The sequence below is a fragment of the Rhizobium sp. 10PS4 genome, assembly GCF_032464805.1.
GTDB classification, from domain to species: Bacteria; Pseudomonadota; Alphaproteobacteria; order Rhizobiales; family Rhizobiaceae; genus Rhizobium; species Rhizobium laguerreae.
Genome location: NZ_JAWDIW010000009.1, coordinates 57,165 through 114,502, shown reverse-complemented (window position 1 = coordinate 114,502; position 57,338 = coordinate 57,165). Strand labels below are relative to the sequence as shown.

The 57,338-nt window shown below is 60.0% G+C and carries 50 protein-coding genes and 1 pseudogene (2 of these 51 cut by a window edge); 23 read left to right on the top strand and 28 right to left on the bottom strand.

All coding sequences use genetic code 11. The features are described 5' to 3' along the window. The 3 genes in view from RWJ89_RS18385 to RWJ89_RS18375 are tightly spaced (at most 10 nt apart) and all read right to left on the bottom strand, a layout consistent with a single transcriptional unit that may run on beyond the window. Window positions 1-2,288 carry the 5' portion of an error-prone DNA polymerase gene (locus RWJ89_RS18385; RefSeq protein WP_168284505.1) on the bottom strand. The gene continues 1,177 nt to the left of window position 1, outside the view, so only the first 2,288 of its 3,465 coding nucleotides appear in the window; its start codon is at window positions 2,286-2,288; the stop codon falls past the left edge of the window. Next, window positions 2,285-3,730, bottom strand: coding sequence for a Y-family DNA polymerase (locus tag RWJ89_RS18380; RefSeq protein WP_316031271.1), 1,446 nt, complete (start codon window positions 3,728-3,730; stop codon window positions 2,285-2,287). Before RWJ89_RS18380 ends, RWJ89_RS18385 begins: the two co-directional genes overlap by 4 nt. Window positions 3,731-3,740: 10 nt before the next feature. Next, the gene (locus RWJ89_RS18375) at window positions 3,741-4,685 is read right to left on the bottom strand and encodes an ImuA family protein (protein WP_231284990.1); all 945 of its coding nucleotides are present in this window, start codon (window positions 4,683-4,685) and stop codon (window positions 3,741-3,743) included. A gap of 161 nt (window positions 4,686-4,846) precedes the next feature. Between RWJ89_RS18375 and RWJ89_RS18370 the strand changes: the two genes are divergently transcribed. Beyond that, entirely contained in the window at window positions 4,847-5,284 is a 438-nt protein-coding gene (locus RWJ89_RS18370) for a metallopeptidase family protein (RefSeq protein WP_003543974.1), read from the top strand. A 104-nt stretch (window positions 5,285-5,388) separates the two neighbouring features. Here RWJ89_RS18370 and RWJ89_RS18365 read toward each other — a convergent pair whose 3' ends face one another. Both RWJ89_RS18365 and RWJ89_RS18360 read right to left on the bottom strand, forming a co-directional pair. Further along, the gene (locus RWJ89_RS18365; protein ID WP_017962591.1) at window positions 5,389-5,595 is read right to left on the bottom strand and encodes a DUF1737 domain-containing protein; all 207 of its coding nucleotides are present in this window, start codon (window positions 5,593-5,595) and stop codon (window positions 5,389-5,391) included. After that, window positions 5,595-6,515, bottom strand: coding sequence for an HpcH/HpaI aldolase/citrate lyase family protein (locus tag RWJ89_RS18360; RefSeq protein WP_168284503.1), 921 nt, complete (start codon window positions 6,513-6,515; stop codon window positions 5,595-5,597). Before RWJ89_RS18360 ends, RWJ89_RS18365 begins: the two co-directional genes overlap by 1 nt. A gap of 136 nt (window positions 6,516-6,651) precedes the next feature. Between RWJ89_RS18360 and RWJ89_RS18355 the strand changes: the two genes are divergently transcribed. The 3 genes from RWJ89_RS18355 to leuD all read left to right on the top strand — a co-directional run bounded on the left by RWJ89_RS18355 (window position 6,652) and on the right by leuD (window position 8,176). Continuing rightward, window positions 6,652-6,885, top strand: a complete 234-nt coding sequence (locus RWJ89_RS18355; protein ID WP_077977998.1) for a hypothetical protein — start codon at window positions 6,652-6,654, stop codon at window positions 6,883-6,885. 127 nt (window positions 6,886-7,012) lie between these two features. Further along, the gene (locus RWJ89_RS18350) at window positions 7,013-7,435 is read left to right on the top strand and encodes a VOC family protein (RefSeq protein WP_027668007.1); all 423 of its coding nucleotides are present in this window, start codon (window positions 7,013-7,015) and stop codon (window positions 7,433-7,435) included. 132 nt (window positions 7,436-7,567) lie between these two features. After that, the gene (gene leuD, locus RWJ89_RS18345) at window positions 7,568-8,176 is read left to right on the top strand and encodes a 3-isopropylmalate dehydratase small subunit (protein ID WP_003543984.1); all 609 of its coding nucleotides are present in this window, start codon (window positions 7,568-7,570) and stop codon (window positions 8,174-8,176) included. Between the two features lie 61 nt (window positions 8,177-8,237). Here the strand turns inward: leuD and RWJ89_RS18340 are convergent, their stop codons facing one another. Further along, the gene (locus RWJ89_RS18340) at window positions 8,238-9,170 is read right to left on the bottom strand and encodes a pyridoxal-phosphate dependent enzyme (RefSeq protein WP_168284501.1); all 933 of its coding nucleotides are present in this window, start codon (window positions 9,168-9,170) and stop codon (window positions 8,238-8,240) included. Between the two features lie 166 nt (window positions 9,171-9,336). On the opposite strand from RWJ89_RS18340, the gene leuB reads away from it, so the two are divergent. Together leuB and lpxE are read left to right on the top strand one after the other, a co-directional pair. Then, complete coding sequence (leuB, locus tag RWJ89_RS18335) at window positions 9,337-10,449, top strand: 3-isopropylmalate dehydrogenase (RefSeq protein WP_003543987.1); 1,113 nt, start codon at window positions 9,337-9,339, stop codon at window positions 10,447-10,449. A gap of 275 nt (window positions 10,450-10,724) precedes the next feature. Then, the gene (lpxE, locus tag RWJ89_RS18330) at window positions 10,725-11,459 is read left to right on the top strand and encodes a lipid A 1-phosphatase LpxE (protein ID WP_168284500.1); all 735 of its coding nucleotides are present in this window, start codon (window positions 10,725-10,727) and stop codon (window positions 11,457-11,459) included. Window positions 11,460-11,623: 164 nt separating this feature from the next. Here the strand turns inward: lpxE and RWJ89_RS18325 are convergent, their stop codons facing one another. Further along, window positions 11,624-13,510, bottom strand: coding sequence for an MFS transporter (locus RWJ89_RS18325; RefSeq protein WP_316031220.1), 1,887 nt, complete (start codon window positions 13,508-13,510; stop codon window positions 11,624-11,626). Between the two features lie 272 nt (window positions 13,511-13,782). Between RWJ89_RS18325 and RWJ89_RS18320 the strand changes: the two genes are divergently transcribed. The 3 genes from RWJ89_RS18320 to RWJ89_RS18310 all read left to right on the top strand — a co-directional run bounded on the left by RWJ89_RS18320 (window position 13,783) and on the right by RWJ89_RS18310 (window position 16,237). Further along, complete coding sequence (locus RWJ89_RS18320; protein ID WP_168284498.1) at window positions 13,783-13,992, top strand: hypothetical protein; 210 nt, start codon at window positions 13,783-13,785, stop codon at window positions 13,990-13,992. Between the two features lie 111 nt (window positions 13,993-14,103). Beyond that, window positions 14,104-15,138: an aspartate-semialdehyde dehydrogenase gene (locus tag RWJ89_RS18315; RefSeq protein WP_012759513.1), complete on the top strand. Its 1,035-nt coding sequence runs from the start codon at window positions 14,104-14,106 to the stop codon at window positions 15,136-15,138. A 277-nt stretch (window positions 15,139-15,415) separates the two neighbouring features. Continuing rightward, window positions 15,416-16,237, top strand: coding sequence for a lytic murein transglycosylase (locus tag RWJ89_RS18310; RefSeq protein WP_168273023.1), 822 nt, complete (start codon window positions 15,416-15,418; stop codon window positions 16,235-16,237). A gap of 54 nt (window positions 16,238-16,291) precedes the next feature. On the opposite strand, the pseudogene RWJ89_RS18305 reads toward RWJ89_RS18310, so the two are convergent. The 3 genes and pseudogenes from RWJ89_RS18305 to pdxY form a co-directional block, all read right to left on the bottom strand. Then, window positions 16,292-16,452, bottom strand: a pseudogene (locus tag RWJ89_RS18305) (GGDEF domain-containing protein); the annotation flags it as partial. A 16-nt stretch (window positions 16,453-16,468) separates the two neighbouring features. Continuing rightward, on the bottom strand, window positions 16,469-17,110 hold the full coding sequence (locus RWJ89_RS18300; protein WP_020052196.1) for a carbonic anhydrase: 642 nt from the start codon (window positions 17,108-17,110) through the stop codon (window positions 16,469-16,471). A gap of 71 nt (window positions 17,111-17,181) precedes the next feature. Beyond that, window positions 17,182-18,057, bottom strand: a complete 876-nt coding sequence (gene pdxY, locus RWJ89_RS18295; RefSeq protein WP_062940004.1) for a pyridoxal kinase PdxY — start codon at window positions 18,055-18,057, stop codon at window positions 17,182-17,184. On the opposite strand from pdxY, the gene RWJ89_RS18290 reads away from it, so the two are divergent. The 3 genes from RWJ89_RS18290 (at window position 18,029) to RWJ89_RS18280 (ending at window position 24,524) form a co-directional block, all read left to right on the top strand. Next, a complete protein-coding gene (locus tag RWJ89_RS18290; protein ID WP_246621891.1) occupies window positions 18,029-18,271 on the top strand; it encodes a hypothetical protein in 243 nt (80 codons plus the stop codon). The genes pdxY and RWJ89_RS18290 overlap by 29 nt on opposite strands. Window positions 18,272-18,332: 61 nt before the next feature. Beyond that, window positions 18,333-23,108: an NAD-glutamate dehydrogenase gene (locus RWJ89_RS18285; RefSeq protein ID WP_316031219.1), complete on the top strand. Its 4,776-nt coding sequence runs from the start codon at window positions 18,333-18,335 to the stop codon at window positions 23,106-23,108. Window positions 23,109-23,135: 27 nt separating this feature from the next. Beyond that, window positions 23,136-24,524, top strand: coding sequence for an MFS transporter (locus tag RWJ89_RS18280; protein ID WP_168284496.1), 1,389 nt, complete (start codon window positions 23,136-23,138; stop codon window positions 24,522-24,524). A 43-nt stretch (window positions 24,525-24,567) separates the two neighbouring features. Here the strand turns inward: RWJ89_RS18280 and purH are convergent, their stop codons facing one another. The 4 genes from purH to htpX all read right to left on the bottom strand — a co-directional run bounded on the left by purH (window position 24,568) and on the right by htpX (window position 30,622). Further along, window positions 24,568-26,184, bottom strand: coding sequence for a bifunctional phosphoribosylaminoimidazolecarboxamide formyltransferase/IMP cyclohydrolase (purH, locus tag RWJ89_RS18275; protein WP_168284495.1), 1,617 nt, complete (start codon window positions 26,182-26,184; stop codon window positions 24,568-24,570). Between the two features lie 207 nt (window positions 26,185-26,391). Beyond that, window positions 26,392-28,065 carry a heparinase II/III family protein gene (locus tag RWJ89_RS18270; protein ID WP_222009829.1) on the bottom strand — a complete coding sequence of 558 codons (1,674 nt, stop codon included), beginning with the start codon at window positions 28,063-28,065 and terminating at the stop codon, window positions 26,392-26,394. 215 nt (window positions 28,066-28,280) lie between these two features. Then, complete coding sequence (locus RWJ89_RS18265) at window positions 28,281-29,669, bottom strand: RsmB/NOP family class I SAM-dependent RNA methyltransferase (RefSeq protein WP_316031218.1); 1,389 nt, start codon at window positions 29,667-29,669, stop codon at window positions 28,281-28,283. Continuing rightward, window positions 29,660-30,622, bottom strand: a complete 963-nt coding sequence (htpX, locus tag RWJ89_RS18260) for a zinc metalloprotease HtpX (RefSeq protein ID WP_168345461.1) — start codon at window positions 30,620-30,622, stop codon at window positions 29,660-29,662. The genes RWJ89_RS18265 and htpX overlap by 10 nt, the downstream gene beginning before the upstream one ends. A 110-nt stretch (window positions 30,623-30,732) precedes the next feature. Here htpX and RWJ89_RS18255 point away from each other — a divergent pair, with 110 nt between their 5' ends. Next, window positions 30,733-30,957, top strand: a complete 225-nt coding sequence (locus RWJ89_RS18255; RefSeq protein ID WP_026265519.1) for a DUF1674 domain-containing protein — start codon at window positions 30,733-30,735, stop codon at window positions 30,955-30,957. Window positions 30,958-31,187: 230 nt separating this feature from the next. Here the strand turns inward: RWJ89_RS18255 and acs are convergent, their stop codons facing one another. Beyond that, complete coding sequence (gene acs, locus RWJ89_RS18250; protein ID WP_168305417.1) at window positions 31,188-33,143, bottom strand: acetate--CoA ligase; 1,956 nt, start codon at window positions 33,141-33,143, stop codon at window positions 31,188-31,190. A gap of 228 nt (window positions 33,144-33,371) precedes the next feature. Between acs and RWJ89_RS18245 the strand changes: the two genes are divergently transcribed. Further along, a complete protein-coding gene (locus tag RWJ89_RS18245; RefSeq protein WP_003544022.1) occupies window positions 33,372-34,076 on the top strand; it encodes a DUF1013 domain-containing protein in 705 nt (234 codons plus the stop codon). A 79-nt stretch (window positions 34,077-34,155) separates the two neighbouring features. Here the strand turns inward: RWJ89_RS18245 and RWJ89_RS18240 are convergent, their stop codons facing one another. The 3 genes from RWJ89_RS18240 to RWJ89_RS18230 all read right to left on the bottom strand — a co-directional run bounded on the left by RWJ89_RS18240 (window position 34,156) and on the right by RWJ89_RS18230 (window position 37,993). Beyond that, on the bottom strand, window positions 34,156-35,091 hold the full coding sequence (locus RWJ89_RS18240; protein WP_316031217.1) for a flagellin N-terminal helical domain-containing protein: 936 nt from the start codon (window positions 35,089-35,091) through the stop codon (window positions 34,156-34,158). Between the two features lie 256 nt (window positions 35,092-35,347). After that, entirely contained in the window at window positions 35,348-37,258 is a 1,911-nt protein-coding gene (locus RWJ89_RS18235) for a propionyl-CoA synthetase (protein ID WP_168284798.1), read from the bottom strand. A 75-nt stretch (window positions 37,259-37,333) separates the two neighbouring features. Further along, window positions 37,334-37,993 (bottom strand): YggS family pyridoxal phosphate-dependent enzyme, encoded by a 660-nt coding sequence (locus RWJ89_RS18230; RefSeq protein ID WP_316031270.1) that lies wholly within the window; start codon window positions 37,991-37,993, stop codon window positions 37,334-37,336. A gap of 200 nt (window positions 37,994-38,193) precedes the next feature. Between RWJ89_RS18230 and leuS the strand changes: the two genes are divergently transcribed. The 3 genes from leuS to holA are packed head-to-tail and all read left to right on the top strand — an operon-like array spanning window position 38,194 to window position 42,386. Next, entirely contained in the window at window positions 38,194-40,824 is a 2,631-nt protein-coding gene (leuS, locus tag RWJ89_RS18225; protein WP_131665094.1) for a leucine--tRNA ligase, read from the top strand. Beyond that, window positions 40,814-41,335, top strand: a complete 522-nt coding sequence (gene lptE / locus RWJ89_RS18220) for an LPS assembly lipoprotein LptE (RefSeq protein WP_168284797.1) — start codon at window positions 40,814-40,816, stop codon at window positions 41,333-41,335. Before leuS ends, lptE begins: the two co-directional genes overlap by 11 nt. A 10-nt stretch (window positions 41,336-41,345) precedes the next feature. Beyond that, on the top strand, window positions 41,346-42,386 hold the full coding sequence (gene holA / locus RWJ89_RS18215; protein WP_131665092.1) for a DNA polymerase III subunit delta: 1,041 nt from the start codon (window positions 41,346-41,348) through the stop codon (window positions 42,384-42,386). Between the two features lie 196 nt (window positions 42,387-42,582). Here holA and RWJ89_RS18210 read toward each other — a convergent pair whose 3' ends face one another. The 8 genes from RWJ89_RS18210 to hemE form a co-directional block, all read right to left on the bottom strand. Beyond that, the gene (locus RWJ89_RS18210) at window positions 42,583-43,464 is read right to left on the bottom strand and encodes a ParB/RepB/Spo0J family partition protein (protein WP_017962618.1); all 882 of its coding nucleotides are present in this window, start codon (window positions 43,462-43,464) and stop codon (window positions 42,583-42,585) included. A gap of 32 nt (window positions 43,465-43,496) precedes the next feature. Further along, window positions 43,497-44,291 (bottom strand): ParA family protein, encoded by a 795-nt coding sequence (locus RWJ89_RS18205; RefSeq protein WP_011654065.1) that lies wholly within the window; start codon window positions 44,289-44,291, stop codon window positions 43,497-43,499. Window positions 44,292-44,310: 19 nt separating this feature from the next. Further along, window positions 44,311-44,928 carry a 16S rRNA (guanine(527)-N(7))-methyltransferase RsmG gene (gene rsmG / locus RWJ89_RS18200; protein WP_222009835.1) on the bottom strand — a complete coding sequence of 206 codons (618 nt, stop codon included), beginning with the start codon at window positions 44,926-44,928 and terminating at the stop codon, window positions 44,311-44,313. 24 nt (window positions 44,929-44,952) lie between these two features. Continuing rightward, entirely contained in the window at window positions 44,953-46,830 is a 1,878-nt protein-coding gene (gene mnmG, locus RWJ89_RS18195; RefSeq protein ID WP_316031216.1) for a tRNA uridine-5-carboxymethylaminomethyl(34) synthesis enzyme MnmG, read from the bottom strand. A gap of 73 nt (window positions 46,831-46,903) precedes the next feature. Beyond that, complete coding sequence (gene mnmE / locus RWJ89_RS18190) at window positions 46,904-48,223, bottom strand: tRNA uridine-5-carboxymethylaminomethyl(34) synthesis GTPase MnmE (protein WP_316031215.1); 1,320 nt, start codon at window positions 48,221-48,223, stop codon at window positions 46,904-46,906. Between the two features lie 103 nt (window positions 48,224-48,326). After that, the gene (rho, locus tag RWJ89_RS18185) at window positions 48,327-49,592 is read right to left on the bottom strand and encodes a transcription termination factor Rho (RefSeq protein ID WP_020052216.1); all 1,266 of its coding nucleotides are present in this window, start codon (window positions 49,590-49,592) and stop codon (window positions 48,327-48,329) included. Window positions 49,593-49,789: 197 nt separating this feature from the next. Beyond that, a complete protein-coding gene (gene hemJ, locus RWJ89_RS18180; RefSeq protein ID WP_168284792.1) occupies window positions 49,790-50,326 on the bottom strand; it encodes a protoporphyrinogen oxidase HemJ in 537 nt (178 codons plus the stop codon). Between the two features lie 2 nt (window positions 50,327-50,328). Further along, on the bottom strand, window positions 50,329-51,360 hold the full coding sequence (gene hemE / locus RWJ89_RS18175; RefSeq protein ID WP_131665088.1) for a uroporphyrinogen decarboxylase: 1,032 nt from the start codon (window positions 51,358-51,360) through the stop codon (window positions 50,329-50,331). A 401-nt stretch (window positions 51,361-51,761) separates the two neighbouring features. Here hemE and RWJ89_RS18170 point away from each other — a divergent pair, with 401 nt between their 5' ends. The 5 genes from RWJ89_RS18170 to dnaQ are packed head-to-tail and all read left to right on the top strand — an operon-like array spanning window position 51,762 to window position 55,389. After that, entirely contained in the window at window positions 51,762-52,583 is an 822-nt protein-coding gene (locus tag RWJ89_RS18170; protein WP_011649834.1) for a pyruvate, water dikinase regulatory protein, read from the top strand. A 33-nt stretch (window positions 52,584-52,616) separates the two neighbouring features. Then, window positions 52,617-53,216, top strand: coding sequence for a Maf-like protein (locus RWJ89_RS18165; RefSeq protein ID WP_131665087.1), 600 nt, complete (start codon window positions 52,617-52,619; stop codon window positions 53,214-53,216). Then, window positions 53,209-54,066 (top strand): shikimate dehydrogenase, encoded by an 858-nt coding sequence (locus RWJ89_RS18160; RefSeq protein ID WP_222009838.1) that lies wholly within the window; start codon window positions 53,209-53,211, stop codon window positions 54,064-54,066. Before RWJ89_RS18165 ends, RWJ89_RS18160 begins: the two co-directional genes overlap by 8 nt. After that, window positions 54,066-54,677 carry a dephospho-CoA kinase gene (gene coaE / locus RWJ89_RS18155; RefSeq protein ID WP_168284789.1) on the top strand — a complete coding sequence of 204 codons (612 nt, stop codon included), beginning with the start codon at window positions 54,066-54,068 and terminating at the stop codon, window positions 54,675-54,677. The genes RWJ89_RS18160 and coaE overlap by 1 nt, the downstream gene beginning before the upstream one ends. After that, the gene (gene dnaQ, locus RWJ89_RS18150; RefSeq protein WP_131665084.1) at window positions 54,670-55,389 is read left to right on the top strand and encodes a DNA polymerase III subunit epsilon; all 720 of its coding nucleotides are present in this window, start codon (window positions 54,670-54,672) and stop codon (window positions 55,387-55,389) included. Before coaE ends, dnaQ begins: the two co-directional genes overlap by 8 nt. A gap of 83 nt (window positions 55,390-55,472) precedes the next feature. Here the strand turns inward: dnaQ and secB are convergent, their stop codons facing one another. Both secB and RWJ89_RS18140 read right to left on the bottom strand, forming a co-directional pair. After that, entirely contained in the window at window positions 55,473-55,955 is a 483-nt protein-coding gene (gene secB / locus RWJ89_RS18145) for a protein-export chaperone SecB (protein WP_003544086.1), read from the bottom strand. A 101-nt stretch (window positions 55,956-56,056) separates the two neighbouring features. Then, entirely contained in the window at window positions 56,057-56,563 is a 507-nt protein-coding gene (locus RWJ89_RS18140; RefSeq protein ID WP_032999562.1) for an FxsA family protein, read from the bottom strand. Window positions 56,564-56,694: 131 nt separating this feature from the next. Here RWJ89_RS18140 and RWJ89_RS18135 point away from each other — a divergent pair, with 131 nt between their 5' ends. Then, on the top strand, window positions 56,695-57,338 hold the 5' portion of the coding sequence (locus tag RWJ89_RS18135; protein ID WP_020052224.1) for a Tim44/TimA family putative adaptor protein. It continues 52 nt past the right edge of the window; the window shows 644 of its 696 coding nt (coding positions 1-644); the start codon lies at window positions 56,695-56,697; its stop codon lies off the right edge, out of view.

Sequence of the window (57,338 nt, the reverse complement as noted above, 5' to 3'; positions counted from 1 at the left end):
AAACCATATTCGCCGAAGCCTTTGATCTGGTTGAAACACTGCTGCGCGAATTCCTGGGCATAACCTTTTGAGACCATTCCTTCGATGAACCGCTTTTCGAAATTACCGATCGTACCCGTTCTCTTGAATGTCGCCATCGCTCTGCGAAGCTTATCGGCTTCCGCCGGCCTGAACCCTGCTGCGGTAATGGCGATTTGCATGGCCTGTTCCTGGAACAAGGGCACGCCGAGGGTTCTTTCCAGAACAGTTTCCAGCTCCTTGCTCGGATATTCGATCGGAATGTTCTTGGCCCGCTGCTCCCGTCGCTTCAGGTAGGGATGCACCATGTCGCCCTGGATCGGACCTGGCCGAACGATCGCCACCTCGATGACGAGATCGTAGAACACCTTCGGCTTCAGACGCGGCAGCATGCTCATCTGCGCCCGGCTTTCGATCTGGAAGACCCCAAGCGTATCGGCCCGGCCCATCATCTCGTAAACCGGCTTGCCCTCATCCCCATGCTCCTTGTTGCCGAGGTCTGCGAGCGTCTTCTTCACGTCGTAATGCAGCTCAAGCAGCGAAAAGGCCTTCCGCAGGCAGGTCAGCATGCCGAGCGCCAGCACATCCACCTTGAGGATCTTGACGTTGTCGAGGTCGTCCTTGTCCCATTCGATCATGTAGCGATCCGGCATCGCCGTCTTCATGATCGGCACCACCTCGTCGAGCCGGTCCCGCGTGATGACGAAGCCGCCGACATGCTGGGTGAGGTGGCGCGGGAAGCCGAGAAGCTCGGAGGCATATTTCAGCACGTTCCGCGTCACCGGATCCTTGACGTCGAGACCGGCCGCCTTGGCATCACGTTCGGAAAGATTGTCCTCCGACCAGCCCCAGACGAGGCTGCTGATCGCCGACTGGACATCCTCCGAAAGCCCGAAGGCCTTGGCGACCTCGCGGCCGGCCGAACGGGTGCGGTAGGTGGTCACCCCCGCCGTCAGTCCCGCATGTTCTCTTTTGTAGTTTTTGTAAATAAACTGGATGACCTCTTCACGTCGGTCATGCTCGAAATCGACATCGATATCCGGCGGTTCGTCGCGATCCATCGAAATGAAGCGGTCGAAGAGCAGTGTGCTCTTTTCGGGATCGACTTCCGTTATTTCGAGACAATAGCAGATGACCGAATTTGCCGCCGATCCGCGCCCCTGGCACAAGACCTTGAGTTCATAGCGGGCATGCTGGATGATCCTATGCACCGTCAGGAAATAGGAGGCATATTTCTTATCCCCAATGAGTTTCAGTTCATAATCGATCTGTTGCGCCACCTTGGGCGGAATACCCTCGGGATAGCGTCTTACCGCTCCCGCTCTCGTCAGCCTTTCGAGAGTCTCCTGCGGCGTTTCGCCGGGATCGTTTTCTGGCGGATAATTGTGCTCCAATTCCTTCAGCGAAAAGGTTAGTTTGCCGAAGAAGCCTTGCGTATTTTCGACCGCATCAGGATAGTCCCGGAATATCCGGACCATTTCACGTGAATCCTTGAGGTAACGCTCGGCATTCGGCGCCAACAGGAATCCGGCTTGCGCTATCTGCACGTGCTCTCGGATCGCGATCACGACATCCGAAAGCGGCCGGCGCTCGGGGTGGTGATAAAGTGGTTGATTGGTCGCAATCAGCGGCACGCGGTTTCGAGCAGCAAGCATGGCAAGCACCGCAAAGACCTGCCTGTCGCGACCGTCATAGGCTGGCGCCAGCGCCATAAAAAAAGCCTTGCGGAAGCGTCTGCGAAACCGTTCCAGATAATCTTCCAGCGACGACTGACCCGTCTGATGATCGACAAGGGTGCGATCGGGAACGAAGGCAAGCATCATCTCGTCTCCCCATTCCATGAGTTCCGCTTCCGTCAGAATACAGCTTCCCTTGACCGCTTCCTCCTTCAGATTGCCGGCGCTGAGAAGGCGGCAGAGGTTTGCCCAGCCTCGCCGGTTTTGCGGATAGGCAAGGATATCAGGGGTTCCGTCGGAAAAGACGAGACGGGCGCCCGGTTGAACCCGGATAGGATCGAGGATGACCTCCATTTTTCCTTCCTTCTTCGCTTGGGCCAGAATCTCATCCCTGTTCTTGTATCTCTCCTCAAGTTGCTCCGCCTGTGCATGCGCCCGCACCACGCCGGCAACCGAATTCCGGTCCGCTATGCCGAGGCCGCCGAGCTTCAGATAAGCGGCCTGTACGACCATCTCTTCCGGGCCAGAGGCGCCTTCAAGAAACGAGAAATTCGTCCTTGTGCCGATCTCGAAGAATGCGCGCGTGGTTGTCATGCGAACACGCCATGCATGAACCAGCGAGGATCAAGCTCCTGACCATAAAAGCCCCGCCGATAAATCCAGAAGCGATGTCCGGTCTCATCTTCGATGCGGAAATAGTCACGTGCCTCGGCGTCATCCCCATCGATCCACCACTCCATGGCAATCCGTTCCGGCCCTTCGCTTCTCGCCACCTGATGCTGCATGCGCCGCCAGCGGAAGATCTGCGGCGGACCATCGGGCACTTCGGCAAGTATGGTCTCGACGGGCTCCGGCGTTGCAAAGAGCCGCAGCGGGCGCTCTTCGCGGAAAGGAAGCTGGATGTCCTGCGCTGCCTTCCGCCTGGGAAGGCTGTCCATCACAGGAACCGTGATGACGGCGCGTTCCGGCACATGGCTCTCGCGGAGCTGAAAGCTTTGCAGGCAATCCGCACCCAGTCGGGCCGAGACCCGGTCGACGAAAGCCGAAAGCGAGATCTCTCCCTGACGGTCGCCCTCGAAATCACCCTGCGCCTCGTTGAAGGGATCGTGCCGCAACACATTCAACCGCAGGATCTCGAAACCATAGCCGGCATCGAGATCGTCATAGACCGCCTGCAATCGTTCGGAAAAAAGCCCGGCGATGAACTTTGGTTCGCGAAGCGGCTGCGAAGCGCCGACGGAGATACGAAAAACCCTGCCGTCGACGCGGAACAGGACCAGTTCGAACACCCGCCCGCCAGCCCCCCGCGCCTCCAGCGACGGCTGCAGCGATAAGGCGACCTGCCTGGTGACGGCAAGAATCTGCTCTTCCGTCCCGATGGGCTCGATCAGCCGGCTTTCGGCCGAGAGGCTGGCAACAGGACGCCGGGGCGAGACCGGCTCCTCTTCACGTCCCAGCGCCTGGTCGAGACGCAGAAGCAGCTCCGGGCCGAACCGGCGGGTCAGCGGCGCCCGCGGTGCATCGATAACGTCACCGACATATTTCAGACCGAGTTTCTTCAGGGCATCGACGGTTTGTCCTTCCAGTCGCAAGGCTGCAACCGGCAAGGACATCAGCACATGTTCCGTCTCTTCGTCCTCGATCACGCCGCCTTGCCCGAAGCGGGACGCGGCCCAGGAAAGGCCGGGTGACGATGAGATCGCGCCGCGGGCATCGAACCCCATATGAAAAAGCCGCGACAGCACATCCCTAAGAAGCGCCTTTTCACCGCCGAAAAGATGGGCGCAGCCGCTAATATCGAGAAACAGGCCATCCTTGTCGTCGAACGCCACCAGCGGCGTATAACGGTCGCACCAGTCGGCAATTGCCTCCAGCAACCGGCGGTCGGCTGCCGGATCCTCTTCCGCGACCTCGAGCAGCGGGTGCATGGCGCGCGCTTCGGCAACGCCCAGCTCCTTCCTCAGCCCCAGCCTTTCGGCCAACTCGTCCAGTGCCGTCAGCCGCATGGCATTGTTGAGCTTGCCGGAACAGACGATAGGCGGCCCTTCAGGACGCCCTTTCGAACGCCAGGAGAGCCCCCATCGCCTGCGGGCGATGCGGTCCGTTGGCAGATGCGGGAAGCTGAGCGCCAGAATGCGCTGACTGTTCGCCTGGAGGACGAACGAGGTTTGGTTCGGCAACAGGGAAAAATTCGCGTTCATGGGGATTCCACTCCAGAAGAAAGGAGAGCGGGGCCGGATTGCGGCTCTTCTCCAGCGTCAGACGGAAAATTGGATTGCCGATGCTGCCGGAAAGTTTCGATCCATCCGGCAACGGCCGCAGAGCGGATGGGGCCGGTTCGACATGCAGACGGAAGGCCGCACTGCTTGCCTCCTCCGCCCCGGCCTGACGGACAAGAAAGAGCGGACGGCGGGCAGCATGCGCCCTGAGACTAAGCCTGCGGCTTTCGGTCAGGCCGAAATGGGCAGGATTGCCCCGTACTTCGAAGATGACGGCCGAGAAGGCAGCGCTTTCCACCGCGGCCTCCGCCAGCCAGAGCGCCTCGTCCAGCTTGCGCGGCGCGGCATGGAGAAACCGCTCCGGGCTCAGCCCGAAATCCCGAAGCCCGGGAGCATAGGGACGGCCTGCCTCCAGCGTGCCGACGGCATCGCCGATCCAGAGCAACGGCAGAAGGCGGCCGGCATCCGCTTCCTGTTTTTGCAGCCGCGCGGCAACAGCCATCGCCAGCCCGCTTGCAGCGCCGGCATCGCGAGACAGAGCGGAACGGAATTCGGTGATCGCATCGAGCGGCAGGCCGCCTTCCAGCGCCCCGTCAAGAAACTCCACCCCAAACGACAGGGGCGGCAGCGTGCGCTCCTGGTGGGTCTTACGTCCTTCCGCCAGGGCTTCCCGTTCCGCTGCGGCAAGCGCCGGCGCGGGCCGTCCCTCCAGTCTGGCGATGGTTTCGCGGAGCGCAAAAAGCCGCTCGCGCGCCAGGGCGTGCTGCGCCATGGCGTTCTCCGATCCGTCTTGTTCCTGTTATGTTCTTATAGATTCCAGAGAGCTAATGAAGAGTCAACGGCCATTTTCTATGAAAATATTCCTGCCTTTGATTCCGCACTCGAAAATCGGCGATAAAGGTTCTATATGGGCCCGCAAAGGAAGGAATGTTCATGGCCCGCATAGACCAGAGCGATGATTGGCGGGATCGCCATGCGCCGACGATCAGCGCCTTCGAGTCGCTGGCGATGGAGGCCTATAGCCATCTCCCGGATGAATTCCGCCAGCTGACGACCAACCTCACGATCGAGATCGAGGATTTCCCCGATGACGACGTTTTCGAGGACATGGCGCTGGAAACCCCTTTCGATCTGCTCGGCCTTTTCGAGGGCAGGGGCATTTCCGAACGTTTCACGGTGGAAACCGGCGAGATGCCGAACCGCATCCGCCTCTACCGCCGTCCCATTCTCGACTACTGGGCTGAGAACGACGAGACGCTCGGCGATATCATCACCCACGTCCTGATCCACGAGATCGGCCACCATTTCGGGCTGAGCGACGATGACATGGAGCGGATCGAGGCAAGCGCCGAGGAAGCCGCCGAGCGATAGAGCGCCGCGCGTCCAAGGACGCGCTAAGGACGCTCTATCACTTTCAATCACGCATAATCCTTTCCGAAAATCGGTTACGATTTTCGGGGTTATGCGCTAAAACCTCACTGCTCGGAGAGCTTCATCTCGGGATCGTAGTCCTTGCCTTCGACATGCTTGACGACGGCCTGGCCGCACTGCATCGCACCGGTTGCGGCATTGAAGGCATAGGTCGGCGAGCCCTCCAGCGACCAGCCCTTGTTGAGGGCGGCGGTGACCTTATGGCAGAAGGAAGCATCGTCGGGACCGGTCAGGAAGCGGTAGAGTTTCATCACATCGTCTTTCGTGCTGCAGCCTGGCGGGCTGCTATCAGGCGCGCTTTATGGACCAGACTTTCCGCCTGGACAAGATGCAGCCGCTCGACCATCCGCCCGCCTGCATTGATGACGTTCAGCCCATCGGAGGCGGGGTCGGCAAAGGCTGATATGATCGCCTCCGCTTCCGCAATCGCTGCCGGATCCGGGCTGAAATGCCGGTTGGCGGGCTCGATCTGCGCCGGATGGATCAGCATCTTGCCGGCAAAGCCCATGGCCCGGCCCTGCAGACATTCGGCATCGAAACCCTGTTCGTCCCTGAAATCGTTGAAGACGCTGTCGATCGCATCGAGCCCGTAGGCACTGACCGCAAGGACGACCTGCATCAGCCACGGCACGAGATAGCTTCGCCCCGGCTGCGGCAGCACGCCGGTTTCCTTGCGCAGGTCGTTCAGCCCGACGACGAGACAATCGAGCCGTGAGCCCGGCATGCGCCCGGCTGCGGCGATAACAGCCGCATTCAGGATGCCGCGCGGTGTCTCGATCATCGCCCAGATGCGCAGATCTTCCGGTGCATCGGCCTCGGAGAGAAGGTCACTGAGCGCCATGATATCCTGCGGTTCGTCGACCTTCGGCAGCAGCACGGCATCGGGACCAAGCGCCATCACCAGCTCCATGTCCGCCAGGCCGAAATCGGTGGACAGACTGTTGATGCGGATGATCCGCTCCTTGCCTTGAAGCAGCCGAGCCGAAAAGAAATTCCTTAGATTTTCCCGCGCTTCCGCCTTCTTTTCCGGCGCCACGGAATCCTCGAGATCGAAGATCACCGCATCGCAATCGACCGCATGGGTTTTTTCAAGGGCGCGGGGATTGATGGCAGGCACGCTCAGCACCGAACGGCGCAGGCGGATGGAGCGGGTCGTAGGGTTTCGGCTCATGGCGAATTAGTGCCAAGCTTTGAAAGCCGAAGCAAGCAGCCACCCCAGACATCTAGCAGAACAACAAAAAGCCATGCTTGCCTTGCAGAGAGGAAGGAGAAGGACCACATTCCTTTCCGAAGAAAGGTCTCTAACCATGCAGAACATTCGCTCCATCTTCCTCATGCTTGCCGGCGCCACCGTTTTCGTGGCCATGCTGCTTTTCACCTTTTCGGTGACGCTCGCCGTTGGCGGCATCCTGACCGTGCTCATGGTCGGACGCGCGCTTTCGATGAAGATGAAGCCTGCTCCGGTCCGCGCCAAGGCAAACAATGGTAAGCGCGAGATGCGCGTGTGGAACGACGGCCGCGGCACGATCATCGATCTCTGATCACCTTTTCGCTAAAAATTTGGTTCGCTGAAAAAATTCGGCCGACCCTGTCGGATCACGCTTCCATGCTGCGTCCTTGAAGCAGCCAGGCATTCAGCCGGCGCTCAAAAACGAATGGAGGACAAGCATGGATGCGACGACAGAGAGCAACCCGACCAAGATGCCACCGGTCAAGAACGGCCTGCTGCCCTATCTGACGGTCGACGGCGCGGTGAAAGCTGCGGAATTCTACAAGAAGGCTTTCGGCGCCGAAGAGGCCTATCTCGTGCCGGTCGACGAGAGCGGCAGAACGATGCATGTGCATCTCTACATCAACGGCAGCTCCCTCATGCTGTCGGATGCCTATCCTGACTACGGCCATCCCTTCAAAGGCCATGAAGGCTTCGCCATTCAGCTGATCATCGACGATATCGATTTCTGGTGGGATCGCGCGGTTGCTGCCGGCGCCGAAGTCGTCATGCCGGTCGAACTGATGTTCTGGGGCGACCGCTATGGCCAGCTTCGTGATCCGTTCGGCGTCCTCTGGGGGTTGAACGCACCATCCAAATAGGGACAGCCGCAATCGGCGGACCGCGCGAAACGTCGCGTGGCCGCCATCTGTGAAAGATTCTCCTTCATTTCGGCGAAAAACTGGACTAGATGCAAATTCAGGAAGTAGATTTGCTGAAATGGAGCATGGGTCATGGATAAATTCGTGAAGCTCACGGGCGTTGCAGCGCCTCTGCCGGTCGTCAACGTCGACACCGACATGATCATTCCGAAGGATTATCTGAAGACGATCAAGCGCACCGGCCTCGGCACCGGCCTCTTCGCGGAGGCTCGTTATAACGAAGACGGCTCAGAAAACCCGGATTTCGTGCTGAACAAGCCGGCCTATCGCGATGCCAAGATCCTGGTTGCCGGCGACAATTTCGGTTGCGGCTCCTCGCGCGAGCACGCGCCTTGGGCGCTTCTGGATTTCGGCATCCGCTGCGTTATTTCGACCAGCTTCGCCGATATTTTCTACAACAACTGTTTCAAGAACGGCATCCTGCCGATCAAGGTCAGCCAGGAAGATCTCGACAAGCTGATGGACGACGCCTCGCGCGGCTCCAACGCCATCCTGACCGTCGACCTCGAAAACCTCGAGATTACCGGCCCCGATGGTGGCTTGATCAAGTTCGATCTCGACGAGTTCAAGCGTCACTGCCTGTTGAACGGCCTCGATGATATCGGCCTGACCTTGGAAAAGGGCAAGGCGATCGACAGCTTCGAAAAGAAGAACGCCGCTTCGCACCCTTGGGCAGCCTGAGCCGTTCCAATCGGTTACCGCATCAAGCCGGGCTTACGCCCGGCTTTTTCTTTGGTGTGGGTCAAAGAAATTTTTCTTTCCAGCCCCTGAGTTGGTCGAGCGACACGCCGATGCCGCCGCAGACTTCGATAAGCGGATTATCGAAGCGCTGAAGCAGCCCGGCATGTACATCGGCAACCGCAAGGGCCGCACCGCAAGCCGGCTCGACCAGAATGCGCTGCGCATCGGCAAATTTCAGGCAGGCGGCAACGGCATCGGCGTCGCTGACGAGAACACTTTCGATCGGATGCTGCTTCGGCAGGTCGAAGACATGCTGCGCCACCTGCCTCGCCCCGAGCGAATTGGCAATCGAGGTAATGGCGGGAAGGGTGATGCGCTCATTCGCCCTGAGGCTGGCATGGAGCGAGGCCGCCCCTTCCGTTTCGACGGCGATAACAGGCACATCGGAAAGCCCGTTACGCTTCAACCCCTCGACGATGCCGGCAAGCAGCCCTCCGCCGCCGACGCTGGTGACCACGCAATCGAATTTTGCCCCTTTCGCCACCACCTCGTCGATCAGCGTGGCATGGCCATCCCACAGAAGCGGATGGTCGAAGGGGTGCACATAGGTTGCCTTGCGGCTCCGGGCGAGTTCGACCGCATGGGCATTGGCCTCATCGAAAACCGAACCATGAACGAGGACATTCGCGCCCGTTGCGGCAATCGTCTGCCGTACGTCGGCCGCCGTCGTCTCCGGCACGACGATTGTGACCGGCACACCAAGCGCCCGGCCGGCATAAGCGGCCGCAATGCCGGCATTGCCGCCGGAAGCGCAGAAGATTTCGCGCGCCCCATTTTCCACCTCGTGCTGGCAAAGCCGGCCAACGCCGCGCAGCTTGAAGCTTCCGGAAGGCTGCAGCGCATCGAGCTTCAGCCAGAGCGGTTTGCCGCTGGCGCTGTAGCCAGGTGCGGTCTGGAGCAAGGGCGTGTCGAGGTGGAGAGGCGCGAAAGGCATGGAAACCATCCAGGATAAAGATAGGGTCACCGTTCTAATCCGTTTGCGGACGCAGGAGCAACCGTCGCGGCTCGGAACGAAGCGTACCGATTCACCGCTTCTGTCGCTTGAAATGCCCATTTCCGGGGTCTAAGAAACCGCAACTTGTTTTTCCCAGGAGGGTTTCATGACAGCGCGCAATCTTTTCCTGCTGCCGGGTGACGGCATCGGTCCCGAGGCCATGGGCGAGGTCCGCAAGATCATCGCCTATATGAACGAGGCGATGAATGCCGGTTTCGTCACCGACGAAGGCCTTGTCGGCGGCTGCGCCTATGATGCGCATGGCGCTGCCATCTCGGAAGCCGACATGCAGAAGGCGCTTGCCGCCGATGCCGTTCTGTTCGGCGCCGTCGGCGGCCCGAAATGGGATAGCGTGCCTTACGAAGTGCGCCCGGAAGCTGGCCTGCTGCGCCTGCGCAAGGATCTGCAGCTCTTTGCAAACCTGCGCCCCGCCATTTGCTATCCGGCCCTTGCTGCGGCCTCGTCGCTGAAGCCGGAACTGGTCGAAGGCCTCGATATTCTGATCATCCGCGAGCTGACGGGCGGCGTCTATTTCGGCGAACCGAAGGAAATCATCGACCTCGGCAACGGCCAGAAGCGCGGCATCGACACGCAGGTCTACGATACCTATGAGATCGAGCGCATCGCCGGCGTCGCCTTCGAAATGGCCCGCACGCGGCAGAATCGCGTCTGCTCCATGGAAAAGCGCAACGTCATGAAGTCGGGCGTGCTCTGGAACCAGGTGGTGACCGAGACGCATAAGGCAAAATATTCCGACGTCCAGCTCGAGCACATGCTGGCCGATGCCGGCGGCATGCAGCTGGTGCGCCAGCCAAAGCAGTTCGACGTCATCGTCACCGACAACCTCTTCGGTGATATGCTCTCCGACGTCGCCGCCATGCTGACCGGTTCGCTCGGCATGCTGCCGTCGGCCTCGCTCGGCGCGCCCGACGGCAAGACCGGCAAGCGCAAGGCGCTCTACGAGCCTGTGCACGGCTCGGCACCCGACATCGCCGGCAAGGGCATCGCCAATCCGATCGCCATGATCGCCTCCTTCGCCATGTGCCTGCGTTACTCCTTCAATCTGGTGAAGGAAGCCGACGATCTGGAAAAGGCGATCGCCAACGTGCTCGACAAGGGCATTCGCACCGGCGACATCATGGCCGATGGCGCAAGGCAGGTCGGCACCGTCGAAATGGGCGATGCCATCCTCGCCGAGTTCAAGACGCTTTCCGCCTGATATTTCACGTGAAACAGTTCCGGCCCTTCGCATCGCGCATGCGGAGGGCTTTTTCATTGCGGGCGGTGAAGCACGTCCCGCTTGGTCGAATTATCTAAAACGGACTATTCTCGGCCACAATCTCGTGTATTTTTGCGCCGGATTTCAATCAGCGCGTAACCCGAAGTCGGAGCAATTTTCGATGAAGGATCATGCGTCAATTCAAATAATCGAGCGTCCTTAGCGTGTCCTGTTGGACGCGTGGCGCTCTAGGCCAAATTCGAACGGACGACGAAATGCGGGCATTTTGGGCTTCCCTGGACAGGCGCTGGCGCCGGAGCGACGTCGGCATGCCGCCTTTGCGCTGGCAGGCCTGCCTCTTCGTCACGATCAATGCCGTGATCCTTTCGATGCTGCTCTTCGACGCGCCGATCGGCGCCAGCCAAGCTCCCGCGCCGGTGAAACACCTCGGCGAGCTGCTGACCGGTTTCGGCGATTCCGCCTGGCTGATCTACACCAGCATCCTGCTGTTCTTTCAGGGCAGGGCGGGTTACAAGCTTTTGAAGACGGCGCGCTCCAAGGCGCAGGCGCTTTATGTCAGCTGGATCGGCGCCTATCTCTTCGCCACCGTCGTCTTCTCAGGGCTTCTCGCCAATCTGCTGAAGCGTGCGATCGGCAGGGCGCGTCCCGATCATTTCCACGACTACGGCATGTTTTCCTTCGCGCCCTTTTCGGGCCATTCCGTTTTCGAAAGTTTCCCGTCCGGCCATGCCACCACGGTCGGCGCCTTCTTCGCCGCCTTCGCGCTGCTGTTTCCGCGCTATCGCGTCGCCTTCATCGCCTGCGCTATCTGGCTCGGCATGACGCGTGTCATGGTCGGCGCCCATTACCCGAGCGATGTCATCGCCGGCCTTGCCTTCGGCGGCTGGTTCTCACTGCTGACGGCGATCGTCTTTGCCCGCTGCGGCTTGCTCTTCAAGCTGGCGCCGGATGGCTGGCCGCTCTCGAAGCAGCTGTTTCGCTCGGCATAATTCCTTAAAACGGAATCAATTTAAGGATAAAATTATGCAGCAATTCAAAATGTTACAGCGTCCTTTGCACGTCCGAAAAGACGTGCGGCGCCGTCAAATGGAAAAGCCCGGCGCCTTGTAAGCGCCGGGCCTTTTTTTCAGGCTTGAAGGACGCGAATGCGTCATCAATCCATTGCGTGGATATCCCTGTTCTTCGTTTCCGGCAGGAAGATCAGGCCGATCACCAGCGTGATTGCAGCAAAGACGATCGGATACCAGAGACCATAGTAGATATCGCCCGCGGCAGCGCTCATCGCGAAGGCCGTCGCCGGTAGCAGGCCACCGAACCAGCCGTTGCCGATGTGATAGGGCAGCGACATGCCGGTATAGCGGATGCGGGTCGGGAAAAGCTCGACCAGCAGAGCGGCGATCGGGCCGTAGACCATCGTCACATAGAGGACGAGGACGAACAGCACGGCGATCGTGCCGATCCAATTGACGCGGGCGGGATCGGCGGTCATGGCGAAAGTGCCGCCATTGGCGATGTTGTAGACCGCCATGTCGGTGACGCCGTTGGCCTCCTCCGCCGTCAGCAGCTTGCCTTCGACCAGCTTGGCCGCCGGCATGGTTTCCTTCTCGCCGGCGCGCACGGTATCGGCGTTGAGCGCCAGTTCAGGATTGGCGGCGATGAAGGCATCGAGCTTGGCATCCGGCACCTTGGCGACACCGCGCTTCAGCGGATAGCCAGCGTCCTGAAGCGCAATGTTCACGCTTTTTTCGAAGGCCGCAGTCATGCCCTTCGCCTTGTCGCCGGCGGCAGCGACGTCGAAGCTCGGGATCGTCGCGTTGCCGACCTTCACCGTTGCCGGCTGTCCGGCGGTACCGGGCACGACGTCGTAGGGCACCGAGTTCTTGGTCAGGAACGCCGTCGCCACGTCGCAAGAGCTGGTGAACTTCGCCGTGCCGGTCGGGTTGAACTGGAACCTGCAGTCCGCCGGATCAGCTGTCACCGTTGCCCGAATCGAAGCCTGCGCTTCGGCTAGCGCCGGGTTTGCCGTCCAGGTCATCGCCTTGAACAGCGGATGATAGGTCACCGCCGCAATGAGAAGGCCTGCCATGATGATCGGCTTGCGGCCGATCTTGTCGGAGAGGCCGCCGAAGATGACGAAGAACGGCGTGCCGAGGAGAAGTGCGATGGCGACCATGACATTGGCCGAGAACAGGTCCACCTTCAGCACGTTCTGCAGGAAGAACAGTGCATAGAACTGGCCGCCGTACCAGACGACCGCCTGGCCCATGGTAGCGCCGAGCAGCGCGATGATCGCGATCTTGGCATTTTTCCATGTCCCGAAGGCTTCGGTCAGTGGCGCCTTGGAGCCCTTGCCTTCCGCCTTCATGCGCTGGAACGCCGGCGATTCGTTCATCTTCAGGCGGATCCAGACGGAAATGCCGAGCAGAACGACCGAGACCAGGAACGGAATGCGCCAGCCCCAGGCAGCGAACTGAGCCGCACCCATCAGATATTGAACAAGGACGATGACGATCAGCGACAGGAACAGGCCGAGCGTCGCCGTCGTCTGGATCCACGAGGTGAAATAGCCGCGGCGCCCGTTCGGCGCATGTTCGGCGACATAGGTTGCCGCACCGCCATATTCACCGCCCAGCGCCAGACCCTGGAGCAGGCGAAGCGCGATCAGGATGATCGGGGCTGCGATACCGATGGTGGCGGCACCCGGCAGAATGCCGACGAGGAAGGTCGACAGACCCATGATCATGATCGTCACCAGGAAGGTGTATTTACGGCCGACGAGATCGCCGAGACGGCCGAACACCAGCGCGCCGAAGGGGCGGACTAGGAAGCCGGCGGCAAAGGCGAGCAGCGTGAAGATGTTACGCGTTGCCTCGGGATATTGGGTGAAATAGGTCGCACCGATATAGGTGGCGAGCGAACCATAGAGATAGAAATCGTACCATTCGAAAACGGTGCCCAGCGAAGAGGCGAAGATGACCTTCTTCTCCTCGCCGGTCATCGGACCGGCCTTCGCGCCGTCGATGCTTGCGACATTTGCCATTGTTTGTCCTCCACAGAGTGATGATCAACGCGCGCGGCCTACTTCTCCTCAAAGCATACCCCTGGCCACGACACGCCTGACGGGAGTGTGCCAGAAACGACAGATCAAAAAGAGAGAGGCTTTCGGATTATGACTTTAGTCTAATGAGACCACGTTCCGTCGTCCCCATCGGGCCGCTGCGTAGCCTCCTACCAGCAATGCTATTTTGGAGGCGGAAGGTTCTGCTGCTTTACGAAGCAGACCTGCTAAGCCCTCAGCGCCTGCACCGGAGATTGCGGCGGCAGGCGGAAGCAGCCTCCTCACGCAAAAACCTTGACTCCTGTGGAAAACCTTCTAAGAGCAACAGCGGAAAAGGAATCTCCATGGTTCGCGACGAACACGCCATTGCTGATTGCAGTGACCGGGCACGAGTTGCCGGGGTGGACATTGCCGTTCCGGTTTCTTCCAAAACCAAGGCCAAAACGACGACGAAAACCGTCTGACGTCTCTGGCCTGCCGCTCTCTCCCCGGCTCGGCTGGGGACAGGAAGACGCGATTAATCGCGCCTTTCCCCTCACCGGACAAGAGGAGAGAAGAGAAAGAGAGCTTGAGAAATGGGTTTCAAAGTAGCAGTTGCGGGAGCGACCGGAAATGTCGGCCGGGAGATGCTCAACATCCTCTCCGAGCGAGGCTTCCCCGCCGATGAGGTCGTGGCACTCGCCTCCTCGCGTTCGCAGGGCACCGAGGTTTCCTACGGTGACCGGACGCTGAAGGTCTCCAATCTGGAGAATTACGATTTCTCCGATACAGACATATGCCTGATGTCGGCCGGCGGCGAGGTCTCCAAGAAGTTCTCCCCGAAGATCGGCCAGCAGGGTTGCATCGTCATCGACAATTCCTCGGCCTGGCGCTACGACGCCGACGTGCCGCTGATCGTGCCGGAAGTGAACCCGGATGCCATCAGCCAGTTCACCAAGCGCAACATCATCGCCAATCCGAATTGCTCGACCGCCCAGCTGGTGGTGGCGTTGAAGCCGCTGCACGACTTCGCTAAGATCAAGCGCGTCGTCATCTCGACCTACCAGTCGGTCTCCGGCGCCGGCAAGGACGGCATGGACGAGCTCTTCAACCAGACGCGCGCCGTCTTCGTCGCCGATCCGATCGAGAACAAGAAGTTCACCAAGCGTATTGCCTTCAATGTCATCCCGCACATCGACGTCTTCATGGAGGACGGCTATACCAAGGAAGAGTGGAAGGTGCTGGCCGAGACGAAGAAGATGCTCGACCCGAAGATCAAGGTGACCTGCACCGCGGTACGCGTGCCGGTTTTCATCGGTCATTCGGAATCGGTCAACATCGAATTCGAAAACGAGATCACCGCCGACCAGGCCCGCGACATCCTGCGCGATGCACCGGGCTGCCTCGTCATCGACAAGCGCGAGGATGGCGGCTACATCACGCCATATGAATCCGCCGGCGAGGATGCGACCTACATCTCGCGCATCCGCGAGGATGCGACGGTCGAAAACGGCCTCAACATCTGGGTGGTCTCCGACAATCTGCGCAAGGGCGCTGCGTTGAACGCCATCCAGATCGCCGAGTTGCTCGTCAATCGTGGTCTCGTCAAGCCGCGCAAGCAGGCCGCCTGATACCATTTGTAAACCATAATATGCTAAAGCCCTGCCGATGATGAAGGCAGGGCTTTTTGCCGAATTGTGGACGCTTCTGTCCATAAGCGTTTGCTGAAAAAGGTGATCGTGACAAGATCGCCTTCGGCTGGCATTCTGCCCGGCATCAAGCCAAGCATGCCGTCCAAAACCGTGCAGCGGTTCGGGACAGCGACATGAACAGAACGAAGACTTTGAGCGCGTCGCATGGCCCTGATCGGCTGCGGCGCGCTTCAGTAGATCGGAAGCGGGGTTTCTCATGCGCATGACAACATTCTTTCTGGCGGCGTTTACGGCGGCGGGCGTCCTCCACGCGCTGCCGGCAGCGGCCCAGGGCGCTCAATGCGGCAATAATAGCAGCGGTTTCGGTGCATGGGTCGCCGATTTCAAGCAGGAAGCAGCAGCTAACGGCGTCAGCCGCTCGGTCCTCGACCGCGCCTTCGCCAACGTCAATTACAACAGGCCGACGATCTCCGCCGACCGCGGCCAGAAGAGCTTCAAGCTCTCCTTCGACGCTTTCATGCAGAAGCGCGGCGGTGCCACGATCATCTCCCGCGGTCGCAGCATGAAGGCTGCCAATAAGGCGCTTTTTGCCTCGATCGAGCGCCGTTTCGGCGTTCCGGCCGGCCCGCTGATTGCAATCTGGGGCATGGAGACCGGTTTCGGCAGCTATATGGGCAACCAGCATACGCTGTCGGCTGTTTCGACCCTTGCCTATGACTGCCGTCGTTCGGAATATTTCACCGACCAGCTCTATGCAGCACTCCAGCTCGTCTCCGAGGGTTATCTGAGCCCACAGGCCAAGGGCGCTGCCCATGGTGAAATCGGCCAGACGCAGTTTCTGCCGCGCAATGTCGTGCGCTTCGGCGCCGACGGCGACGGCAACGGCCGCGTCGACATGGTCGGCTCCCGCGCCGATGCGCTGGCCTCGACGGCGAATTTCCTCAAAGGCCACGGCTGGCGCGCCGGCGCCGGCTATCAGCCTGGAGAGCCGAATTTCGTCGCCATCCAGGGCTGGAACGCCGCCAGCGTCTACCAGCAGGCGATCGCCTATATCGGTCAGCAGATCGACGGCAGATAAGACCGATAAAATACGCCAAAACGCCGCTGCGATATGCGGCGTTTTTCATTTCGGCGCGCGTTTGACTAGATCCTCGAAGTTCCGGTTGGTGGCTTCATTTGCTCGTCCGGCGCATCCAAAACTCGCCGTCACCTTGCGAACATCGCCGCTCGGCAGGGGATATCCGCCGCCTCGATCGCCAGCCGTACGCGCTCGGCAACGATTGCCGCATCGTCATAAACTGGCATGTCCCTAGATTTCGGGACGAATGAAGTCGCGTGTCTCGGCGTCCATGACCCAGAGTTCACCGGTCGAAATGTCGAACCAGGCACCGTGGAGATGAATCTTTCCCGCCTCCTCGAGCGCCTTGATGTCGGGAAAGCTTCTGAGATTGTTGATCGAATTGCGAATGGAGACACGCTCCAGCGCCGTTTGCCGCTCGGCGGCCGTCATCACGTCGTTACTCTGGATCTGCTCGGCGGCGGGTTTGACCAGCGACATCCAGCGGCCGATGAAATCGCCGGGCGACAATGGCTCGGCATTCGGATCAAGCGCCGAGCGGATGCCGCCGCAGCGGCCATGGCCCATCACCACGATATCTGAGACCTTCAGCACCTGCACGGCAAATTCGAGTGCGGCCGAGGTCGAATGAAAATGACCGTCCGGCTCGTAGGGCGGCACCATGTTGGCGACGTTGCGGATGACGAAGAGCTCGCCCGGGCCGACATCGAAGATCAGCTCCGGTGCCGCGCGCGAATCCGAACAGGCAATGACAAGCGTATGGGGATTCTGACCGTTTTCGGCAAGCTGCCGATACCTGTCGCGGGCGTCGGCATAACGCCCGTTCATGAAGTTGCGATAGCCGTCCAGAAGGGGATTTGGAAAACGCTGCATGCGTCTGGATTAGCGCGCGCCGAAGACAAGATCAACTGCTGCACCGCAAAATGAACATATTGGCAGATGCGTCATTTTTTCCGCCGCTGCGCCGGGTGCACGAGCCGGCGCATCTGCACCATGGCCATCGGCGTCGAAAGGCTGGAAGCGTCGCTTGCCAGCATCAACTCGTTGCTGCCGCGCTTGACGGCACGCGCAAGCACCTCGAAGACGCTGGCGGTGGCAAGCTGCAGCGCCTTTTCGTCCTCGATCCCGGAAAGCAAGCGCGACAGGAAGACCGCGGCGATGAGGTCGCCGAGACCATTCGGCGGGTTGTCGACGACGCGATGCTCGGCAAGAAGGGCGTGACGGCCGGAAAGATAGAGATTGCCGGTACCGCCCGCCATCATCGGCACCGCCGAAGTGACGAGCATGCGCGATGGTCCGAGCGCCAGCGCCGCCTCCATGATCGCGCTGTTGTCTTCGAGGGCTGCCCCCGAAAGCCATGCGAGCTCGTAGCGGTTCGGCGTCGCGAGCGAGGCGAGCGGAATGAGATGGTCACGAATGGCCTCAGCAGTCGCTTCCGGCACGTAAAGACCGCCAAGATCGCCCATGACGGGATCGCAGACATAGAGCAGCTCGGGATTGTTTTGCCTCAACGCACCGATCAGCCGGGCGACGGAGCGCGCCTGGGCGGCATTGCCGAAATAGCCCGAAAGCACCGCCTTGACTTCGCCGATCCAGGGCGCGCGGATCAGATCGTCGATTGCCGCATCGAAATCCGTTTCCGCAAAAGTCAGACGCGTCGAGCGGCCGTGGCCGGGATGCCAGGGCAGCACGATGGTCGGCAGAGCCCAGACCGGATGACCGAGTGTCTCCAGCGCAAAGACGGCTGCCCGGTTTCCGACCGAGCCCCGCACCACATGGCTGGAAATGACGATGACTGCGCCCGCTGCATTTTCCGACATGATATCCAAGATCCGAATGATGACCGCGTTTGATGATCTTTTTGACGCCACGCTGTCAACCATTCTTCATGCGGGCGTGGAAATGTTCGGCGGAACGAATGACCGGAAGACGGGACTTTTGCTTTCGCTTGGTGGAGAAGGCGGAAAATCTCTTACGATTTCTCGTTTCCAGCGCCAAAAAGCGTCAAAACAATCCTTCGGACCTCTCTTTTAGAGATTTTTTCGAAGAATCTTCTGCTAGCTTGCAAAAAATCAGACATTGAGGGAGGCGATCCATGGCTGCCAGAAACAATCCGAAACGGGAAAAGCAGATCGAAAGCGCGCGCAAGATCGCCAAGGCGACAGGCGAGGCGCATCTCGATCCGGCAATTCTCTTCGGCCGGGCAAGCAATGACGATCTCGAACTCTATACGCCGGAAATGCTGGCGCTCTCAGCGGTGCATTCGGCAAAGGAACTTGCCGCCTGGAACGGCAAGGCGCCCCGCGTCAGCATCGACACGATTGCCGATGTGACGCCTGACGGCATCGCCGTCTCGGTGCTTTCTGTCACCGACCACAACATGCCTTTTCTGTTCGAATCGGTCATGGGTGAAGTGACGAGCAGCTATCGCGACCTGTTCATGGCCGTGCATCCCATCCTGGTCATGGAAAAGGGCCAGGCGCCGGTGCTTTATTCCGCCGATCACCCGAGCGATCCGGCCAACCGCGTCAGCCATATCCAGCTTCATATTGCGCCCCTCAATTCCGCCCAGGCCGCCGATCTCGTCAAACGCATCGAGAAAGTACTCGAACAGGTCCGCCTGTCGGTTTCCGACTGGAAGCCGATGCTTTCCAAGATCGACGGAGTGATCGCCGAGCTTGCGGCCAATGGCGCCAGCCGGAAGAAGGCCGATCGCGACGAAGCCGTCGCTTTCCTGACCTGGCTGCGCGATGAGAATTTCACGTTCCTCGGCATGCGCGAATATGTCTATTCCGGCAAGGGGACCGATGCGAGGGTCGAGCGCGACAAGGGTGCTGGCCTCGGCATTCTTTCCAATCCCGATGTTCTCGTGTTGCGCACCGGCAAGGACGCGGTGACGACGACGCCTGAGATCCTTGCCTTCCTCGACGGCCCCGACTTCCTGATCGTCACCAAGGCGAATGTGAAATCGATCGTCCATCGCCGGGCCTATATGGATTATGTCGGCGTCAAGCGCTTCGACGCCGACGGCAACGTCACCGGCGAACTGCGCATCGTCGGTCTTTTCACCTCGACGGCCTATACCTCGCTCGCCTCCGAAATCCCGCTGCTGCGTTCCAAGATCGAGAAGGTGAAGGAGCATTTCGGCTTCGACCCGATGAGCCATTCCGGCCGCATGCTCGACAATACGCTGGAATCCTATCCGCGCGACGACCTTTTCCAGATCGATACGACGCTGCTTGCAAGTTTTGCCGAACAGATCAACGATTTGGGCGATCGGCCGCGCGTGCGCGTCCTGCCGCGCATCGACCATTTCGACCGCTTCGTCTCGGTGATCGTCTACGTGCCGCGCGAGGAATACGACTCGATCGTCCGAGAGCGGATCGGCACCTATCTGAAGACTGTCTATGACGGCCGTGTCTCCGCCTATTACCCGGCGTTCCCGGAAGGCGGCGTGGCGCGCGTGCATTTCATCATCGGCCGCTCGGGCGGCAAGACGCCACGCATTCCGCAGTCAAAGCTCGAGCAGGTGATCCGCGAGATCACCGCCCGCTGGGACGACCGTTTCGAGGCGCTGGCAGGCGCCAAAGCGCCGAAGGTATCGGTCGACCAAGCCTTCCAGGATTCCTTCACGCCGGAGGAAACCGTGGCCGACCTCGCCGATATCGGTGCCTGCGCCGCCGGCGAACCGCTGCGCATCCAGTTCTACCACCGTCAGGAAGAACAGGGCCGCATCCTTTCCTTGAAGATCTTCCACGCTGGCGGCCAGCTGGCGCTGTCGCGCCGCGTGCCGCTTCTCGAGAATCTCGGCTTCAACGTCGTCAGTGAACGCACTTTCGACATCGGGGTGCCGGTCGCCGATGGAGAAAAAAAACTCGTCGTGCTGCACGATATGGAGCTCGAGGCCCGCAATGGCGGTGAGATCGATCTGCAGCGTTACGGCGCCGCCCTCGAGGAAGGCTTCGTCGCGGCCTTCGCCGGCACGATCGACAATGACAGCTTCAACCGGCTGATCCTTTCGGCCGGGCTCTCGGCGCGCGAGACGAACGTGCTGCGCGCCTATGCGCGTTATCTCCGCCAGGCCGGCATCGCCTATTCGCAGGATTATATCGCGACGACGCTCGACAAATATCCCGGTGTCGCCGCTGCTATCTTTCGTCTCTTCCATGACACGCTCGACACCAGGCTTTCGGAGAAGGCCCGCGTCAAGAAGCTTGCCGAACTGCACCAGGCGATCGAGGCCGAGCTTGCCGACGTGCCGAGCCTCGACGACGACCGTATCCTGCGCCGCTACGTCAATATCGTCGACGCGACGTTACGCACCAATTATTTCCAGAAGAACCCGGATGGCTCGCCGAAACCGATGCTGGCCTTCAAGCTCGATCCGCATCTGGTGGACGGGCTGCCGCAGCCGAAACCCTTCCGCGAGATGTTCGTCTATGGTGTCGAGGTGGAAGGCGTACACCTGCGCTTCGGCAAGGTGGCTCGCGGTGGCCTGCGCTGGTCGGATCGCGCCGAGGATTACCGCACCGAGGTCCTCGGTCTCGTCAAGGCGCAGCAGGTCAAGAACGCGGTGATCGTGCCGGTCGGCGCCAAGGGTGGCTTCTATCCGAAGAAACTCCCCGTCGGCGGCAGCCGCGACGAGACCTTCAATGCCGGCCGTGAGGCTTACAAGACCTATATCCGCACGCTGCTTTCGATCACCGACAATATATCGGGTGCCGATATTGTGCCGCCGAAGGATACCGTCAGGCTCGATGGCGACGACCCCTATTTCGTCGTCGCCGCCGACAAAGGCACCGCGACCTTCTCCGACACCGCCAATGCACTGGCGCAGGAAGCCGGCTTTTGGCTGGACGATGCCTTTGCCTCCGGCGGCTCGGCCGGTTACGACCACAAGAAGATGGGCATCACCGCCCGCGGCGCCTGGGAAACCGTGAAACGCCATTTCCGGGAAATGGATATCGACATCCAGACGACGCCCTTCACCGTCGCCGGCGTCGGCGATATGTCAGGCGACGTCTTCGGCAACGGCATGCTGCTCTCCCCGAAGATCCGGCTCATCGCCGCCTTCGATCACCGCGACATCATCATCGATCCCGATCCCGATATGGAAAAGACTCTGGCCGAACGCCAACGGCTCTTCGACCTCCCGCGTTCAAGCTGGCAGGATTTCGACAGAAACGTGCTGTCGAAGGGTGCGATGATCATTTCCCGCGCGGCGAAATCAGTCACGCTGACGCCGGAAGCGGTTGCCGCAATCGGCATCGACAAGGCTGTGGCCACGCCCTTCGAGATCATGATGGCGATCCTGAAGAGCCCGGTCGACCTGCTCTGGTTCGGCGGCATCGGCACCTATGTGAAAGCGCCGTCCGAAACCGACACCGAAGTCGGCGACCGTGCCAACGACCCGATCCGCATCACCGCGGTTGAGGTGCGCGCCAAGGTGATCGGCGAGGGCGCAAACCTCGGCGTCACCCAGAAAGGCCGCATCGCCTATGGTCTGAAGGGCGGGCGCTGCAACTCCGACGCCATCGACAACTCGGCCGGCGTCAATACCTCGGACGTCGAGGTCAACATCAAGATCGCGCTGGCAGCCGCCATGCATGACGGGCGCCTGACGCGCGCAAAACGCGACCAGCTTCTTTCTTCGATGACCCGCGAAGTGGCGACCCTGGTTCTGCGCAACAACTATCTGCAGTCGCTGGCAATCTCATTGACGGAACGCAAGGGGACGGCAAATGGCCTGGGGCTTGGCCGCTTCATGAGCGTGCTCGAGGGCGCCGGCCAGCTGAACCGCAAGGTCGAGACGCTGCCGGACGAGCAGACGCTGGCCGAACGCTATGCGGCCGGCAAGCCGCTGACGCGGCCGGAAATCGGCGTGCTGGTGTCTTATGCCAAAATCGTGCTCTTCGATGCGCTGGCCGCAAGCGACCTGCCTGACGATCCCTATTTCATCGCAACGCTTTTGAATTACTTCCCCGTGAAGATGCAGAAGTCGAATGCCGGCGATATCGCCGGCCACCGCCTTAAGCGCGAAATCGTCGCGACCGTGCTTGCCAACGAAGCGATCAACCGCGGCGGCCCGAGCTTCACGGTCGCCATGATGGACGCAACGGCGGCTTCGGCACCGGAAGTGGTGCGCGCCGCAATCGTCGCTAGAGACGGTTTCGACCTGACCCGCCTCTGGGCCGAGACGGACGCCCTGGACGGCAAGATATCAGGCGAGATGCAGAACCGCATCTACGAGGAGATCAGCCACAGCTTTATCGTGCTGACGCGCCTGCTGCTGAAAACGGGCATGACCAAGGCCGATATGGCGGAAGTGGTTAGCCGGCTGCAGGCAGCCCTGAAAAAGCTGAAAACCGCCTTCGCCGAACAGTGGGCCGGCGAGGTCGTCGTTCGTCAGGCGGAGTACAGTCAGGCGGGCCTGCCCGAAAAACTCGCGGTCGAGATCGCCAGCCTCCCGATCTTCGCACTGGTGCCGGAGATCATGCAGATTGCCGAGCGCACCGGCGAACCTCTGGTGCGCGCCGCCGAGAATTACATCGCCGTGTCGCAGACCTTCCGTATCGGAAGGCTGCTGGCGGCGGGCGGGCGGATTCTCACCTCCGACCATTACGAGAATCTGGCGCTTGCCCGCAGCATCGACCAGATCGCCAGTGCAAGGCGCGACATCGTCATCTCGGCCCTTTCCGATCACGGCAAGGAAGAGCTTCCCGTTCAAGCCTGGCATGCGCAGGATCGTATCCGCATCAACCGTATCCTCGAGGAGCTTTCAAGCCTCAGCGACGGCGGCGATCCCAATCTCGCGCGTATTACCGTTGCTGCCGGCATCCTGACCGATCTTGCGCGCGACCGGGTGAGGTGAGACAGTCCGCGTCAAAAGAAGGAGCGGATGTTGAATCGCATTGACTGGACAGGAACGCAACCGCCGAAGGCCACGGAGAAGGGCATCTGGGGGTGGATGTTCTTCGACTGGGCAGCACAGCCCTTCTTCACCGTGGTCACCACCTTTATCTTCGGACCTTATTTCGTTTCCCGCCTGACCGATGACCCGGTTTCCGCGCAGACGACGTGGAGCAACATGGCGACGATCTCCTCGGTGATCATCGCCCTGCTTTCACCCGTTCTCGGCTCGATCGCCGACCAGTCCGGCGCGCGCAAGCCCTGGATCGGTTTCTTCGCGATCATCAAGATCGCCAGCCTGTTCTGCCTGTGGTTCGCCGCACCCGGTTCACCTGTTCTCTATCCCGTTATTTTCATGATCCTCGCCTCGATCTCGGCCGAGTTTTCGATCGTCTTCAATGATTCGATGATGCCGCGCCTGGTCGGCAAGCACGAGGTCGGCAAGCTCTCCAACACCGCCTGGGGGCTCGGCTACCTCGGTGGCATCATTGTGCTCATTGCCGTCGTCACGCTTTTGGCGGCAAGCCCTGAGACCGGCAAGACCATTCTCGGCCTCGATCCGCTCTTCGGTCTCGATCCGAAGACCGGCCAGGATGCACGCATCACCGGGCCGATCTCGGCCGTCTGGTATCTGATCTTCATCCTGCCGATGTTCTTCTTCACGCCCGATGTCGGCAAGGGTCTTCCCTTCGGCACCGCCGTGCGCTCCGGCTTGCGGGAACTCAGAAACACGCTTGGCGAGCTCAGAGAACGCCGCGGCATCCTGAAATTCCTCATCGCCCGCATGATCTATCAGGACGGCGTCAACGGCCTGCTGATCCTGGGCGGTATCTTCGCAGCCGGCATGTTCGGCTGGGCGACGATCGAGATCGGCATCTACGGCATCATCTTGAATGTCGTTGCGATCTTCGGTTGCCTGATCGCCGGCCGCATCGATAAGGGCGTCGGTTCGAAGGTGACCGTCGTCATCAGCCTCACGATGCTGCTTCTCGCCACCATCGGCATCATTTCGACGGGACCGGGTTACACCCTGTTCGGACTGATGCCGCTGCCGGCGGCGGATTCCGGCGGTCTCTTCGGTACGGCGGCGGAAAAGGCCTATATCCTCTATGGCCTGCTGATCGGGCTCGCCTTCGGGCCGGTGCAGGCCTCGTCGCGCTCCTATCTCTCCCGCAGCGTCAATATCGAGGAAGCCGGCCGCTACTTCGGCATCTACGCGCTTTCGGGGCGCGCCACCAGCTTCATGGCGACGCTGCTCTTCTCGCTGGTGACCTATATGAGCGGATCACCGCGGCTTGGAATGGCAACGCTGATCCTGTTCCTCGCCGGCGGATTGATACTCTTGATCCGCACACCCTATCCGGCCGATCGCGCATAGGGACGAACCTCGAGGAAGAGCGCCGGCCACCGCCGGCACCCGATCAGTGCCGAAAGTGGCGCATGCCGGTAAAGACCATTGCGACGCCGTGTTCGTTGGCGGCATCGATGACTTCCTGGTCGCGCATCGAGCCGCCCGGCTGGATAACTGCCGTCGCCCCTGCGGCGATCATCGACAGAAGACCGTCGGCAAAAGGCAGGAAGGCTTCGGAGGCGACCGCCGAGCCATGCGTCATCGGCACGGCAAGGCCAAGCGCCTTGGCAGCCTCTTCGGCCTTTAGCGCGGCGATGCGGGCGGAATCGACGCGGCTCATCTGGCCGGCGCCGATGCCGGCCGTCTGGCCGTCCTTGGCATAGACCACGGCGTTCGACTTCACATGTTTGCCGACCTTGAAGGCGAATTTCATATCATCAAGTTCCTGCGCCGTCGGCGCGCGCCTGGTGACGACCTTGAGTTCCAGATCCTCGACCATGCCGTTGTCGCGGCTCTGGACGAGCAGGCCGCCGGAAACGGTCTTTGCCGTCAAGCCCGCGGCACGCGGATCGGGCAGGCCACCGGCAGACAACAGTCGCAGGTTCGGTTTGCGGGCGACGATCGCCTTCGCCTCCTCCGTGACGTCCGGCGCGATGATCACTTCGGTAAAGAGCTTGACGATCTCTTCGGCAGTTTCGGCATCCAGTGTCTGGTTGAGCGCGATGATGCCTCCGAAGGCGGAAACGGAATCGCAAGCGAGCGCCCGCCGATAGGCCTCGACCAGGCTCGATCCGGTGGCGACGCCGCAGGGATTGGCGTGCTTGATGATCGCGCAAGCCGGCGCCTTCTCCGGCAGGAACTCGGCGACGAGCTCATAGGCCGCATCCGTATCGTTGATATTGTTGTAAGAGAGCTGCTTGCCCTGGAGAAGAGCGGCCGTCGAAACACCTGGACGCTTCTCGCCGGTCACATAGAAGGCGGCCTTCTGGTGCGGGTTTTCGCCGTAACGCATCTCTTCCTTCAGCGCACCACCGATGACCCGGTGGCGCGGCGTGTCGATCGACAGCGCCTCGGCGAACCAGTTGGATATCGTTGCATCATAGGCGGCGGTGCGGGCATAGGCCTTGGCGGCCATGCGCTGGCGGAAGGCGTAGGCGGTCTTGCCGTCATCTGCGGAAAGCTGCTCCAGCAGTTCGGCATAATCGGCCGGATCGGTCAGGGTCGTCACATAAGCATGGTTCTTGGCCGATGCGCGGATCATCGCCGGACCGCCGATATCGATATTCTCGACGGTCGTCGGATAGTCGCCGCCGGCAGCGCGCACCTCCTCGAAGGGGTAGAGGTTGATGACTGCGAGGTCGATGCCCTCGATGCCGTGCTTTTTCATCGCTTCCTGGTGTTCGCTGTCGTCACGGATCGCCAGCAGGCCGCCATGCACCATCGGATGCAGCGTCTTCACGCGCCCGTCCATGATCTCCGGAAAACCGGTGATTTCGGAAACATCGGTCACGGCAAGGCCGGCAGCGGTGATCGCTTTATAGGTGCCGCCGGTCGAAAGCAGTCGCACACCTCTGGCAGACAAGGCGTGGGCGAGGTCGACGATCCCAGTCTTGTCGAAGACGGAGATGAGCGCGGTCTTGATTTCGACCTTGTCGGGGGCGGGGATCTTCTTGGAAATGACGGCCATGAAACCTTCTCCGTTCGGGCTTCGGGAGGACATCCGCAAGGGATGTTCGCATGCTGGCGCCGCGTTAGCACAGCTTTGCCGCCACGCAAACAGGCGTGAGAGCATGACGCCAAAAAGCACGAGCCATTTTTGGACGGCATCGTACTTTTACTTCCATTATCTGGATGCGATCCTGATTTTGACCACTCGGCCCAAAATCATCCGCTTCTAGCCTTTGCGGGACAAAAACCAGCGGATTTCGGTCTTTTCGGCAAGATCGAAGTCGATCTCGATCTGGTCCGAGCCGCAGATGCCGGAACTGTCGGCAAAGAAGATGTCCTCGGCGATCAGCACTTCATTGCCGGGCGCGGAAAACAGCCAGCTTTCGCCGTCCGGCGCCGTCAGCAGCACGGACTCTCCGTCACTCTGATGCAGGACGATCGAAGGATGGATATGAAAACGGGCGACGGCCTTCAGGGGCTCGTCATTCTCATATCCTTCGCGGACAACGAGCCGGTCGCGGCCGGTCACGATCGAACCTGCGGCATTGAGTGTCAGCTCACGTTCGTGCAGCACCCCGAACACCCTGAGATAACCGTCATGGCTGAGCTTTATGCCGTCGCGTCCGTCTTCGGTTTCGGCACGCTCGACGGTGATTGTCCTCACCGGTTCGGTGATTGCGTGGTTCAGAAAAGGCGAGGGCGAAAAACGGCTGGACGAGGTGTCGTTGAGGATAACAGTCGAATGCGCCGCCGTCGTGCGCGCCATCTGGACATAACGGTGCCCGGCAAATTTCGGCGAACCGGAATTGACGATGAAGCGATGACGGCCGGACGACATCTCGAAGGAGAGGCTGCCGGCATGCACGGTGCGAAGCGCGCCTCCCGAAGGCGGCGTGCCGGTATCGGCAATGATCACCGTCTTGCCCCCCGAAAGCCGCTGATAACGCGACTGCGGCAAAGCCTTGAATGGCTGGCCTGCGGTCTCGTCATATCTGAGCACCGACATCAGCTCATTGGCGAGCGTGGAGGTCGCGCCGTTGAAAAGCGCAAGGTCCCCGTCCTGATGGCGGAAAAACCGTAAGGCAGGATAGATGCGGTCGATGCCGGAGATCAGCTTCTGCGGCAGGTCATGGCCGAGATTGACATAGGTCTGCCGAAGCGGCAGCAGATCGAGCAGCAATTCCAGTCCGACGCGCGGATTGCGCGAGATATGACCGCCATCCGGCAGAATCTGGCTATCGAATTCGCGGTCGAGCGCCTGCGCCGCCCTTCTGAGCGTAGAGGCGCGCGCCGGCATGGCGACGGAGGCCATGGCCAGCGCGATCCGCAGCCGAAACAGCTCCAGGCCGCCGAGGGTGAACGGCGCCATCCGGTGCAGGAACCTCACCTGGAACGCCAGCGACTTCATGAAGCGGCGATAAAAGCCGCGGTCGGCATTCTGCAGCACCACCGGCGAATGCGACAGCCAGGCGATAACGCGTTGGGCGGTGACGTCGGTTTCCCAGGCAACCCCTTCCATGCGACCGGCATGGATGGAAAGCCAGCTGTCGACGATCGCGCGGGCGGCAGCCGAACTGCGCTCCGTCTTGTTCGCCCGCATATGCCGCAGCCACCCGAAGCTATGAAGACGGATCGCGAAGGGGCGCGAGGGCAGGGTGAAGGTGAAGGGCGACTTTTCGTTGGTTTCCAGCATGCGCCCGGCCAGGAGAAACCGCCCGTTGAGGATCTCGTCGGCCACATGCGGATCGATGCTGCGCAGATCGGTCGGCGCGACGATCAGACGCTCGGGCACCTTGATCGAATGACGAAAGAGCTTCAGGCGCAGCAACGCGACGCGGCGCAAGGCGCGCCGCCAAGCCTCCCGAACATACATGCTCGCAAAACGCCGACCGGACTGCATATTCTATTGTCTATTGACCCTCGTGGTTAAGAATAGGTGAAAAGTGGCCGATTTCATCGTCCGCAATGAATTAATTCGTGACAAAGTTCGAATATACGCACATTGACGCGTTTCGCTTGAAATCATGCGAACGGCTTTGGAGAACGGCATGCGTGACGCGAGGCTATGAAGCACCTCGTATAGCCAGGCTCGCCGCGAGCGCTCACGCCTTGCAATCAGGCGAGGCGCCGCAGCACCGCCGCATAGAAGCCGTCGAGGCCGGAGCCGATGCCGTCAGGCATTTTCAGCATGGTGGGAAGCGTGCGGAATTCGCCGAGCAGAGTGATCGCCGTCTCAAGGCCCGGCCAGTCACCGGCGCCGATCGGAACGCGCTCGACCGCATCCGTATCGGAAAGAACACGGGCGACAACGTCCTCACCCTCGACAGGATCGAGCGAACAATTCGAAAAAACCAGCGTTCCATCAGGCTTCAGCAATGTCAGCGCATGACGCAGCAGCCGTTCCTGCAGCGCCGCCAGCCTGGCGATATCCTCAGGCCCCTTGGTCCACAACACATCCGGGTGCCGGCGCGTCGTGCCGGTGGAAGAGCAAGGGGCATCGAGCAGGATCGCATCGAAATGCTCCGTGGGCTCGAAAGTCGTCAGATCTGCCGCAATCGTCTCCGCCTTGAGGCCGAGCCGCTCAAGATTCGAGCGCAGCCGTCTCAACCGGTTTTCCGACTGGTCGAGCGCGGTGACCGCGCCGCCGGCAAGGATCAGCTGTGCCGTCTTGCCGCCGGGCGCAGCACAGAGATCGGCAGCACGTCTGCCCGAGAGATCGCCGAAAAGCTTCGCCGGTATGCTTGCCGCCGCATCCTGCACCCACCACGCGCCCTCGTCGAAGCCTTCGAGCGAGGGGATGCCGCCGTCGAAGGCGGCGAGACGCACGCCGCCTGTGGGCAAAACAACGCCGTTCAGCCGCTTCGCCCAGCCTTCGGGATCGGACTTGACGGTCAGATCAATTGCCGCCGGTTCGAGCTGGGATTCCGAAATCGCCAGCGCCGCGTCCCGGCCATAGGCCTTTTCCAGCCTGGCGATAAACCAGGCCGGCATCGGCGCAACCTTGCCGATGTCGGCAAGCACCTGCTCCTTCTCGCGGCCGAGCCGGCGGAGGATGGCATTGACCAGTTTGGCGAAACGGCGATTGCGCGGATCCTGATTGGCCTGCTCGACGGCGAGATCGACGGCCGAATGATCCGGCACGTCGAGATAGAGGATCTGTGCTGCCCCGATTGCGAGCACGTGATGCAGCGCCCTTGCGCCCTCCGGCAGCGGCGAATCCAGCAGCCCGGCAATCGCGGCATCGATACGCGGCAAATGGCGCAGCGTCGTGTTCAGGATGGCGCGGACGAGCGCCCGGTCGCTTTCGCCGAGCGCCCTATAGGCCGGATTGCCGTGTTCATGATCGAGAGCGCCATCGAGCGGCAGCTTGCGGTCGACGACGGCGCCGAGAATTTTTGCCGCCGCGGCCCGGGCCTGCAGGCCAGGCTTATCAGGCGCAGAGCGCTCAGTGGAGGGCTTATGCTTGCGGAATGGCTTCTTCGTGCCGTCTGAATTCAAGACCACGGACCTTTTGGCGGTTGCGAACCACCGCGACCAAGACCCGTATCCGGAACAGAGCGCGATTTGCGCGACGGATTAGCAGCACGAGCAGGCTGCGTCGAGACATTCATGCCGCCTTGCGCCATGTCGTGCAGCGCGGCGATGCGGTTTTCCGTGTTCGGATGCGTCGAAAACAGATTGTCCATGCGCTCGCCGGAGAGCGGATTGATGATGAACATATGCGCTGTCGCCGGGTTGCGCTCGGCATCCTCGTTCGGCACATGGGCAGCACCGCGCGCGATCTTGCCGAGCGCCGAAGCAAGCCACAGCGGATTGCCGCAGATCTCGGCGCCGCGGCGGTCGGCCGAATATTCGCGGGTGCGGCTGATCGCCATCTGCACCAGCATGGCGGCGAGCGGCGCCACGATCATCGCGACGATGACGCCGACGAAGCCGAGCGGATTGCTGTTGTTGTCACGATTGCCGCCGAAGAAGAAGGCAAAGTTCCCGAGCATGGAGATCGCGCCGGCAAGCGTTGCCGTGATCGTCATCGTCAGCGTGTCGCGGTACTGAATGTGGGCCAGTTCGTGCGCCATCACGCCTGCGACCTCCTCGGCAGATAAGGCGCTGAGCAGGCCGGTCGAGGCGGCGACGGCGGCATTATCGGGATTGCGGCCGGTGGCGAAAGCATTCGGCTGCGGGCTGTCGTAGAGATAGACCTTCGGCATCGGCAGGCCGGCATTGCGGGCGAGATCGCGCACGATCGCAAAGAATTCCGGCGCGTTGCGCTCGTCGACCTCCTGGGCGCGATAGGCCGAAAGCACCATGCGGTCGGAATTCCAGTAGGAGAAGAAATTCATGCCGGCAGCGATGACGAAGGCAATCATCATGCCGGCCCGACCGCCGATCAGGAAGCCGACAAACATGAAAAGCGCCGTCATGAAGGCAAGCAACATCGCAGTGCGAACGAGGTTCATGGCGGATCTCCATCTCCGATTTCGGCGCCACAAGCTTTCAATCCCGGCACCGGCGCATTATGATTTGGTTATTCATCAGCCATTTTCAATATTTCCGGCAGGAGACGGCCATGCAGGACGCCGATAACGACAACAGCGAAACGCCGATGGCCGAGGGATCCGAGCCACCGCGCAAGATGCTGCCCCCGGCTGCCAGGCGCGCCCTTGCCGAAGCCGAGGAGCGGCGAAAAAACCAGAAGCCGCTGGAGCTGCCGCCGGAGATCGGCGGCCGCGGCGGAGCCGAGCCGGCGCGTTTCGGCGATTACGAAATCAATGGCAGGGCGATCGATTTTTAGGCCAATATTGCTGTGCCTTCCCCTGCCGCAGCAGAATGGAGTCAAGAATCCGGCTAACGACATCTTAAGCGACAAGTATTCCAGCCACATCTAGCGGGCGTGACCTCGCCGGGAAAGTTCTCAGGGCTTCGCCCGTGAACATGCTTGGATGCCGCAAACAACGCATCGAATACGCGGAAACAAAAGAGCCGCCCCGGAAGCCCGAAAGGGGACCGGAACGGCTCGATCTATCAGGCGGTCGCCTTGTTTTGCCGGTTGGCGATCAGATCGTTGACGACTGCCGGATCGGCAAGCGTCGAAGTGTCGCCGAGAGCACCGAAATCGTCTTCGGCGATCTTGCGCAGGATGCGGCGCATGATCTTGCCGGAGCGCGTCTTCGGCAGGCCGGGCGCAAACTGAATCTTGTCGGGCGCGGCGATCGGGCCGATTTCGGCCCGCACATGTTTCACCAGATCCTGGCGAAGCGTATCCGATCCCTCGTGACCGGACATCAGCGTCACATAGCAATAAATGCCCTGGCCCTTGATCGGATGCGGATAACCGACGACCGCCGCTTCCGAAACCAGATTATGCGAGACAAGCGCGGATTCCACCTCCGCCGTGCCGAGCCGGTGGCCGGAGACGTTCAGCACGTCATCGACGCGGCCGGTGATCCAGTAATAACCGTCCGCATCGCGCCGGCAGCCATCGCCGGTGAAATACTTGCCCTTGTATGTGGAAAAATAGGTCTGGATGAAACGTTCATGGTCACCATAGACGGTGCGCATCTGGCCCGGCCAGCTGTCGGTGATGCAGAGATTGCCGTCGGCAGGGCCTTCCAGCACCTTGCCCTCATTGTCGACCAGCTCAGGCTTGACGCCGAAGAACGGGATCGTCGCCGAACCGGGTTTCAGATCGGTGGCGCCGGGCAGCGGCGTGATCATGTGGCCGCCGGTTTCCGTCTGCCACCACGTATCGATGACAGGGCAGCGCTTGTCGCCGACGACATTGTAGTACCATTCCCAAGCCTCGGGATTGATCGGCTCGCCGACCGTGCCGAGCAGGCGCAGCGAAGAGCGCGAGGAGCGGGTGACGAAGTCGTCGCCAACACCCATCAGCGAGCGGATCGCCGTCGGCGCCGTATAGAAGATGTTGACCTTGTGCTTGTCGATGACTTCCCAGAAACGGCCCTGGTCCGGGAAGTTCGGCACGCCCTCGAACATCAGCGTCGTCGCGCAGTTCGCAAGCGGCCCATAGACGATATAGGAGTGGCCGGTCACCCAGCCGACATCGGCCGTACACCAGTAGACGTCGCCGTGGTGATAATCGAAGACATATTCATGCGTCATCGCCGCATAGACGAGATAACCGCCCGTCGTGTGCAGTACGCCCTTCGGCTTGCCGGTCGAGCCTGACGTATAAAGAATGAAGAGCGGGTCTTCCGCCTTCATCTTCACCGGCGGGCATTCCGCCTTCACCGTGGCAATTTCCTGGTGATGCCAGAGATCGCGGCCCGGTGCCCAGCCGGTCTTGCCGCCGGTGCGGCGAACGACCAGCACCTTGCTGACATTGACATGGTGGCGGGCGGCGATATGGATCGCCGTATCGGTATTGTCCTTCAGCGGCACCGGCTTGCCGCCGCGCAGGCCTTCGTCGCAGGTGATGACGAAGGTGGACTCGCAGTCGACGATACGCCCCGCCAAGGCCTCCGGCGAGAAACCGCCGAAGACGACCGAATGCACCGCGCCGATGCGGGCGCAGGCGAGCATCGCATAGGCTGCTTCCGGGATCATCGGCATATAGATGGTGACGCGATCGCCCTTCTTGACGCCGTGCTTCTTCAACACGTTCGCCATCCGGCAGACATGCTCGTAGAGCTCGTTATAGGTGACCTTCTTGTCGATATAGGGATTGTCGCCCTCCCAGATGATCGCCACCTGGTCGCCATTCGTTTTCAGATGACGGTCGATGCAATTGTAGGAGACGTTTGTCTGACCGTCCTCGAACCACTTGATCGAAACCTTGCCGGTAAAGGAAGTGTTTTTGACCTTGGTATAGGGCTTGAACCAGTCGATGCGCTTGCCGTGTTTGCCCCAGAACTTGTCCGGGTTCTCGACGCTTTCCTCGTACCATTTCAGGTACTTTTCCTTATCGATCAGGGCGCGCGCCTTCACCGGCTTCGTGACCGGATAGATCTTCTCCGACATGCAACTCCTCCTCATGGGACATGCGACGGGCCGCGTGAGCTATGGCCCGGACTTGAAATCACGGCAATTCATAGCAGTTCGCATCGCCACGGCAATTAGACGAAGGTCATTTCATTTCGGAAGAATTGCAATTCTGCGACAGTGCGGTTATATAGCGGCATATTTCCCGGACATTGTGGTGACAATCCACGGACCGCGACCGGCGCGGACGATAGAAGGACTATATCCATGGCTCAAACACTGCTCATGCCGAAGGCGACAGCCATCTGGCTCGTCGACAATACGGCACTGTCTTTCGATCAGATTGCGCAGTTCTGCAAACTGCATCCGCTCGAAGTCAAGGCGATCGCCGACGGCGAAGCGGCGCAGGGCATCAAGGGCCTCGACCCGATCTCGACAGGACAGCTTTCCCGCGACGAGATTGCCCGCGCCGAGGCCAATCCGAACCACAAGCTGAAGCTTTCCGAACCGAAGGTGCGGGTGCCGGAATCCAAGCGCCGCGGTCCGCGTTATACCCCGGTTTCCAAGCGTCAGGACCGCCCGAACGCCATTCTCTGGCTCGTTCGCAACCATCCGGAGCTGAAGGACGCGCAGATTTCCCGCCTCGTCGGCACGACGAAATCGACGATCGAGCAGATCCGCGAGCGCACCCACTGGAACTCCGCCAACCTGGCGCCGATGGATCCGGTCACGCTCGGCCTCTGCAGCCAGATTGATCTCGACATGGAAGTGGAAAAGGCCTCCAAGGGCCGTCCGCTGCCGACCGCCGCCGAGCTTGGCGCGACGCTGCAATCGGCCCAGGAGACCGAGCGCCTGAGCCCGAGCTACGAGCGCGAGGAGGAAAAGGAAAAGGAAATCGACGCCGATGCCGTCTTCCGCAAGCTGAGCTCGTTACGCTCGGCGCCGAAGGACGAGGACGACGATCAGTACTGAGATATCAGCTCATCTCATGAAAAACCCCGCCGGTATGAGCTGACCGACGGGGTTTTTTATTGCGGATGACCTGTTTCGATTAGCTGCGGAACAGGGTGAGGATGTTCTGCGCCGAGGTATTGGCGATCGAGAGCGACTGGATGGCAAGCTGCTGTTGCGTCTGCAACGCCGATAGCTTGCTCGATTCCTCTTCCATATCCGCATCGACCAGGCGTCCGACACCGGAGTCGATCGAATCGTGCAAGCCACTGACGAACGTTTCCTGCAGCTGGATACGGGTCGAGATCGAGCCGAGCGCCGAGCCGGCGGCGGTCATGGCGCCGAGAACCAGTTCGATACCGGTCAGGGCTGCGTCGAGCTGACTCTGGGTGAAATTGGTGATGTCGAGAGCATATATCGACGGCATGACGATGACGGCGCCGCCGTAGGTTCCGTTGAAGGCCGTACCAATGATACCGCTGGTCGTCTCGATCGCACCGGTACTGGTCATGCCGAAAAGCACGTTTCCAAGCGTGCCCGCATTGAGCACGTAGTCCGTCATCTTGACCGAAACGGCATTGCTGCCATCGCGCACGAAAGACGAAACGACGCTCTTTGTGCCGGAGGCGCCGGCAACCCAGTTTTCGCCGGAGAAGGACGCCGATTGAGCAATGCTGAGCAGTTGCTCCTGAAACTGGTCGAGTTCCTGCTGAATCTTCGTCTTGTCGACGCCCTTTTCGGTGGCGGCGACGATCTTGGCCTTGATTTCGCTGACGACATCGAGTGCGCTGTCCATGGCCGAATAGGCGGTATCGACTTTTGCCGCGCCGAGCCCGAGCGCGTCGGAGACGGCTGAAAGCGCCATGTTGTCGGAACGCATGGTCGTAGCAATCGACCAATAGGCGGCGTTGTCGGCCGCTTTCTCCACACGATAACCCGATGAAACACGACCCTGGGTGTCCTTGAGGCTATCGTTTACGCCGCGCAAAGTCTGCAGCGCTGCCATAGCAGCGTTGTTGGTGAGGATGCTTGTCATGATCCGTTCCACAATCGTTGAGAAAGGGGCAATCCGGACTACAGCGCCGCACGTCTTTCAGACGCGCAAAGGACGCTGTAGCACTTCAACTGCTGCATAATTTTGTCCTTAAATCGATTCCGATTTAAGAAATTATGCAGTAGGCCGGTAACGGCGACCGCGTCATGCAAAGCTTGCTATGCAAGCCATTGCCGTTAACAAATGCTTGCATCAACATAGTTAACAATTCCTCAATTAGGCTTACCGAAAGTTTAATTCACATCGGCAAGGAGCCTAAACCGCGCCCGCGCAGCGCCTCGGCAATTTCCTCTAAAATCGTTGGATCATCGATGGTTGCAGGCATTTTCCAGGGTACGCCGTCGGCGATCTTCTGCATCGTGCCGCGCAGTATTTTGCCGGAGCGTGTCTTCGGCAACCGGTTAACGGTGATGGCCGTCTTGAAGGCGGCAACCGGCCCGATCGAATCACGAATCATCGCCACGACCTCTGATTCGATCGCCGTCGCGTCACGGGAAACATGTCGTTTCAGCACCAGGAAACCGCAGGGCGCCTGACCCTTCAGCGCATCGATCACGCCAATGACCGCGCATTCGGCGACATCGGGATGACGCGCACAGACCTCCTCCATCGCCCCTGTCGAGAGCCGATGACCGGCGCAATTGATGATGTCGTCGGTGCGCGACATGATGAAGAGATAGCCGTCCTCATCGACATAGCCGGCATCGGCCGTCTTGTAATAGCCGGGAAACTCATCGAGATAGGCCGAGCGAAAACGCTCGTCGGCGTTCCAGAGGGTCGGCAGGCAGCCGGGCGGCAGGGGCAGCTTCACGACGATATTGCCGAGCGTTCCCGCCTCGATCGGATGACCGGCATCGTCGAGCACCGCGATCTCATAGCCGGGCATCGGCAGCGCCGGCGACCCGTGCTTGACGGGAAGGGCGCCGAGACCAAGCGGATTTGCGGCGATCGGCCAACCGGTTTCCGTCTGCCACCAATGATCGATGACGGGTATGCCAAGCAGGTGCTCGGCCCATTTCAACGTCTCCGGATCCGCCCTCTCGCCGGCAAGAAACAGTGCGCGCAGATCCGGCATGGGATATTGGCGCATCAGTTCACCGTCACCGTCCTCCCGCCGGATGGCGCGGAATGCCGTCGGCGCCGTGAAGAGCACCCGCACCTGATATTCCGAGACGATGCGCCAGAATGTGCCGGCATCCGGAGTGCCGACCGGTTTTCCCTCGAAGATCAGAGTGGTTACGCCTGATAGCAGCGGGGCATAGACGATATAGGAATGCCCGACGACCCAGCCGATATCCGAAGCCGTCCAGAAGACCTCGCCCGGCTTCAAGCCGTAGATATTCCGCATCGACCAGTTGAGCGCGACCATATGGCCGCCATTGTCGCGCACCACGCCCTTCGGTTGGCCGGTCGTGCCCGAAGTATAGAGGATGTAGAGCGGATCGGTGGCCTTGACGGAGACACAGGCGATCTCATCGCCACGATGCTGCGCCACCGCCACCTCGAAATCCTGATCTCGACCGCCGACGAGATCTGCCCGAAGCTCCGGCCGCTGCAGCACCAGACAGCGCTCCGGCTTCGAACGCGCGATCTCGATCGCCTGATCGACCAGTGGCTTGTAGGCGACGATGCGGCCGGGCTCGAGCCCGCAGCTCGCGGTGATCACCAGCTTCGCAGCGCAATCGTCGATGCGCGCCGCAAGTTCGCTGGCGGCAAACCCGCCGAAAACGACGGAGTGAACCGCACCGATGCGGGCGCAGGCAAGCATGGAAAAGACCGCCTGCGGCACCATCGGCATATAAAGGATGACGCGATCGCCTTTGCCGATGCCACGCTCGACCAGTGCTGCTGCGATGGCCATCACCTCGCCAAGCACCTCATCATAGGTGAAACGGCGCTTCTCGCCGTTCATTGCACTGTCGAAGATGACCGCTGTCTCGCCGCCGCGGCCGGCAGCCACATGCCGGTCCAGGCAATTGTGGCATGTATTGGTTTCGGCGTCTGAGAACCAGCGGCCATAGACGCCTTCATTGGGTGAAAAAATCCGCTCTGGCGGCTCGAACCAGTCGATGTCACTGGCCGCTTCGCGCCAGAAGGCTTCGGGATCGCGTTTCCAGGCCGCATAGGCCTGATGATAGCCGTTCCGCATCTGCTCCTCCCCAGGACATGCAAACCTAATCTAGGCGGCATTGAGGGGAACAGGAAGCCCGACCAAAGCAGCGTTTCAGCGCGTGCCGAAAATCGCTGACCCCACACGCACGCTGGTGGCGCCAAAGGCGATCGCCGTCCCGTAGTCGCCCGACATGCCCATGGAAAGTTTTCCGACGCCGCATTTGAGCGCGAGCTTTGCCAGCAGGGCGAAATGCGGTCCGGGATAGTCCTCGGCCGGCGGAATGCACATCAAACCTTCGATCGAAAGGCCGAGTTCGTCGCGGCAGAGGGCGACGAAGGCCGGCGTGTCGTCAGGAGCGATGCCGGCCTTCTGCGGTTCGAGCCCGGTATTGACCTGGACATAGAGCCGTAGCGCCTTGCCTTGCCGCCTCATCTCCTCGGCAAGTGCGCGGGCGATCTTTTCCCGGTCCACTGTCTCGATGACGTCGAAAAGCGCCACAGCATCCGCCGCCTTGTTTGATTGCAGCGGTCCGATCAGATGCAGCTCGATATCCTGATGCTCGGCCTTCAGCGCCGGCCACTTGCCCTGACTTTCCTGCACCCGGTTCTCTCCGAAGACACGCTGTCCGGCTTCGATGGCCGGGCGGATCACGTCCGCCTCGAAGGTTTTCGACACCGCGACGAGCTGAACGGAACCCGCCGAACGGCTTGCCTCGCGTTCTGCGGCGGCGATCCGGGACCGCACCTCGTTCAAGCGCTCTTGAAGTTCCATCATTCTGCCTCGACATACCTGCATGAAAGGATTGGAATGAACTAGCCAGCCATTCTGTGCTTGCCAAGTCCCGCCCCGGCGAAATCGCCTGGTCACGATCAAGATCGCACGCTTGCAGCGCCTGCAAAACTTGACGCTGTAGTGGTTTCATGGTGAAGGTCTCGACCAACCTCCCCTGATTTTCCGGAAATACGAATACCATGGCCACCGAACGTTATAATCCGCGCGATGCCGAGCCCCGCTGGCAGCAGAAATGGAATGAAGACAAGGTCTTCGAGACCGACAATGCCGATCCGCGCGAAAAATATTACGTCCTCGAAATGTTCCCCTATCCGTCGGGGCGCATCCATATGGGTCATGTCCGCAATTACGCCATGGGCGACGTCGTCGCCCGCTACAAGCGCGCCCGCGGTTACAACGTGCTGCATCCAATGGGCTGGGACGCCTTCGGCATGCCGGCGGAGAATGCCGCCATGGAGCGTGGCGTTCACCCCGCCTCCTGGACGTACCAGAATATCGGCTCGATGAAGGCGCAGCTGAAGGCCATGGGTCTTTCGCTGGACTGGAGCCGTGAGTTTGCCACCTGCGACGTCGAATATTACCAGCACCAGCAGCATCTCTTCCTGGATTTCCTGGAAAAGGGCTTGGTCTATCGCAAGCAGTCGAAGGTCAACTGGGATCCTGTCGACAATACCGTGCTCGCCAACGAACAGGTGATCGATGGCCGCGGCTGGCGTTCCGGTGCGCTGGTCGAACAGCGCGAACTGACGCAATGGTTCTTCAAGATCACCGACTTCAGCCAGGATCTGCTGGACGCGCTGGATACGCTCGACCAGTGGCCGGAAAAAGTGCGTCTGATGCAGAAGAACTGGATCGGCCGTTCGGAAGGCCTGACGATCCGCTGGGAGATCGTGCCGGAAACGGCACCTGCCGGCGAAAGCGAAGTGACGGTCTATACCACCCGGCCGGACACGCTGTTCGGCGCTTCCTTCCTGGCAATCGCCGCCGATCATCCGCTGGCGAAGGATGCTGCCGCGAAGAACCCTGATATCGACGCCTTCTGCGACGAGTGCCGCCGCGCCGGCACCTCGCTCGCAGCACTCGAGACCGCCGAAAAGAAGGGCATGGATACCGGTATCCGCGTCCGACACCCGCTCGATCCTTCCTGGGAGTTGCCGGTCTACATCGCCAATTTCGTCTTGATGGATTATGGCACGGGCGCGATCTTCGGCTGCCCCTCGGGCGACCAGCGCGACCTTGATTTTGCACGCAAGTATGACCTGCCGGTCGTGGCCGTCGTCATGCCGAGGGATGGCGATGCCGCAAGCTTCTCCGTCGGCGACACGGCCTATGACGGCGATGGCGTGATGATCAATTCGCGCTTCCTCGACGGCAAGACGACCGAGGAAGCCTTCAATATCGTTGCCGACCGGCTGTCGGCTGCTTCGCTCGGCAATGCGCCGCAAGGCGAGCGCAAGGTCAATTTCCGTCTGCGCGACTGGGGCATTTCCCGCCAGCGTTATTGGGGCTGCCCGATCCCGGTCATCCATTGCGACGATTGCGGTGTCGTGCCGGTGCCGAAGGCGGACCTGCCGGTCAAGCTGCCCGACGACGTCACCTTCGACCAGCCGGGCAATCCGCTCGACCGTCATCCGACCTGGCGCCATGTCTCCTGCCCGAACTGCGGCAAGGATGCCCGCCGCGAGACGGATACGATGGACACCTTCGTTGATTCGAGCTGGTATTTCACCCGCTTTACCGCGCCCTGGGAAGAAAAGCCGACCGATCCGGAGGCGGCAAACCGCTGGTTGCCGGTCGACCAGTATATCGGCGGCATCGAGCACGCGATCCTGCACTTGCTCTATTCCCGATTCTTCACCCGCGCCATGCGCGAGACCGGTCACGTCGCCGCCACCGAACCTTTCAAGGGTCTCTTCACCCAGGGCATGGTGGTCCACGAAACCTATAGCCGCGGCGCCGGCGCCAGCCGCGAATGGGTGGCACCCGCCGATATCCGCATCGACGAACTCGACGGCAAACGCCGGGCCTTCCTGTTGACGAACAATGAGGAAGTTGCGATCGGCTCGATCGAGAAGATGTCGAAATCGAAAAAGAACGTTGTCGATCCCGACGATATCATCGCCTCCTACGGCGCCGATACCGCCCGTTTCTTCGTTCTGTCCGACTCCCCACCCGAGCGTGACGTCATCTGGTCCGAAGCGGGCGTCGAAGGCGCTCATCGTTTCACTCAGCGTCTGTGGCGCTTGATTTCCGAAGCAGCCGACGCGCTCTCCACCGTGGTACCTGCGCCGGCAACCGATGGGGAGGCGTTATCGATCTCGCAGGCCGCCCACAAGACGCTCAAGGCTGTCGAGAACGACTATGACAAGCTCTGGTTCAACAAGGCCGTTGCCCGAATTTATGAACTCGTCAACGCGCTGGCCGCACCGATGACGAGGGTTGCGGCAGGTGAGGGTGATGCCACCTATCGCGCGGCGGTGCGCGATGCTGCCGAGATTCTGATTCAGCTCGTCTCTCCGATGACGCCGCATCTGGCTGAGGAATGCTGGGCCGCGCTCGGCAATGAAGGCCTGCTTGCCCGGACAAGCTGGCCGCGATACGACGAAACACTCGTCATCGAAAACGATGTCGTCTTGCCGGTACAGATCAACGGCAAGAAACGCGCTGAATTGACAATTTCTCGCGATGCAGATCAGAATGCCGTCACCAACGCCGTCCTGGATCTGGATGCGGTGAAGAACGCGCTGAACGGACAGGCACCGAAGAAGATCATCGTGGTTCCCCAAAGGATTGTAAACATTGTCGTTTGATATCGCTTGCAAGCTGGCCCGCAATGCCGGCATCGCCATGATCCTTGCCGCGGCGGCTTTTCTCTCCGCCTGCCAGGTCCGACCGCTTTATTCCGAGAATTCCGGTGTCGTCGAAAAGCTTTCCTCGGTCGGCTTTTCCCCAGCAAGCAGCCGCGTCGAGCAGCAGGTGCGCAATCGACTGATCTTCCTTGCGTCGCGCGGTGCCGGTGAAGCGGTAAACCCGCAATATCAGGTTGAGATTCGCGCTACCACGTCTGTTGCCGATACGCTCCTGAGGGATTCCTCGGACACGTCGCGCGCCGGCCGTGTGACCGTCAGCGTCACCTACACGCTGCGTTCGGCGACCGACAATCACGTCATCAAGGCCGGCAGCCGCGCTACCACGGCGCTGGTGGATTTTTCCGAACAGGAATTCGCCAAGCAGCGGGCGATCCGTGATGCCGAGAACCGCGCGGCGGATCAGGTGGCGGAATTCGTGGGAGCCGATATCGCCGCTGCCCTCAGCCGCTGAGGGCGGGGATGTGGCAGAGATAAAATCCCACGAATTCGAGACATTCCTGCAGAAATCGGCACGGAATTATCGGATATACGTCATCTACGGACCGGATCGCGGCCTTGTTTCCGAACGGGCAAGCCAGCTCGCCGACAAGAGCGGTGTTGCACTCGATGATCCCTTCTCGCTGACCAAGCTCGATATCGGCGACCTGCAGAAAGACCCCGGTCGGTTGGTCGACGAGGTCCAGTCGATCGGTCTGTTCGGCGGCGAGAAACTGATCTGGATCCGCGGTGCCGCCAACGAGAAATACCTCGTCGATTCCTTGGCGCTGCTGGCCGAAAAACCACTCGAAGCCGCCTATCTGATCATCGAGGCCGGTGACCTCAAGAAGGGTTCCCTGCTGCGCAAGGCCGCGGAAGCCGCCCGATCCGTCATGACGATCCCCTCCTACGCCGATGACAGCCGCGCCCTGAATGCATTGATCGATACAGAGCTCGGTGCAGAGAAGCTCGGCATTACGCCGGCCGCGCGACAAGCGCTGATCGCGTTGATCGGCGGTGACAGGATCGCTTCCCGAAACGAGGTGCGCAAGCTTGCTCTTTACTGCCGGGGCTTCGATACGGTCGAAGAACATCACGTTACCGAAATAATTGGCGACGCCAGCGCCATCTCGGTTGACGACGCCGTCGACGCCATCCTCGGCGGCGATCTCAACGCCTTTCTGCACGCCATGCAAAAGATCAGCAGTTCGAAAACCGCGATCTTTCTGGTTCTGCAGGCATGCCTGAAGCAATTCCAGCTTCTGGATGCGATGCGCGCCGAAATGGATGAAAAACGGCTGCAGCCACCTCAAATCATGCAGACAATGGGGCGGCATCTGCATTTCCGCCGCAAGCCGATCATCGAACAGGCGCTGCGCCAGTGGACAGCGGAAAGCATCGCCCGTGAATCCAATCGGCTACAGGCCGCTATTCTGCAAACTAGACGGCGGCAGGCGCTAGAAGACAGCGTTGCGATGCAAACGCTTCTGTCCACCACCCTTCAATCCGGCCGGAAATCCGCCTGACCAGCACAACGTCGGCCCAAAAAATCCTAACCGATTTTTGGAAAGAACGATGCGTTGTTTCAAGGAGTTAGAGCGTCGGTGCTCTGGAGCATGATGCCGAAAAGTGTGAGCGGTTTTCGGACGACATCATGCTCTGACTGTATAATGTAGAACAGGATTCAGATTTTAGGCCGACCCGGCCTAAAATCATCCTGTTCTAGCGCCTCTCGAGCAAGCGGCAGATTTCCTCGAGCTGCTCTAGCGACTTATAGGAAATTTTGATCTGGCCGCCGCTTGCCTTGTGATTGATCGCAACATCAAGGCCGAGCGCATCGGAAAGTGTCCGTTCCAGCGCCAGCGTGTCCGAATCTTTCTGATCTCGCCGCAAGGCCGCCTGCTGCGGCTCCGATTGGGCCTTGATATTGTTTTGCGCCAGCTTTTCCGCATCACGCACCGACATGCCCTTGGCAACGATCGTACGGGCAAGACTTGCCGGGTCGGATGTCGAAACCAGTGCGCGCGCGTGGCCAGCCGATAGGCTGCCGGCAGCAAGCAGATCGCGAACCGGATCAGGCAATTTCAACAGGCGCAACGAGTTGGCAACATGGCTGCGGCTCTTCCCGATGATTTCGCCGAGGTCGTTCTGGGTGTAGCCGTATTCCGCGATCAGCTGCTCATAACCCAAGGCCTCTTCGAGAGCATTGAGATCCGCGCGCTGCACGTTTTCGACAATGGCGATTTCCAGCGCGGTCTTATCATCCACATCACGGATAATGACAGGAATCTCGATCAGCCCGGCAAGCTGAGCTGCGCGCCAGCGTCGTTCGCCGGCGATGATCTCATATCGATCCCGCGACATCGTCCGCACAACAATCGGCTGAACGATACCGTGTTGACGAATGGAGCTTGCGAGATCGTGCAGTTCGGAGTCATCGAAGAACCGACGGGGATTGCGGGGATTGCGGCTGACGAACTCGATCGGGATCATTCTGTCGGCGCTGATAGTCCGCTCGGCTTCCACCGGGACAGGCTGATCCATTTCACCAATCAGCGCCGCAAGGCCGCGGCCCAATCGCCTTTTTGATACATCGTCATTCATGATCTACACTCACCTACACCCCTAAAATGATATCACGCGGCCAGTCTTTGGCGTTCTCGCTGGATGACCTCGGAGGCCAGCTGCAGATAGGCCTGACTGCCCGCGCACTTCAAGTCATAGAGAATAGCCGGCTTACCGTAGGACGGAGCCTCGGAAACCCGGACGTTGCGCGGAATTAACGTGTGGTAAACCTTGTCTCCCAGATGCGTACGCACGTCATTGACAACCTGCTGGGCAAGATTGTTGCGCGCATCGAACATCGTCAAGACGATACCCTGAATATCCAGACGCGGGTTCACCGTCCGCCGAACCTGGCTCACGGTCTCAAGCAGCTGGCTCAGCCCCTCCAGCGCAAAGAATTCACATTGCAGCGGCACCAGGACCGAATGCGCCGCCGCCATAGCATTCATCGTCAGCAGATTGAACGACGGCGGGCAATCCAGAAGAATATAAGAAAACGCCATGGCTTCGGGCGAAGAGAGCGCCTTCCGCAATTTGAACACCCGATCGCTCTGCTGCGAGATTTCCATCTCGATGCCAAGAAGATCCATCGTCGACGGGACGATAAACAGATTAGGAACCGCTGTTTCGAGAGTCACTTCGGGAATCCCACGATCACCGACCATCAGATCGTAGGAAGACAGCTTGCGATCACGACGATCGATACCGAGGCCTGTGCTGGCATTGCCCTGCGGGTCGAGATCGACGATCAGGACGCGCTCGCCGATAGCAGCAAGCGCCGTTGCCAGATTGATTGCTGTGGTCGTTTTGCCAACGCCACCCTTCTGATTTGCGATGGTGATAATCCGATGTCGTTCGCCAGCCATTGCCGCAATATCCGATCTGTTAAACCAAGCGCCGGAGATTTGATATTTCCAGAATAACAGATTCCTGCTCGACGGCGCTCTTATGTTCTAACAGATCGAATTCCCACCGACCACGTGCTTTGTCAATTTCCCTCAGGTAATCCCGGCCTTTATGAAAGAAGCCACGACAATTTTCCTTGCCAAGCATCCAGGGGGATGAATAACCGATGAGCCCATCAAGATCCGCAAGGGCGCGCGCCGAAATCGCACCACATTCGCCAACCTCCGTATAAGCATCTTCGATTCGAATGCTATGGACGCTGCCGCGCGCATTTGTCTCCCGTAGCGCTGTCCGCAGAAACGCTGCCTTTTTATGGTTGCTTTCGACCAGATGGACCCATCCACCTTGCAGCTCGGCCATAAAAATCGCCGTAATAACACCGGGAAAGCCGCCTCCGCTCCCGAGGTCAATCCAAGTAATCGGTCGAGGATGAATCTGAAAGACCTGGCTGCTATCAGCGATGTGCCGGTGCCACAGATCATCCAGTGTCGACGGCGCCACCAGATTGATTGCTTTTGCCCACTTCTGAAACAGCGCTGCAAAGTGTTGCAACCGCTCCTGTGTTTCACGTGAAACACGCAAACCGTTTAATTCCATTCTGAAAGACTCTCAAATCTTGTATCAAGCGCTATGGCGTTCGGCAGAGGATAGTCGACGCAAGTGCACGAGCAGCAACGCGATTGCCGCAGGCGTCATCCCTTCAACGATTGCGGCCTGGGCAATATTGAAAGGGCGAGCAGCGCTGAGCTTGACCTTCAGCTCGTTCGAGAGACCGGCCAGTGCATCATAGTTGAAATTTAGCGGTATCTGCCGCTCCTCGTCGCGTTGTTGATCGGCAATCGCCGAGGCTTGTCGATCGAGATAAACCGAATAGCCTGCCTCGATTTCCAACGCTTCCGCAACTTTCCGTCCAATCATGCCGAGCTTCTCCGGCCAAACCTGCCGAAGCGCGGCGAAATCATAATTCGGATAGGACAGTAAGTCATACGCGGTTCGGCGCTGCCCATCGAGATTGATATTCAAGCCCGCGCGGCGCGCCTCATTCGGTGTCACCACCAGCGACTGCAGCAGCGCCCGACTGGTTTCGATCTCTGCCTGATAGGATGTGAATCGCTGCACCCGCGCGTCACTGACGCATCCAAGCCGCATGGCCAGCGGCGTCAAGCGCATATCGGCGTTGTCAGCCCGCAAACTCAGCCGATACTCCGCGCGCGATGTAAACATTCGATACGGCTCCGTAACGCCTCGTGACGTGAGATCGTCGATCATGACGCCAATATAAGAACTCGTCCGGCTGAAATGGAACGGATCCGAATCGCTGCTTCGCAATGCGGCATTCAGCCCGGCTGCCAGTCCCTGCGCCGCCGCCTCTTCATATCCGGTGGTGCCATTGATCTGGCCGGCGAGAAACAAGCCTCTCAGCCGTTTGACCTCCAGCGATGGAGTAAGCTCTCTCGGATCCACATGATCATATTCGATCGCATAGCCCGGTTGCAGTATCCTTGCCGCTTCGAGGCCGGGGATCGTTTTGATGAAGTCTGCCTGCACCTCCGCCGGCAAGGAGGTAGAAATCCCGTTCGGATAGACCGTGTCATCGTCCAGTCCCTCAGGTTCGAGAAAGATCTGATGTCCATCCCGCTCTCCGAATTTCACCAACTTGTCTTCGATAGACGGGCAATAACGAGGCCCGACACCTTCGATCTGCCCGGAATACATTGCCGAGCGCATAATGTTGTCGACAATGATGCGGTGGGTCGCTTCGGTCGTTCTGGTAACCCCGCATTCGATTTGCGGCGTGGTAATCGTGTCGGTCATGAAGGAGAAGGGGACAAGCTCCTCGTCAGCCCCCTGTCGACCGATGGATTGCCAGTCGATCGTCTTGCCGTCCAGCCGGGCGGGTGTGCCGGTTTTCAGACGTCCCAGCCGCAGTCCCAGCCGGGCGAGGGTCGCAGACAATCCGATCGACGGCGCTTCACCGACACGTCCGGCCGGTGTCTTTTCCGACCCGATATGAATAAGACCGCGCAGAAAGGTTCCGGTGGTCAAAACCACCGCCGGCGCTTTCAGGGTCCGACCATCCTTCATGATCACGCCAGCGACGCAACCATCGACAACGTCCAGATCAAACGCATCGCCCTCGATGACATCCAGGTTCGGCGTCGCTTCGATCGCCGCCAGCATCGCCAGGCGATAAAGCTTTCGATCGGCCTGCGTCCGCGGTCCTCGGACAGCCGCGCCTTTCTTCTTGTTGAGCATCCTGAATTGAATGCCTGCAACATCGGCAACGCGACCCATCAGGCCATCCATCGCATCGATCTCCCGAACAAGATGGCCCTTGCCCAGCCCGCCAATTGCCGGATTACAGGACATGACTCCGATCGTGTCCCGCCTATGCGTAATCAGAGCGGTTTTTGCCCCCAGGCGCGCAGCTGCGCTGGCAGCCTCCGACCCCGCATGGCCGCCACCGATCACAATCACATCGAAGACATTATCCGTCATTCAAGACTCCATATCCGGCCGACGTTTCACGTGAAACCGTGCAGGGCCTTTGGCTCTAAAGGTTTCACGTGAATCATTTGCCAATACAAAATTCGGAGAAGATTACGCCGAGCAATTGTTCGACATTCACTCGACCGGTAATTCTGCCCAGATACTCAGCGGCAATTCGCAACTGCTCGGTCCGCAGTTCTAGATTCACATCCGGCTGCGATATGGCCGCATCAAGCGCCGCCAAGCATTTCGCGAGCGAATCCTTATGCCGCAGCCGGCTGGGAATTGCCATAGACAGGCCGGCAAAACGTCTCTCGACGATGTCGCCGATCAACCGCCGTAATTCCGATAGACCGTCACCCGTCGCCGTCGAAATCTGCAAATCATACCGACCCGAAGCGATTTCGGTCAGATCCTTCTTTGTCCCGACAGTAACATGCGGAGAGGACTGCTCCAAGTCGTCGGGAATCAGAGGATTCGTCATGTCGACCAGCAACAGGACAAGATCGGCATCACGGAGTGCTACGCGCGCGCGCCGCACACCTTCTATTTCGACTCTGTCGTCCGCCTCGCGAAGACCGGCAGTGTCATAGAGCTTGATCAGGTAACCATCAATGTCGAGATCAACCTGCAGGACGTCGCGGGTGGTTCCGGCAATCTCCGTCACGATTGCGACGTCTCGACGCGCCAAAGCGTTCAACAGGCTCGATTTTCCAGCATTCGGAGCACCGGCGATGACCACTTTGAAGCCGTCTCGGATAATCTCGCCGGCCGAAGCTGCTGCCAGGTGATCCCCGATATCGCTGCGAAGCTTCGCCATATCGGCCCAGACTGCATCCGATACCGACCCTGGAACGTCATCCTCGTCGGGGAAATCAAGTTCCGCCTCGATCAGCGCGCGGGCGCGCGTTAATCGTTCCGCCCACGAATCGTAAATTGCGGAAAGCCCGCCTGCGCTATGTTCGACCGCAAGGCGTCTTTGCATTTCGGTCTCGGCGCCAATGAGATCGGCCAGCCCCTCCACCTCGACGAGATCAAGCTTGCCGTTTTCGAAGGCCCGGCGGGAGAACTCACCCTCGACCGCCATCCGAACACCCGGAATATCGCCAAGGGTGTGAAACAGCGCCGCCAGCACGGCTCTGCTGCCGTGGATCTGCAGCTCGGCAACATCCTCGCCGGTAAACGAATTCGGAGCAGGAAAAAACAGCACCAGGCCGCTATCGATCGGCTGATTGTTACGAGTCCGAATCGTTCGGTAAGACGCAGACCGGGCTGCCGGAACGGATCCGACGAGCTTCACCAATATGTCTCTGGTCAGCGGGCCGCTGATTCGAACGACTGAAACACCCGAAGGCAGGGCGCCGCTCGATAGTGCATATATCGTATCATTCAACATGGCCATATCGCCTGGTTCATCAGTTGGAATCGAAATCGATCCTCTCAAATAGAAAAGCTGGCGGCATCGCAAGATGCCGCCAGCTTCAAGGGGTGAATCCGGCTAAGGATTATGTGTTCATCGATTCGAAGAAGTCGGAATTATTCTTCGTCTGCTTGAGCTTGTCGATCAGGAATTCGACCGCATCGGTCGTGCCCATCGGCGCCAGGATACGGCGGAGCACGAAGATCTTCTGCAGATCCTGACGTGGGACCAGAAGGTCCTCCTTGCGCGTACCGGACTTCAGGATGTCCATTGCCGGGAAGATACGCTTGTCGGCGACCTTGCGGTCGAGGACGATTTCCGAGTTGCCGGTGCCCTTGAATTCTTCGAAGATGACTTCGTCCATGCGGCTGCCGGTATCGATCAGCGCCGTCGCGATGATCGTCAAAGAGCCGCCTTCCTCGATGTTACGCGCCGCGCCGAAGAACCGCTTCGGCCGCTGCAGAGCGTTGGCGTCCACACCGCCGGTCAGGACCTTGCCTGACGAGGGAACGACCGTGTTATAGGCACGGCCCAAGCGCGTGATCGAATCGAGCAGAATAACAACGTCGCGTCCGTGTTCGACAAGGCGCTTGGCCTTCTCGATGACCATCTCGGCCACCTGCACGTGACGCACCGCCGGTTCGTCGAAGGTCGAGGAGATTACCTCGCCGCGAACCGAACGCTGCATGTCGGTCACTTCTTCGGGGCGTTCATCGATCAGCAGGACGATCAGATAGCACTCCGGATGGTTGGCGGTGATCGAATGCGCGATGTTCTGCAACAACACGGTTTTACCGGTACGCGGCGGCGCGACGATCAATCCACGCTGGCCCTTGCCGAGCGGTGCCACCAGGTCGATCACACGTGGCGACAGATCCTTGGTGGTGGGAATATCCAGTTCCATCTTGAAGCGCTCATTCGGATAGAGCGGCGTCAGATTGTCGAAATGAACCTTGTGACGGATCTTTTCCGGATCGTCGAAATTGATGGTGTTGACCTTGAGCAGCGCGAAATAGCGCTCGCCTTCCTTCGGCCCACGGATGGGGCCTTCGACCGTATCACCGGTTTTCAGCGAGAAACGGCGGATCTGCGACGGGGAGATATAAATATCGTCCGGGCCCGGCAGGTAGTTCGCATTGGGCGACCGCAGGAAGCCGAAACCGTCCTGCAGCACTTCGACGACGCCTTCGCCGATGATTTCGACATCCTGGCTGGCAAGCATCTTGAGGATCGCAAACATCAGCTCCTGCTTGCGCATCGTGCTTGCATTCTCGACCTCGAGCGATTCGGCAAATGCCAGCAGATCCGTCGGGGATTTACTCTTAAGTTCCTGAAGCTTCATTTCAGCCATGAAGTGACCAATACTCTTTTCAATTTCAAAGGGGAAAGGCGATGTTGGGTCGTATTCGGTACCGCGAAAGGGCTCGCAGACGACTGAACTCTACACACATGCCACGTAGATGAGGTGCGCGGAAAATAGCGACTCGCAATCGCTGCCGCAAGAGGGCTGGTTAAAATGAAGCAAATTTAACCTGAGGACGATTTTCCTCAGAAAGGTTTCACCACGACGAGGATGACGATCAGGATCATCAGCACCGTCGGGGCTTCGTTCATGAACCGCCAATAGCGCGCCGAGCGGCGGTTTTCATCCCGATCGAAGGCCCTGACGGCGCGGCTGAAGAACATATGAACACCGGTCAGCAGTACGACGAGACCGATCTTGGCATGCAGCCAGCCGCCCTGGAATCCATAAACCGACCAGGCGAGATAGAGGCCAAAAATCCACGTCAGCATCATCGCCGGCGTCATGATGATTCGAAGCAGCCGACGCTCCATCACCTTGAAAGTTTCCGATTGCACCGAGCCGGGCTCCGCATCGGTGTGATAGATGAAAAGCCGCGGCATGTAGAACAGTCCTGCCATCCAGGAAATGACTGCAATGATATGCAGCGCCTTGATCCAGAGATAGAGATTATCGGGGTTCCAGGCAAAAAGCCCGACCGCCATCAGCGCAAAGAAGGCCAGCGCAAAATGAGCCCGGCGCCGGGCGTAGGCGCCGGATCTCCGATCGGTCTGCTTTTCCATCGTCACGCCCCGCCTCGCACGCGATCCACCAGCAGACGCACATGCTCTGGGTCGGCCTGCGGTGTAATGCCGTGACCGAGATTGAAGATCAGCGGACCATTGCCGAGATGCTGCAGAATATCATCGATGCCTTCCTCCAGCGCCCGGCCGCCGGCAACGACGCGCATCGGATCAAGGTTGCCCTGAACCGGTCCATCCTTTTGAAGTTCGGCTGCAAAGGCCAGCGGAACCGACCAGTCGAGGCCGATCGCATCAGCACCCGTCTTCTGGCGATAGGTCTTGAGCTGATAGCCGGCGCCCTTGGCAAAGGCGATGATGCGAGCATGCGGCCGTTGTGATTTGACGGAAGCGATCATCCGCGCAACCGGCTTGATCGCGAACGCCTCGAACTCCTTCTCGCCGAGAACACCTGCCCAGGAATCGAAGATCTGCACGGCATCGGCGCCGGCATCGATCTGGGCGACGAGATAATCGGCCGATACGTCGGCAAGCAGCATCAGCAGATGCTCGAAAGCGCGGGCATGCTTGTAGGCGAAGAGACGGGCAGGGGCCTGATCCGGCGTGCCGTGACCGGCAATCATGTAGGTGGCAACCGTCCATGGCGCGCCGCAGAAACCGAGCAGCGTCGTCTCCGCTGGCAGCTCTTCACGCAGCCGCCGTACCGTTTCCAGAACCGGCCTGAGATAATCGACAACCTCTTCGCCGTTCAAACTGCCGATCCCGGCTTCATCGATCGGATCCATCTCCGGGCCATGGCCCTCGGTGAACCGGACATTTCGCTTCATTGCGTCTGGAATGACCAGGATATCGGAAAACAGAATGGCCGCATCGAAGCCATAGCGGCGGATCGGCTGCAATGTCACTTCGACGGCGTGCTCAGGCGTGTAGCAGAGATCGAGAAAACTCCCTGCCTTTGCCCGTGTCTCCCGATATTCCGGAAGATAACGTCCTGCCTGTCTCATCAGCCAGAGAGGAGGAGGGGAGAGGCTTTCGCCACTCAAAACCCTCATGATCTTTCGCCGCGTATCGCTCAAGCGCTTCTTCCCTATAAAAAAACAAAGATCTTTTAAAAGGTTTCTATTTCTTAGAGTCGGTGACTATCAAGGATTAAAATCCATCCACCGCCGATGCCATTTATCGCGCGCGTGCAAAAGACCATCGGAAGGATTTGCCGATCTCCTCCGAATTTCGGGGAGAAGCCGAATCTGAAAGTGATTCCAGATCCTTCCAGCTCGGCGATTTTTCTCATAGCTGTGGATAGGCTGTGGACGAGCTTTCAGGAAATAGATCTCTTCCCCATCGTCCACAGGGCCAATCGAAACTGATCCGCAAAATCCGAAATGTGGATAAGGAAGCATGTTTTCCCTTGCCCGAGACTGCCTCGCCGCCGTAGCTCTGTTTCATCCAGTCTTTTCAACAGGCAGCGGAAAATAGCGTGGAGAACAGAACGAACTTCTTTCATCTGCATCTGATTTCTGACTCAACAGGAGAGACTCTGATCTCCGCCGGGCGCGCCGCGTCGGCGCAGTTCAGATCGGCGCAGCCGATCGAACATGTCTATCCGCTGATCCGCAATCGCAAGCAGCTGCTGCCGGTTCTACAGGCGATCGATGACGCCCCCGGCATCGTGCTCTACACTATTGTCGACCGGGAGCTTGCGAGCCTGATCGATGAACGCTGCATCGAGATGGGTGTCGCCTCGGTGAATGTGCTCGAGCCGGTGATGAATGCCTTCCAGATCTATCTCGGCGCCCCGTCTCGCCGCCGTGTCGGGGCCCAGCATGTGATGAATGCCGGCTACTTCGCGCGCATCGAAGCGCTGAATTTCACCATGGATCACGATGACGGCCAGATGCCCGACGATTACAACGATGCCGATGTCGTGATCATCGGCATCAGCCGTACGTCGAAAACACCGACCAGCATCTACCTCGCCAACCGAGGCATCAAGACGGCGAACATTCCAATCGTCTATGGCGTGCCATTGCCGGAGAGCCTCTTCGTCGCGAGTAAACCGCTCATCGTCTGCCTGATCGCCACCACCGACCGTATTTCCCAGGTGCGAGAAAATCGTGTGCTCGGGGTGACGCAGGGCTTCGATCGCGAACACTACACCGATCGCGCCGCAATTTCCGAGGAGCTGAAATATGCCCGCTCCCTTTGCGCCCGTCACAACTGGCCGCTGATCGACGTCACCCGGCGCTCAATCGAGGAAACAGCCGCGGCAATCGTTGCCCTGCGGCCGAAGCTGCGCTAAGCGCTGACGAAAAGCCGGCACGCCGAGGAACCCATGACGCCGAAACTCATCCTTGCATCGCAGAGCCCCTTTCGCCGGATGCTGATGGAAAATGCCGGTCTGCCCTTCGAGGCGCATGCCGCAAGGATCGATGAACGGGCCATCGAAGCGCCGCTGGAAAAAGCCGGCGCTAAGCCTGATGCCGTGGCCCTCGTCCTGGCAAGAGCCAAGGCTGAGGAAGTCAGCCGCCGTTTTCCGGATAGCCTGGTCATCGGTTCGGATCAGACGATGTCGCTCGGCGACAGCGTCTTCCATAAGCCGAAGGACCTGGCCGACGCGGCTAGCCATCTTCAGGCACTTTCCGGCGTAACTCACCGATTGAACAGCGCCGTCGCCATCGTCAGCGATGGCGTGGTCTTGTGGGAACATCTCGCCCATACCGAACTGACGATGCGGCCGCTGACGGGGGAGTTCATCGCCAGACATCTGGCGCGGGTTGGCGAACGGGCGCTTTCCAGCGTCGGCGCCTATCAATTGGAGGGGGAGGGCATCCAGCTCTTCGAAAAGATCGAGGGTGATTATTTCACCATTCTCGGCCTGCCGATGCTGCCGCTCTTAAAAAAATTGCGAGAACTCGGAGCGATCGATGGGTGATTCACGTGAAACATTTGGGCCGAAAGCGTTTGTCACGGGCTTTCCCATCAAGCATTCGCGCTCGCCACTGATCCACGGATACTGGCTGAAGACGCTTGGCCTGCCGGGCAGTTATCGCGCTCATGAAGTGGCGCCCGGGGCCTTTGCCGATTTCATTCACTCGTTGAAGGATGGCAGTTCCGGCTTTACCGGGGGCAATGTCACCATTCCTCACAAGGAGTTGGCGTTCCGGCTCGCCGACAAACCGGACGCGCTATCGCAAGAGCTCGGCGCCGCGAACACGCTCTGGCTGGAGGACGGCGCTCTGCATGCGACGAATACCGACGGTCGCGGCTTCATCGCCAATCTTGATGAACGCCATCCGGGCTGGGACCGGCATGGCACGGCCGTCGTCTTTGGCGCCGGCGGCGCCAGCCGGGCGATCATCCAGGCGGTCCGTGATCGCGGTTTCAAGGAGATCCACGTCGTCAACCGCACCGTCGAACGCGCGCGTGAACTCGCGGATCGTTTTGGCCCGCGTGTTCGGGCCCACCCGATCGGGGCGCTTGCCGAAGTCATGAGCGGCGCCGGCCTCTTCATCAACACAACCTCGCTCGGCATGGACGGCGAGCCAGCGCCGCAACTCGATTTCTCGCCTCTTGCAGCCAATGCCGTCGTCACCGATATCGTTTATGTCCCCTTGAAGACCCCGATCCTGGAGCAGGCGGAAGAGCAAGGATTTCCCATCGTCGACGGTCTCGGCATGCTCTTGCACCAGGCCGTGCCCGGATTCGAGAAATGGTTCGGCCAGCGTCCCGTCGTCGATGCGCCGCTGCGCGCGCTGATCATCGCGGATATGGAAGCACACTGATGCTGAAGATCGGCCTTACCGGCTCCATCGGAATGGGAAAATCGACAGCGGCAAGGCTCTTCGCCGATGCCGGAATCCCGGCGAATGATTCGGATGCCGTGGTCCACGATCTCTATGCCGGCGAGGCTGCACCCCTGGTGAATGCTGCCTTCCCCGGCACGATGAAAGATGGAGCCGTCGACCGACATGAACTCGGCCGCCAGCTCGCTGTTGATCCTGCCGGCTTCAAACGCCTGGAAGCGATTGTCCATCCGCTGGTTCGCAAACGCGAGACGGAATTTCTGGAACGGCAACGCGCCGCCGGCGCCGACATGGTATTGCTCGATATTCCATTACTTTTCGAAACTGGCGCCGAGGCAAGAGTGGATGTCATCGTCGTCGTCAGCACTGATCCACAGATTCAGCGCCAAAGGGTGCTTGCGCGCGAAGGCATGACCGAGGAAAAATTCGAGATGATTCTCTCACGCCAGACGCCGGACACGGAAAAACGGCGCCGGGCCGATTATCTGGTCGATACCAGTCACAGTATCGCGACGACGAGGGAACGAGTGCTTGAGATCGTCGCCGACCTGAAAACGCGGATTGCCAAGGGAGATTTCCGGAATGCGTGAGATCATCTTCGATACGGAAACAACCGGCCTCGACAACCGCGCCGACCGCATCATCGAAATCGGCGGCATCGAGCTCTTCAATCATTTCCCCACGGGCAACACGATCCATATTTTCATCAATCCTGGAGATCAGAAGGTTCATCCGGATGCGCTCGCCGTGCACGGCATCACCGATGAATTCCTGAAGGACAAGCAGCCTTTCGCCGACATTGCCGAACAAATCCTTACCTTCTTCGGCGATGCGAAGTGGATTGCCCACAACGCCACCTTCGATATGGGCTTCATCAACGCGGAATTCGCGCGGATCGGTTTGCCGCCAATCCTGCCGGAACGGGTGCTCGACACGCTGTCAATGGCGCGGCGCAAACACCCGATGGGACCAAATTCGCTCGATGCGCTTTGCCGGCGCTACGGCATCGATAATTCGCACCGCACCAAACACGGCGCGCTGCTCGACTCTGAACTGCTTGCCGAAGTCTATATCGAGATGATCGGCGGCAGGCAGGCAGCCCTCGGTCTCGGCATGGTCGGCAAATCCAACCAGGCAGTGCGCGGTGACACGGGGATGGAAGACGACGTGGTGATTGCCGTGCTCGAGAGGCCCCGGCCGCTCGCCCCGCGCCTCAGCCAAACCGAGGAGCAGGCGCATGAGGCGCTCGTCGCCAAGCTCGGTGAAAAAAGCGTCTGGGCGAAATACGCCAACCTCGATTAAACCGGTCCTCAAATGAACCGGTCCTCAATTGAAGATGCCCGGGACCAGCCCGGGCATCCGCATTTCAGACAAGAAAGAGCCGGTCAGTTCGGGACGGCCTGAACCTTGGCGCGGGCCTGTTCTTCGGCAACGCGCTGAGCGAACATCTGCGTGAAGTCGATTGGGTCGATCATCAGCGGCGGGAAACCGCCGTTGCGGGTGACGTCGGCGATGATCTGACGGGCGAAGGGGAAAAGCATGCGCGGGCACTCGATGAACAGAACCGGCAGCATGTGTTCCTGCGGGAAACCGGCAACGCGGAAAACGCCGCCATAGGTGAGTTCGGCATGGAAAACCGTCTTGTCGCCGTCCTTGGCTTCGGCATTCAGCGACAGCACGACATCGAAATCCGTATCGGAAAGCGGGTTGGCATTGACGTTCACATTGATGTTGATCGTCGGCGCCTTGTCGCGGGCCTGCAGCGAACGCGGCGCACCGGGATTTTCGAAGGACAGATCCTTGGTATATTGCGCAAGGATCGAAAGGGTGGGGTTGGCCGCACCGTTGCTGTTGTTATCGTCTGCCATTGGCTTTTCCTCGAGGGGCATGGGAATGGTGCCGCCATCTAACATTTCAGGGAAGGGCTTACAACCCTGGGCGCTTGGCGCGGTTGATCAGCCGCAGTGCCTCAGTCGCCGAGATGCTTGCCGGACCAAGGCGAGTTGCGATCCGGCTCCCTATGATAGTCCTCCTCGTCGAGATCGACTACCTTCGAGTTCGGCTTGCGGTCGCGGAAATCGGGTTGCGGACCGGAGGAAGAGCCGCCCTTGGCATTGACGACGACGAAGCGTTTGGCGATCGCCCGCCAGACGAGATCACGCACCGGCGGAATGAGAATGAGGATCGCGATGATATCCGTGAGGAAGCCGGGAATGATCAGGAGCAGCGAGGCGATGACGTTCATCGCCGGCCGCAGCAGGTCGCGGCCCGGCATCACCCCATTTCGTCCTTCGCTCGACATGCGGCGCAAAATACCGATTCCCTGCCGGCGCAGCAGAACCACGCCGACAACGAAACCCAGCATGACCAGAACAAGCGTCAGCCACAATCCGATAGCCTGGCCGACGACGACGAAACCGGCAATTTCGGCGAACGGCAGCAGCAGAATGAAGGCTGGCAGTATCGAAAAACGCATGTCGGTCATGTCCCGGGCTCGCCGGTCTCCTCTTTGCGCCGGCGAAGATGCCAGCCATCATTTGAATCATCTGTATAGGCAGACTATATGGGAGTACAAATCAGAGATGTTAACGGCGGCTGCGATACGATATGAGTTCGAACGACTTCATCACATTATTTTTCCTGGTGGCGGCTGTGCTGATTTTCTTTCAGCTCCGCTCCGTGCTCGGGCGCCGTACAGGAAATGAGAAGCCGCCGCGCGACCTCTATACGCCGCGGGATGCGGCTCCGGCCGAAGCCGGCAAGGTCGTGACGCTGCCGCGGCGCGATGCGACGACGGAGGATGAGGATCGCTTCGCCGCCATCGATGCTTTCGCGGCGCCCGGAACGCCGCTCAACGAATCGCTGCGTGCGCTGAACAAGGCCGATCCCGCCTTCAGCCCGAAGGAGTTTCTGAACGGCGCCCGCATGGCTTATGAGATGATCGTCATGGCCTATGCGGATGGCGACCGGAAAACGCTGAAGAACTTGCTGTCTCGCGAAGTCTATGACGGCTTCGATGCGGCGATCGGCGAGCGTGAAGCCCGGGGCGAGAAGGTGAAGTCCACTTTCGTCGGCATCGACAAGGCCGAAATCACCCATGCGGAAACAAAGGGCAGCGAAGCGCAGATCTCCGTGCGCATCGTCAGCCAGCTGATATCGGCCACCTACGACAAGGCGGATGTGCTGATCGAAGGCGACGCCGAAAACGTCGCCGAGGTCAACGACCTCTGGACCTTTGCCCGCGACACCCG

What these genes read in the sequence shown, in the direction of transcription:
- RWJ89_RS18375 (WP_231284990.1), bottom strand. Translation starts at nt 4,685, where the DNA reads ATGGCGCAGCACGCCCTGGCGCGCGAGCGGCTTTTTGCGCTCCGCGAA.
- RWJ89_RS18370 (WP_003543974.1), top strand. Translation starts at nt 4,847, where the DNA reads ATGGCCCGCATAGACCAGAGCGATGATTGGCGGGATCGCCATGCGCCG.
- RWJ89_RS18365 (WP_017962591.1), bottom strand. Translation starts at nt 5,595, where the DNA reads ATGAAACTCTACCGCTTCCTGACCGGTCCCGACGATGCTTCCTTCTGC.
- RWJ89_RS18360 (WP_168284503.1), bottom strand. Translation starts at nt 6,515, where the DNA reads ATGAGCCGAAACCCTACGACCCGCTCCATCCGCCTGCGCCGTTCGGTG.
- RWJ89_RS18355 (WP_077977998.1), top strand. Translation starts at nt 6,652, where the DNA reads ATGCAGAACATTCGCTCCATCTTCCTCATGCTTGCCGGCGCCACCGTT.
- RWJ89_RS18350 (WP_027668007.1), top strand. Translation starts at nt 7,013, where the DNA reads ATGGATGCGACGACAGAGAGCAACCCGACCAAGATGCCACCGGTCAAG.
- leuD (WP_003543984.1), top strand. Translation starts at nt 7,568, where the DNA reads ATGGATAAATTCGTGAAGCTCACGGGCGTTGCAGCGCCTCTGCCGGTC.
- RWJ89_RS18340 (WP_168284501.1), bottom strand. Translation starts at nt 9,170, where the DNA reads ATGCCTTTCGCGCCTCTCCACCTCGACACGCCCTTGCTCCAGACCGCA.
- leuB (WP_003543987.1), top strand. Translation starts at nt 9,337, where the DNA reads ATGACAGCGCGCAATCTTTTCCTGCTGCCGGGTGACGGCATCGGTCCC.
- lpxE (WP_168284500.1), top strand. Translation starts at nt 10,725, where the DNA reads ATGCGGGCATTTTGGGCTTCCCTGGACAGGCGCTGGCGCCGGAGCGAC.
- RWJ89_RS18325 (WP_316031220.1), bottom strand. Translation starts at nt 13,510, where the DNA reads ATGGCAAATGTCGCAAGCATCGACGGCGCGAAGGCCGGTCCGATGACC.
- RWJ89_RS18315 (WP_012759513.1), top strand. Translation starts at nt 14,104, where the DNA reads ATGGGTTTCAAAGTAGCAGTTGCGGGAGCGACCGGAAATGTCGGCCGG.
- RWJ89_RS18310 (WP_168273023.1), top strand. Translation starts at nt 15,416, where the DNA reads ATGCGCATGACAACATTCTTTCTGGCGGCGTTTACGGCGGCGGGCGTC.
- RWJ89_RS18300 (WP_020052196.1), bottom strand. Translation starts at nt 17,110, where the DNA reads ATGCAGCGTTTTCCAAATCCCCTTCTGGACGGCTATCGCAACTTCATG.
- RWJ89_RS18290 (WP_246621891.1), top strand. Translation starts at nt 18,029, where the DNA reads ATGACTGCGCCCGCTGCATTTTCCGACATGATATCCAAGATCCGAATG.
- pdxY (WP_062940004.1), bottom strand. Translation starts at nt 18,057, where the DNA reads ATGTCGGAAAATGCAGCGGGCGCAGTCATCGTCATTTCCAGCCATGTG.
- RWJ89_RS18285 (WP_316031219.1), top strand. Translation starts at nt 18,333, where the DNA reads ATGGCTGCCAGAAACAATCCGAAACGGGAAAAGCAGATCGAAAGCGCG.
- RWJ89_RS18280 (WP_168284496.1), top strand. Translation starts at nt 23,136, where the DNA reads ATGTTGAATCGCATTGACTGGACAGGAACGCAACCGCCGAAGGCCACG.
- purH (WP_168284495.1), bottom strand. Translation starts at nt 26,184, where the DNA reads ATGGCCGTCATTTCCAAGAAGATCCCCGCCCCCGACAAGGTCGAAATC.
- RWJ89_RS18270 (WP_222009829.1), bottom strand. Translation starts at nt 28,065, where the DNA reads ATGCAGTCCGGTCGGCGTTTTGCGAGCATGTATGTTCGGGAGGCTTGG.
- htpX (WP_168345461.1), bottom strand. Translation starts at nt 30,622, where the DNA reads ATGAACCTCGTTCGCACTGCGATGTTGCTTGCCTTCATGACGGCGCTT.
- RWJ89_RS18255 (WP_026265519.1), top strand. Translation starts at nt 30,733, where the DNA reads ATGCAGGACGCCGATAACGACAACAGCGAAACGCCGATGGCCGAGGGA.
- acs (WP_168305417.1), bottom strand. Translation starts at nt 33,143, where the DNA reads ATGTCGGAGAAGATCTATCCGGTCACGAAGCCGGTGAAGGCGCGCGCC.
- RWJ89_RS18245 (WP_003544022.1), top strand. Translation starts at nt 33,372, where the DNA reads ATGGCTCAAACACTGCTCATGCCGAAGGCGACAGCCATCTGGCTCGTC.
- RWJ89_RS18240 (WP_316031217.1), bottom strand. Translation starts at nt 35,091, where the DNA reads ATGACAAGCATCCTCACCAACAACGCTGCTATGGCAGCGCTGCAGACT.
- RWJ89_RS18235 (WP_168284798.1), bottom strand. Translation starts at nt 37,258, where the DNA reads ATGCGGAACGGCTATCATCAGGCCTATGCGGCCTGGAAACGCGATCCC.
- RWJ89_RS18230 (WP_316031270.1), bottom strand. Translation starts at nt 37,993, where the DNA reads ATGGAACTTCAAGAGCGCTTGAACGAGGTGCGGTCCCGGATCGCCGCC.
- leuS (WP_131665094.1), top strand. Translation starts at nt 38,194, where the DNA reads ATGGCCACCGAACGTTATAATCCGCGCGATGCCGAGCCCCGCTGGCAG.
- RWJ89_RS18210 (WP_017962618.1), bottom strand. Translation starts at nt 43,464, where the DNA reads ATGAATGACGATGTATCAAAAAGGCGATTGGGCCGCGGCCTTGCGGCG.
- RWJ89_RS18205 (WP_011654065.1), bottom strand. Translation starts at nt 44,291, where the DNA reads ATGGCTGGCGAACGACATCGGATTATCACCATCGCAAATCAGAAGGGT.
- rsmG (WP_222009835.1), bottom strand. Translation starts at nt 44,928, where the DNA reads ATGGAATTAAACGGTTTGCGTGTTTCACGTGAAACACAGGAGCGGTTG.
- mnmG (WP_316031216.1), bottom strand. Translation starts at nt 46,830, where the DNA reads ATGACGGATAATGTCTTCGATGTGATTGTGATCGGTGGCGGCCATGCG.
- mnmE (WP_316031215.1), bottom strand. Translation starts at nt 48,223, where the DNA reads ATGGCCATGTTGAATGATACGATATATGCACTATCGAGCGGCGCCCTG.
- rho (WP_020052216.1), bottom strand. Translation starts at nt 49,592, where the DNA reads ATGGCTGAAATGAAGCTTCAGGAACTTAAGAGTAAATCCCCGACGGAT.
- hemJ (WP_168284792.1), bottom strand. Translation starts at nt 50,326, where the DNA reads ATGGAAAAGCAGACCGATCGGAGATCCGGCGCCTACGCCCGGCGCCGG.
- RWJ89_RS18165 (WP_131665087.1), top strand. Translation starts at nt 52,617, where the DNA reads ATGACGCCGAAACTCATCCTTGCATCGCAGAGCCCCTTTCGCCGGATG.
- RWJ89_RS18160 (WP_222009838.1), top strand. Translation starts at nt 53,209, where the DNA reads ATGGGTGATTCACGTGAAACATTTGGGCCGAAAGCGTTTGTCACGGGC.
- coaE (WP_168284789.1), top strand. Translation starts at nt 54,066, where the DNA reads ATGCTGAAGATCGGCCTTACCGGCTCCATCGGAATGGGAAAATCGACA.
- dnaQ (WP_131665084.1), top strand. Translation starts at nt 54,670, where the DNA reads ATGCGTGAGATCATCTTCGATACGGAAACAACCGGCCTCGACAACCGC.
- secB (WP_003544086.1), bottom strand. Translation starts at nt 55,955, where the DNA reads ATGGCAGACGATAACAACAGCAACGGTGCGGCCAACCCCACCCTTTCG.
- RWJ89_RS18140 (WP_032999562.1), bottom strand. Translation starts at nt 56,563, where the DNA reads ATGCGTTTTTCGATACTGCCAGCCTTCATTCTGCTGCTGCCGTTCGCC.